The sequence below is a fragment of the Roseateles paludis genome (genome assembly GCF_039872745.1).
GTDB lineage: Bacteria > Pseudomonadota > Gammaproteobacteria > Burkholderiales > Burkholderiaceae_C > Pelomonas > Pelomonas paludis.
Genome location: NZ_JBDPZD010000001.1, coordinates 106,607 through 162,432, shown reverse-complemented (window position 1 = coordinate 162,432; position 55,826 = coordinate 106,607). Strand labels below are relative to the sequence as shown.

General features: G+C 68.4%; 48 protein-coding genes (2 of these 48 running past the window's edge). 25 read left to right on the top strand and 23 right to left on the bottom strand.

What is annotated here, in order from left to right:
* A protein-coding gene (locus tag ABDJ85_RS00810) for a hypothetical protein (protein WP_347702828.1) crosses the window boundary here: on the bottom strand, positions 1-82 show its 5' portion. It extends 164 nt beyond the left edge of the window; only the first 82 of its 246 coding nucleotides appear in the window; it begins with the start codon at positions 80-82; its stop codon lies beyond the left edge, outside the window.
* 101 nt (positions 83-183) lie between these two features.
* Between ABDJ85_RS00810 and alaC the strand changes: the two genes are divergently transcribed.
* Positions 184-1,401 carry an alanine transaminase gene (gene alaC / locus ABDJ85_RS00805; RefSeq protein WP_347702827.1) on the top strand — a complete coding sequence of 406 codons (1,218 nt, stop codon included), beginning with the start codon at positions 184-186 and terminating at the stop codon, positions 1,399-1,401.
* An 88-nt stretch (positions 1,402-1,489) separates the two neighbouring features.
* Here alaC and ABDJ85_RS00800 read toward each other — a convergent pair whose 3' ends face one another.
* Both ABDJ85_RS00800 and apaG read right to left on the bottom strand, forming a co-directional pair.
* Positions 1,490-3,487: a site-specific recombinase gene (locus tag ABDJ85_RS00800; RefSeq protein WP_347702826.1), complete on the bottom strand. Its 1,998-nt coding sequence runs from the start codon at positions 3,485-3,487 to the stop codon at positions 1,490-1,492.
* 15 nt (positions 3,488-3,502) lie between these two features.
* Entirely contained in the window at positions 3,503-3,877 is a 375-nt protein-coding gene (gene apaG, locus ABDJ85_RS00795) for a Co2+/Mg2+ efflux protein ApaG (protein ID WP_347702825.1), read from the bottom strand.
* 141 nt (positions 3,878-4,018) lie between these two features.
* On the opposite strand from apaG, the gene ABDJ85_RS00790 reads away from it, so the two are divergent.
* Both ABDJ85_RS00790 and ABDJ85_RS00785 read left to right on the top strand, forming a co-directional pair.
* Positions 4,019-4,798, top strand: coding sequence for a substrate-binding periplasmic protein (locus ABDJ85_RS00790; RefSeq protein ID WP_347702824.1), 780 nt, complete (start codon positions 4,019-4,021; stop codon positions 4,796-4,798).
* Positions 4,795-5,421: a DNA-3-methyladenine glycosylase I gene (locus ABDJ85_RS00785; protein WP_347702823.1), complete on the top strand. Its 627-nt coding sequence runs from the start codon at positions 4,795-4,797 to the stop codon at positions 5,419-5,421. The genes ABDJ85_RS00790 and ABDJ85_RS00785 overlap by 4 nt, the downstream gene beginning before the upstream one ends.
* Here ABDJ85_RS00785 and ABDJ85_RS00780 read toward each other — a convergent pair.
* The 5 genes from ABDJ85_RS00780 to ABDJ85_RS00760 form a co-directional block, all read right to left on the bottom strand.
* On the bottom strand, positions 5,409-6,170 hold the full coding sequence (locus ABDJ85_RS00780) for a UPF0149 family protein (protein ID WP_347702822.1): 762 nt from the start codon (positions 6,168-6,170) through the stop codon (positions 5,409-5,411). The two genes, ABDJ85_RS00785 and ABDJ85_RS00780, sit on opposite strands and share 13 nt — an antisense overlap.
* 52 nt (positions 6,171-6,222) lie before the next feature.
* Complete coding sequence (locus tag ABDJ85_RS00775; protein WP_347702821.1) at positions 6,223-6,951, bottom strand: TonB family protein; 729 nt, start codon at positions 6,949-6,951, stop codon at positions 6,223-6,225.
* A gap of 213 nt (positions 6,952-7,164) precedes the next feature.
* Positions 7,165-8,682: a sensor histidine kinase gene (locus tag ABDJ85_RS00770; protein ID WP_347702820.1), complete on the bottom strand. Its 1,518-nt coding sequence runs from the start codon at positions 8,680-8,682 to the stop codon at positions 7,165-7,167.
* 47 nt (positions 8,683-8,729) lie between these two features.
* Positions 8,730-9,401, bottom strand: a complete 672-nt coding sequence (locus tag ABDJ85_RS00765; protein ID WP_347702819.1) for a response regulator — start codon at positions 9,399-9,401, stop codon at positions 8,730-8,732.
* Between the two features lie 360 nt (positions 9,402-9,761).
* The gene (locus ABDJ85_RS00760; RefSeq protein ID WP_347702818.1) at positions 9,762-10,253 is read right to left on the bottom strand and encodes a MarR family winged helix-turn-helix transcriptional regulator; all 492 of its coding nucleotides are present in this window, start codon (positions 10,251-10,253) and stop codon (positions 9,762-9,764) included.
* 138 nt (positions 10,254-10,391) lie between these two features.
* Between ABDJ85_RS00760 and recA the strand changes: the two genes are divergently transcribed.
* The 9 genes from recA (at position 10,392) to ABDJ85_RS00715 (ending at position 18,497) form a co-directional block, all read left to right on the top strand.
* Positions 10,392-11,444, top strand: coding sequence for a recombinase RecA (recA, locus tag ABDJ85_RS00755; RefSeq protein WP_347702817.1), 1,053 nt, complete (start codon positions 10,392-10,394; stop codon positions 11,442-11,444).
* 39 nt (positions 11,445-11,483) lie between these two features.
* Entirely contained in the window at positions 11,484-11,885 is a 402-nt protein-coding gene (locus tag ABDJ85_RS00750) for a DUF3224 domain-containing protein (RefSeq protein ID WP_347702816.1), read from the top strand.
* The gene (locus tag ABDJ85_RS00745) at positions 11,882-12,391 is read left to right on the top strand and encodes a RecX family transcriptional regulator (RefSeq protein WP_347702815.1); all 510 of its coding nucleotides are present in this window, start codon (positions 11,882-11,884) and stop codon (positions 12,389-12,391) included. The genes ABDJ85_RS00750 and ABDJ85_RS00745 overlap by 4 nt, the downstream gene beginning before the upstream one ends.
* Positions 12,392-12,969: 578 nt before the next feature.
* On the top strand, positions 12,970-14,130 hold the full coding sequence (sucC, locus tag ABDJ85_RS00740) for an ADP-forming succinate--CoA ligase subunit beta (protein ID WP_347702814.1): 1,161 nt from the start codon (positions 12,970-12,972) through the stop codon (positions 14,128-14,130).
* A gap of 18 nt (positions 14,131-14,148) precedes the next feature.
* A complete protein-coding gene (sucD, locus tag ABDJ85_RS00735; RefSeq protein WP_347702813.1) occupies positions 14,149-15,042 on the top strand; it encodes a succinate--CoA ligase subunit alpha in 894 nt (297 codons plus the stop codon).
* Positions 15,043-15,160: 118 nt separating this feature from the next.
* The gene (locus ABDJ85_RS00730; protein WP_347702812.1) at positions 15,161-15,874 is read left to right on the top strand and encodes a TerC family protein; all 714 of its coding nucleotides are present in this window, start codon (positions 15,161-15,163) and stop codon (positions 15,872-15,874) included.
* Between the two features lie 10 nt (positions 15,875-15,884).
* Positions 15,885-16,985: a serine/threonine-protein kinase gene (locus tag ABDJ85_RS00725; RefSeq protein WP_347702811.1), complete on the top strand. Its 1,101-nt coding sequence runs from the start codon at positions 15,885-15,887 to the stop codon at positions 16,983-16,985.
* The gene (locus ABDJ85_RS00720; RefSeq protein ID WP_347702810.1) at positions 16,982-17,776 is read left to right on the top strand and encodes a Stp1/IreP family PP2C-type Ser/Thr phosphatase; all 795 of its coding nucleotides are present in this window, start codon (positions 16,982-16,984) and stop codon (positions 17,774-17,776) included. Before ABDJ85_RS00725 ends, ABDJ85_RS00720 begins: the two co-directional genes overlap by 4 nt.
* Before the next feature lie 76 nt (positions 17,777-17,852).
* Entirely contained in the window at positions 17,853-18,497 is a 645-nt protein-coding gene (locus ABDJ85_RS00715; RefSeq protein ID WP_347702809.1) for an FHA domain-containing protein, read from the top strand.
* 33 nt (positions 18,498-18,530) lie between these two features.
* On the opposite strand, the gene ABDJ85_RS00710 is transcribed toward ABDJ85_RS00715, so the two are convergent.
* The 3 genes from ABDJ85_RS00710 to ABDJ85_RS00700 all read right to left on the bottom strand — a co-directional run bounded on the left by ABDJ85_RS00710 (position 18,531) and on the right by ABDJ85_RS00700 (position 22,139).
* Positions 18,531-19,583, bottom strand: coding sequence for a homocysteine S-methyltransferase family protein (locus tag ABDJ85_RS00710; RefSeq protein WP_347702808.1), 1,053 nt, complete (start codon positions 19,581-19,583; stop codon positions 18,531-18,533).
* A 23-nt stretch (positions 19,584-19,606) separates the two neighbouring features.
* Positions 19,607-20,560 (bottom strand): LysR family transcriptional regulator, encoded by a 954-nt coding sequence (locus ABDJ85_RS00705; protein ID WP_347702807.1) that lies wholly within the window; start codon positions 20,558-20,560, stop codon positions 19,607-19,609.
* A 109-nt stretch (positions 20,561-20,669) separates the two neighbouring features.
* Positions 20,670-22,139 carry a M20 family metallopeptidase gene (locus ABDJ85_RS00700; protein ID WP_347702806.1) on the bottom strand — a complete coding sequence of 490 codons (1,470 nt, stop codon included), beginning with the start codon at positions 22,137-22,139 and terminating at the stop codon, positions 20,670-20,672.
* A 171-nt stretch (positions 22,140-22,310) separates the two neighbouring features.
* Between ABDJ85_RS00700 and ABDJ85_RS00695 the strand changes: the two genes are divergently transcribed.
* From ABDJ85_RS00695 to ABDJ85_RS00665, 7 genes are all read left to right on the top strand, one after another.
* Positions 22,311-24,017: a diguanylate cyclase domain-containing protein gene (locus ABDJ85_RS00695; protein ID WP_347702805.1), complete on the top strand. Its 1,707-nt coding sequence runs from the start codon at positions 22,311-22,313 to the stop codon at positions 24,015-24,017.
* 114 nt (positions 24,018-24,131) lie between these two features.
* Positions 24,132-25,280 carry an efflux RND transporter periplasmic adaptor subunit gene (locus ABDJ85_RS00690; RefSeq protein ID WP_347702804.1) on the top strand — a complete coding sequence of 383 codons (1,149 nt, stop codon included), beginning with the start codon at positions 24,132-24,134 and terminating at the stop codon, positions 25,278-25,280.
* A 15-nt stretch (positions 25,281-25,295) separates the two neighbouring features.
* Entirely contained in the window at positions 25,296-28,571 is a 3,276-nt protein-coding gene (locus ABDJ85_RS00685; RefSeq protein ID WP_347702803.1) for an efflux RND transporter permease subunit, read from the top strand.
* Positions 28,571-29,980, top strand: coding sequence for an efflux transporter outer membrane subunit (locus ABDJ85_RS00680; protein WP_347702802.1), 1,410 nt, complete (start codon positions 28,571-28,573; stop codon positions 29,978-29,980). Before ABDJ85_RS00685 ends, ABDJ85_RS00680 begins: the two co-directional genes overlap by 1 nt.
* A gap of 75 nt (positions 29,981-30,055) precedes the next feature.
* On the top strand, positions 30,056-31,111 hold the full coding sequence (locus ABDJ85_RS00675) for a sensor histidine kinase (RefSeq protein WP_347702801.1): 1,056 nt from the start codon (positions 30,056-30,058) through the stop codon (positions 31,109-31,111).
* Complete coding sequence (locus tag ABDJ85_RS00670) at positions 31,108-31,824, top strand: LytR/AlgR family response regulator transcription factor (protein ID WP_347702800.1); 717 nt, start codon at positions 31,108-31,110, stop codon at positions 31,822-31,824. The genes ABDJ85_RS00675 and ABDJ85_RS00670 overlap by 4 nt, the downstream gene beginning before the upstream one ends.
* A gap of 54 nt (positions 31,825-31,878) precedes the next feature.
* Complete coding sequence (locus ABDJ85_RS00665) at positions 31,879-33,063, top strand: acyltransferase family protein (RefSeq protein ID WP_347702799.1); 1,185 nt, start codon at positions 31,879-31,881, stop codon at positions 33,061-33,063.
* Here ABDJ85_RS00665 and ABDJ85_RS00660 read toward each other — a convergent pair.
* The 5 genes from ABDJ85_RS00660 to ABDJ85_RS00640 form a co-directional block, all read right to left on the bottom strand.
* Positions 33,050-33,802 (bottom strand): LytR/AlgR family response regulator transcription factor, encoded by a 753-nt coding sequence (locus ABDJ85_RS00660; protein ID WP_347702798.1) that lies wholly within the window; start codon positions 33,800-33,802, stop codon positions 33,050-33,052. The two genes, ABDJ85_RS00665 and ABDJ85_RS00660, sit on opposite strands and share 14 nt — an antisense overlap.
* The gene (locus tag ABDJ85_RS00655; protein ID WP_347702797.1) at positions 33,799-34,875 is read right to left on the bottom strand and encodes a sensor histidine kinase; all 1,077 of its coding nucleotides are present in this window, start codon (positions 34,873-34,875) and stop codon (positions 33,799-33,801) included. Before ABDJ85_RS00655 ends, ABDJ85_RS00660 begins: the two co-directional genes overlap by 4 nt.
* Before the next feature lie 78 nt (positions 34,876-34,953).
* On the bottom strand, positions 34,954-36,168 hold the full coding sequence (locus ABDJ85_RS00650; RefSeq protein WP_347702796.1) for a geranylgeranyl reductase family protein: 1,215 nt from the start codon (positions 36,166-36,168) through the stop codon (positions 34,954-34,956).
* 525 nt (positions 36,169-36,693) lie between these two features.
* A complete protein-coding gene (locus tag ABDJ85_RS00645; RefSeq protein WP_347702795.1) occupies positions 36,694-39,747 on the bottom strand; it encodes a TonB-dependent receptor in 3,054 nt (1,017 codons plus the stop codon).
* 446 nt (positions 39,748-40,193) lie between these two features.
* Entirely contained in the window at positions 40,194-42,377 is a 2,184-nt protein-coding gene (locus ABDJ85_RS00640; protein WP_347702794.1) for a malate synthase G, read from the bottom strand.
* Between the two features lie 104 nt (positions 42,378-42,481).
* Here ABDJ85_RS00640 and ABDJ85_RS00635 point away from each other — a divergent pair, with 104 nt between their 5' ends.
* Complete coding sequence (locus ABDJ85_RS00635) at positions 42,482-43,387, top strand: LysR family transcriptional regulator (RefSeq protein WP_347702793.1); 906 nt, start codon at positions 42,482-42,484, stop codon at positions 43,385-43,387.
* A gap of 72 nt (positions 43,388-43,459) precedes the next feature.
* On the opposite strand, the gene mauJ is transcribed toward ABDJ85_RS00635, so the two are convergent.
* Together mauJ and ABDJ85_RS00625 are read right to left on the bottom strand one after the other, a co-directional pair.
* Positions 43,460-44,281 (bottom strand): methylamine utilization protein MauJ, encoded by an 822-nt coding sequence (gene mauJ, locus ABDJ85_RS00630; RefSeq protein WP_347702792.1) that lies wholly within the window; start codon positions 44,279-44,281, stop codon positions 43,460-43,462.
* 205 nt (positions 44,282-44,486) lie between these two features.
* Positions 44,487-45,491 (bottom strand): septal ring lytic transglycosylase RlpA family protein, encoded by a 1,005-nt coding sequence (locus tag ABDJ85_RS00625; protein ID WP_347702791.1) that lies wholly within the window; start codon positions 45,489-45,491, stop codon positions 44,487-44,489.
* Between ABDJ85_RS00625 and ABDJ85_RS00620 the strand changes: the two genes are divergently transcribed.
* Positions 45,490-46,185 carry a fumarylacetoacetate hydrolase family protein gene (locus ABDJ85_RS00620; RefSeq protein WP_347702790.1) on the top strand — a complete coding sequence of 232 codons (696 nt, stop codon included), beginning with the start codon at positions 45,490-45,492 and terminating at the stop codon, positions 46,183-46,185. The two genes, ABDJ85_RS00625 and ABDJ85_RS00620, sit on opposite strands and share 2 nt — an antisense overlap.
* The gene (gene nadC / locus ABDJ85_RS00615) at positions 46,182-47,039 is read left to right on the top strand and encodes a carboxylating nicotinate-nucleotide diphosphorylase (protein WP_347702789.1); all 858 of its coding nucleotides are present in this window, start codon (positions 46,182-46,184) and stop codon (positions 47,037-47,039) included. Before ABDJ85_RS00620 ends, nadC begins: the two co-directional genes overlap by 4 nt.
* Before the next feature lie 33 nt (positions 47,040-47,072).
* Here the strand turns inward: nadC and ABDJ85_RS00610 are convergent, their stop codons facing one another.
* Positions 47,073-48,125, bottom strand: a complete 1,053-nt coding sequence (locus ABDJ85_RS00610; protein WP_347702788.1) for a carboxylesterase family protein — start codon at positions 48,123-48,125, stop codon at positions 47,073-47,075.
* An 83-nt stretch (positions 48,126-48,208) separates the two neighbouring features.
* Positions 48,209-48,934, bottom strand: coding sequence for a proteasome-type protease (locus ABDJ85_RS00605; protein ID WP_347702787.1), 726 nt, complete (start codon positions 48,932-48,934; stop codon positions 48,209-48,211).
* 185 nt (positions 48,935-49,119) lie between these two features.
* On the opposite strand from ABDJ85_RS00605, the gene ABDJ85_RS00600 reads away from it, so the two are divergent.
* Entirely contained in the window at positions 49,120-50,058 is a 939-nt protein-coding gene (locus tag ABDJ85_RS00600; RefSeq protein WP_347702786.1) for a histone deacetylase family protein, read from the top strand.
* Between the two features lie 21 nt (positions 50,059-50,079).
* Complete coding sequence (locus ABDJ85_RS00595; RefSeq protein ID WP_347702785.1) at positions 50,080-52,770, top strand: bifunctional acetate--CoA ligase family protein/GNAT family N-acetyltransferase; 2,691 nt, start codon at positions 50,080-50,082, stop codon at positions 52,768-52,770.
* 3 nt (positions 52,771-52,773) lie between these two features.
* Here the strand turns inward: ABDJ85_RS00595 and ABDJ85_RS00590 are convergent, their stop codons facing one another.
* From ABDJ85_RS00590 to ABDJ85_RS00580, 3 genes are read right to left on the bottom strand one after another with little or no spacing between them, the layout of a single operon-like run.
* The gene (locus tag ABDJ85_RS00590; RefSeq protein ID WP_347702784.1) at positions 52,774-53,367 is read right to left on the bottom strand and encodes a DUF6151 family protein; all 594 of its coding nucleotides are present in this window, start codon (positions 53,365-53,367) and stop codon (positions 52,774-52,776) included.
* Positions 53,364-54,299 carry a nucleoside hydrolase gene (locus ABDJ85_RS00585; RefSeq protein ID WP_347702783.1) on the bottom strand — a complete coding sequence of 312 codons (936 nt, stop codon included), beginning with the start codon at positions 54,297-54,299 and terminating at the stop codon, positions 53,364-53,366. The genes ABDJ85_RS00590 and ABDJ85_RS00585 overlap by 4 nt, the downstream gene beginning before the upstream one ends.
* Positions 54,296-55,075, bottom strand: a complete 780-nt coding sequence (locus ABDJ85_RS00580) for a fumarylacetoacetate hydrolase (protein WP_347702782.1) — start codon at positions 55,073-55,075, stop codon at positions 54,296-54,298. The genes ABDJ85_RS00585 and ABDJ85_RS00580 overlap by 4 nt, the downstream gene beginning before the upstream one ends.
* A 14-nt stretch (positions 55,076-55,089) precedes the next feature.
* On the opposite strand from ABDJ85_RS00580, the gene ABDJ85_RS00575 reads away from it, so the two are divergent.
* Positions 55,090-55,826: the 5' portion of a DUF3108 domain-containing protein gene (locus ABDJ85_RS00575; RefSeq protein WP_347702781.1), read on the top strand. 145 nt of this gene lie beyond the right edge of the window; the window shows 737 of its 882 coding nt (coding positions 1-737); its start codon is at positions 55,090-55,092; its stop codon lies beyond the right edge, outside the window.

Genomic DNA, 55,826 nt, shown 5'->3' with positions numbered 1-55,826 from the left:
CGAACTCGCCGGGCGCCAGATCGCGCGCGCTGCCCGAGGTGAGCCGGATGTCGCGGCCAAGGTGGGTGTGGAAGCGTTGCATCCGGCCATTGTCCGGGCGCGTGTTAACTTCTGGCCCGGCCTTGCCTCAGCAAGGTCACGTCGCTCGGACGGTTCCGGGCGCTCACGTGAAAGACCATCGTCATGACCTCCTCAGGCCAGCGCCGTTTCGCGCGCATTGACCGCCTTCCCCCCTACGTCTTCAACATCACGGCCGAGCTCAAGCTGGCCGCCCGCCGACGCGGGGAAGACATCATCGACATGAGCATGGGCAACCCCGATGGGGCCACGCCGCCGCACATCGTCGCCAAGCTCACCGAAGCCGCGCAGCGGCCCGACATCCACGGCTACTCGGCCAGCAAGGGCATCCCGCGCCTGCGCCGCGCGATATCGCACTGGTACCGCGACCGCTATGCCGTTGAGATCGACCCGGACAACGAGGCCATCGTCACCATCGGCTCCAAGGAGGGCCTCGCGCACCTGATGCTCGCCACGCTGGACCGCGGCGACACCGTGCTGGTGCCCGACCCGAGCTACCCCATCCACATCTATGGTGCCGTGATTGCCGGGGCCGATATCCGCTCGGTCCCCAACGTGCCGGGCGTGGACTTCTTTGCCGAGCTGGAGAAGACCATCCGCGGCAGCTACCCCAAGCCCAAGATGATGGTGCTCGGGTTCCCCAGCAACCCAACGGCGCAGTGTGTGGAGCTGGATTTCTTCGAGCGCGTGATTGCCTTGGCCAAGAAGCACGACATCTTTGTCGTGCACGACCTGGCCTATGCCGACATCGTCTTCGACGGCTGGAAGGCCCCGTCCATCCTGCAGGTGCCGGGCGCCAAGGACGTGGCGGTCGAGTTCTTCACCCTCTCCAAGAGCTACAACATGGCCGGCTGGCGCATCGGCTTCATGGTGGGCAACCGCGAGCTGGTGGCCGCGCTGGCGCGCATCAAGAGCTATCACGACTACGGCACCTTCACGCCGCTGCAGGTGGCGGCCATCGCCGCGCTGGAGGGCGACCAGGCCTGCGTGCACGAGATTGCCGCCACCTACCAGAAGCGCCGCGATGTGCTCGTCAAAGGCCTGCGCGAAGCGGGCTGGATGGTGGACTGCCCCAAGGCCTCGATGTACATCTGGGCCAAGATCCCCGACGCCTATCGCGGCCTGGGCTCGGTCGAGTTCGCCAAGCAGCTGCTGGCCAAGGCCAAGGTCTGCGTGTCACCCGGCATCGGCTTTGGCGACCATGGCGACGACCATGTGCGCTTCGCCTTGATCGAGAACGAGGCGCGCATCCGGCAGGCGGTGCGGGGCATCAAGGCGATGTTCAAGGCCGATACTTCTGCGCATGCTCCTGCTGCTACTTGAAGCCCTCGGCGCGCTCGCCGTGCTCGTCCTGATCGTCTGGTGGACCATGTTCGCCGGACGATCCAAGGGCGAGCGCCGCGACGAGTGATCAGTCCGGCGGAGGCAGGAAGAAGCTGCGCGGCGACTGCCGCAGCCGTGCCAGCACGGCGTCGCGCACGCGGCGGCGGTCGCTGACGCGTACGCCCTGTGCGCGCAGCGCAACTCGGAAGGCGCAGTAAAAGCTCACGCCCACGTTGAGCATGCCCACGCCGACGATGGCCACCACGCAGCGCCAGAAGTCGCCCGTGGCCAGCAGGGTGGGACCGAGCGCGCCGGCGGCTGCCGTCAGCTGCCCGGCCGACAGTGTCACGTGCCGCACCTCGATGGGCAGCCCAAAGAAGGCCAGCACCGCTGGCACCAGGCCCAGCAGCAAGCCCAGGCTGAAATTGGCCGTCAGGCCCGAGATATTGGCCCGCCACCAGGCTGCCCAGCGCTGGGCCCGCGCCTGCCCCAACACCGCCACGATGCGCGGGCTCCAGGCGATGGCGCTGTCCAGGCGCTGGAAGACGAACCAGTTCTCCACCCAGCCCGCGATCAGGCTGGACACGAACAGCAGCACGCCGGTGAACGCGGCAAACAGCAAGGTCGGGCCGAGGAGGTCGAGCGAGTGCAGCACGTAGTGCGCCTGGGCCGCGCTGATGGGCGTGCTGCCCCACAGCCATTGCCCCAGGCCCTGGGCCAGCAGCACCAGGGGCACCACGGCCGCCACATTGCCGACGATGCCCGCCACCTGCGAGCGGAAGAGGTGGGCCACTTCGTCCACAAAGCCGTCCAGCCCTTCGTCGCGCGGCAGGCCGCGCAGCCGCGTGGCCAGGGCCGGCGCCGTCATCGCCGGCTGCTTGGTGGCCACCGTCCAGTGCAGCAGATGCACCAGCACAAAGCTCAGCGCGTACAGCATGCCGGCCCAGAAGCCACCCCAGAAGGCGGTGAGCCCCAGCGCTGCCAGCGCGAACTTGCCCAGCGTGGTGCCGGCAATCACGCTGCCGCCACCCGCCGCGCGGCGCAGCATGTCGCGGTACTCGGCCGGCGTGCGGGTGATGTAGTGCTCGCCAGTTTCGGCGCTGCGCTCGGTCAGCTTGCGCGCCAGGAGCGAGTAGTGCTGCGCAAACAGGGTGCGGATGCTGCGCCGCTCGTGCACCTCGCGCACCAGGGTCAGGGTCAGGCGGCGCAGCTCGGGGCCAGGGTCGGGGCTGAGCAAACAAGCCAGCAAGGCCTCGATGCGGTCAGTGCGGGCCAGCATCTGCTCGACGCCAAAGATCAGGTCCACCGAGACGCCATGCGCCTCCAGGTGCTCGGGCACGCTGCGCGCCGCGCTGCGGCAGCGGTCCAGCAAGCCGCGCAGGTATTGCAGCGCCGGCGTGAGCGGCCGGCGTGGGTTGCCGGGGTCGCGCAGCGCACGCTCCACGCCCTCCCAGGCCGACACGAGCGACTGGAAGGGGCGCTTTTGCTGCACGCCAGGGTCCATGCGCAGCCGCATGGCGGGGGCGAAGCCGGCCGCGCTAACTTGGCTGACCAGTACCGTGATGCCATCGACGATCTCGCGCCGCCAGCTCTCCACGGGTGCCGCCGTGAACAGCAGGCCCAGGCGACGCACCAAGTCGTCGTCGAGCGCCGCCAGCCAGGCTTCGTCGGCCGCGTCGGGGAACAGCAGTTCGAACAAGAGCGACAGCTCCTGCGTGTCGGCGCTGGCCGGCAGCAGGCGGCGCCCCAGGCGCGACAGGAACTCACTCCACAGCGCGGTGCGCGGCGCAAAGCCGACGTCGGCGAAGAGGCTGACCGCGTCGAGCTGCGTCCACACGCCGGCAATCACGCCGGCAAAGCGCTGCGCGTGCTCGGGGTGGCGCTCCAGCACATTGAGCAGGTGCTTGAGCCGCAACACGGGCAGTGGTGTTCCCGTGCTGGCGACGCCGTCGTCGGCCGCATCGCCAGGTGCCGGGTGGCGCAGCCACTCCAGCAGCCTGACCAGCCACAGATTGCGTTCGGGCAGTGCGCTGTCGGGGTCTGCCGCATTCAGCAGGGCGGTCAGGTCCCAGCTGCGGGCCGTCATCAGGCGCTCAAGCTCTCAATGCAGGCTGGCGCTGTCGGCCAGCAGGAACTCGGCCACTTCGGCGTGGAAGATCTCGCAGCCTTCAGTCACGCACAGGAAGCGCCCCCGCATCGTGCCCTGGGGCGTGCCGATCTGGGCCCAGGAGCTGTACTGGAAGCTCTGCCCCGGCGCCAGGACCGGCTGGTGCCCGACGACGGCCAGGCCATCGACGGTTTGCAGCTGGCCGTTGGCATCGACGATCTCCCAGTGCCGCCCGATCAGCTGGGCGAGCACATCGCCGGTGTTCTCGATGCTCACCGTGTAGCTGTAGGCATAGAGGCTTTGCTCCAGATGGGTCTGCTCGGGCAGTGTGGAGACGCTGACGCTGACGGTGAACTCGGGTCGGGCCATGGGCCTATTTTGCAGCCAGTGCCCGGCGGCTGCTGGTGTTGCGGGCTGATGCCCTGCTGGCGTGATGGCCGTATGCTTGCCCTTCAAGGTCGGCCGTGACACTGTCGTCATGGTCGCCGCCAGTTGGGGAGTCGAGTGCAGTTGAGCCTGGGTCGATGGCGGCGCTGTTGGGTGGGCGTGCTGGCGATGCTGTGCCTAGCGTTGTGCAGTGCGGTGTGCAGCGCGCAGCCGCTGAGCCTGCGCACCGTCAGCCAGGCGGGCGCGCGCATCAAGTACGAGCTCGATGAAGCCGGCGTGCCGCGCGGCGGCATCTGCCTTGACATCCTGCACGCGGTGCAGCGCGTGGACCCTGGCCTGCGGTTTGCGGGCGTGGAGCAGCCGCACCCGTTGCGCCGCGTCGAGCTGCTGCTGGAGGAAGGTGGCATCGACGTGTTCTTCTGCCTGCTGCGCAGCCCCGAGCGGGCACAGCGCTGGCACTACGCGCCAACGCCGCTGTACGGCGTGCGCCATGCCGTCGTGCTGCGCGCAGAGCCGCCGCTGAATCTGGAGGGCTACGAGGCGCTGGCGCAGTTGAGCCGCCAACAGCCGGTGGTGGTGATGCGCGGCAGCATCCTGGTGCAGGCGCTCAAGCGCGAGGGCGTGGCCGTGGCCGAGGTGGCCTCGGACCGCGAGGCGCTGGAGATGCTGCTGCGCGGCCGTGCCTCGGCCGTGTACGGCCAGGAGCAAAATCTGCAGCGGACCATCCGCGACGCGCAGTTGGGTGCGCGGGTTCGGCTGCAGAGCCAGGGCTTCCCGCTGGAGCATCAATACCTCGTGTACCGCAAAGACCTCCCTCAAGCGGCGGTGGACCGCCTCAACGCCGCGCTCAAGCGCCTGGAAGCCGACGGCAGCCTGCGCCGCATCGCCGAGGCCCCTCGGTGAGCGCCCGCCCGCTCTTCCTGCCGCCAGACGGCCACCCCCGTTGCCCTTGGTGTGCGGCGTCGCCGGGCGATGCCCTCTACCTGCGTTATCACGACGAGGAGTGGGGCTTCCCGGTGGTCGACGAGGCCCGCTTGTTCGAGAAGCTGTGCCTCGAAGGGTTTCAGAGCGGCTTGTCGTGGCGCACCATCCTGCACAAGCGCGAGGGCTTTCGGCGCGCCTTCGAGGGCTTTGACGTGCACCGCCTCGCTGGCTGGGGCGAGGCCGAGGTGCTGCGCTTGCTGCAGGACGAAGGCATCGTGCGGCATCGCGGCAAGATCGAGGCGACCTTGAACAACGCGGCGCGCTGTGTCGAGCTGGTGGCCGAGGTGGGCAGCTTGGCGGCCTATGTGTGGCGCTTCGAGCCCGAGCCGGGCGAGGCGGTGCACCAGCTCAATGAGTCCGGGCCCTCGCGCCGGCTTTCAAGCGACTTGAAGCGGCGGGGCTGGAAGTTCGTGGGGCCGACCACCATGCACGCCTTCCTGCAGGCCATGGGCCTGATCAATGACCATGACCGGCGCTGCAGCGTCTACCCGGCCGCCGAGGCGGCGCGGCGCGCCTTCCAGCGGCCGGTTCACTTGCCGTGACAGGCCTTGAACTTGCGGCCTGAGCCGCAGGGGCAGGGGTCGTTGCGGCCGACCTTGGGCTGGTCGCGCCGGATGGTGTCCACGTGGTAGCGCGCGGCCTGGGTCAGGTCGTTGAGGTCGGCGACGCAGGCCACCAGCTCCTCGACGGCGTCGTCCACGTCCTTGAGCGGGTGCTCGCGGTCCAGCGTGGCGAGGATTTCCTTCTCCTCGTCGGTCTCGGCCGGCAGATGCCGGAACAGCCGCGCCAGCGCGGTGTCGATGCCCGGCTCGTCGATCTCGCCCAGCTCGGGATAGCGTTCCAGCGCGTGGGCAAACCCAGATACCCAGGCCAGCAGCGGCCGTGAGGCCGGTGCCAGGGCGGCGTAGGTGTCGCGCTGCAGCTGCTCTGCCTCGCTGAGCGGCTGGTCGCCAGGCTCGGCCGCTTCGTCTTCGGGTTGGTCAACGACGACGGGGTCGAACCAGCCCTGCTCGGCCAACGAGCGCTGCAAGGCGCTGTGGCGGCGGCGGGTGAGGGTGGTGATGCGGTCGAGCCAGGCCGGGTCGGCGTCGGCGGGCAGGGCGCGGCCGTCGAAGTCGAAGATGCCGGGCAGCCACTCGGCTTCGTCGATCAGCCGGGGCTGGATGAGGACGCCGCAGAGGTAGCCGTCGAGCATCGCGACGTCCAGGGCCTCCAGCGGCTTCGGGGTGTTGGCAAGGAGTGCGTCGAGTTCGGCGAACTCGGCGTCTAGCAGGTCGTTGGGCAGGCTCATGAGACGGGCGGGAAAAGCCCGTCAGTGTCCGTCATTCAGCGCCGGGGCGCTGTCACTCGGGTGCGAACTCGATCTGCACCGCCACGTGCTGGGCGGTCTTGACCGGCTCGAAGCGCCACTGGCGCACGGCCTCTGCGGCGGCATAGCCCAGGCGCTTGATCGAGGCCTTGAGGATGTTGGCGTTGGAGACGCGGCCGTCGGGTTCGACGGTGAAGCTGATTTGCGCAAAGCCGCGTTCGTTCAGTTCAAAGCCGGCGGGCAGCTCGGGATCGACGCGCTTGATCAGGTTCAGCGCGGGCTCGCTCGGGGTCTCGGCCACGGCGCTGGAGGCCGGCACTTCAACGGCGGGTTGCGCCTGTGAGGGGGCGTACTGCGTGGCGCCCGCGCTGGCAGGGGCGCTGCTGGTGTAGGCGGTGTTCGCAGGCTGCGAGTCGGCGGCGTAACCGGCGGCGGTTGGGTTGGCCTGCAGCATGGCTTCGGGCGACGCTGCGGTGGCGGCGGCGGCGCTGCTCACAGCCGCCAGCGGCGACGCGTTGCCAGCGCTGGCAACACGCACGGGTGCGGCGGCCGGGGCTGGTGCCGTGCGCTTGACGGCGGCTTGGGCGACCGGGGCGGGTGCAGCAGCCGGGGCGGCGGCCGGGCGCTCGGCGTGGACCTTGATCCAGCGGAACACGTTGTCGGCTTGCTTCTGGGCGCGGCCCAGGTCCGGGGTGGATTGGGCGAGGGCGAGGCCGGAGCTCAGCAGCAGGGCGGCGGAGGCGATCAGTCGGAGCTTGTTCACGGTGGGTCTTCCTCTTGAAAGCTAGGGTGGGCAGCCGGGGGTGGCGAGTCGATGGGTTGGACTGTGCACGGGTGGTTCTGCTTTTGCACGACCCCGGGGCTCCCGCGTGCGGGGGGGCTGCGAGGGTCGGGTGTGAACTAGTCCGCAGGAAATCGGGGGCGCAGACCCCTATCAGAAGTCGGGCCGGTGCGCTGCCCGCAAAAAAGGGGGGATTCAGGTGCTGTTTTCCGGCTCGGCCGTGGCCGACGCCATGCGTGCCTGGAAGCGGATGGTGAAACGGGCGCCAGGGCCTTGCCCGTCGGCCAGCTCGCCGCCGGCCACGCGGCGCACGCGGGTGTCGTCGAGCACCAGGGAGGCCTCATGCTGCTGCACGATCTCCTGCACGATGGCCAGGCCCAGGCCCGAGCCTTCGACGCCGGTGCCGAGCGCCCGGTAGAAGGGCTGGAAGACCTTGTCCCGCTCGGCCGGCGGGATGCCGGGGCCGGAGTCCTCGACCTGCAGCACCACGACCTGGCCGAAGGGGTCTTCGGTCACGCGCACGGTGACGGTGCCGCCCGCCGGGGTGTAGAGCAGGGCGTTGTCCACGAGGTTGCGCACCAGCTCACCAAGCAGCACGGGCAGGCCGTGCACGCGCAGGCGTGCGGCGTCGGGCTGGACGCCTTCGTAGCCCAGGTCGAGTCGGCGCTCCAGCGCGCGGGGCACGAAGTCGCGCACGGTCTCGACGGCGACATCCGCCAGGTTGACGGGCTCGCGGTTGAGGGCCTGCTCGGCATCCTCGGCGCGCGCCATGGAGAGCAGCTGGTTGACGGTGTGGGCGCCACGCTCGCTGGCGCGGGCGATCTGCTGCAGCGAGCGCTTGAGATCTTCGGGCGAACTGCGGCCGGCGTCGATCTCGCGCTGGATGAACTCGGCCTGGGTGCGCAGGCCCGCCAGCGGCGTTTTGAGCTGGTGGGCGGCGTCGGCCAGGAAGTGCTTCTGGCGGCTGATCGAGGAGTCGAGCCGGGCGAGCAGGTCATTGATGGCGCGGACCAGCGGGGCCACCTCGTCGGGCACGCGGGCCTCGTCGATGGGGCTGAGGTCATTGCTCTCGCGTGAGCGGATGCGGTGCTGCAGCTCGTTCAGCGGCGCGATGCCGCGCGCCAGGGCCAGCCACACCAGCAGCACGGCCAGCGGCAGGATGACGAACTGCGGCAGGATGACGCCCTTGATGATGTCGTTGGTGAGCTGGGCGCGCTTGCCGTCGGTCTCGGCCACCTGGACCAGCATCAGCGGGCTGCCCTTGGCGGCGCCTTCGGGCGCAAACCACAGGTAGGCAATACGCACGGCGTCGATGCCGACCTCGTCGTCGCGGAAGTGCAGCTCCCAGGGCACGGGCGGTGCGTCGTCGGTGGGCACGGGCAGTTTGGCGTCACCGGCCAGCAGCTCGCCGCGCAGGCCCAGCACCTGGTAGTAGATGGTGTCCGAGGCATCGGCGCGCAGCAGCGCAGCGGCTTCGGGAGCCAGTGCGTAGCGGGTCTTGGTGCGGGCGGAGGGTGTGGTGGCGGCCGACTGCAGGGCCAAGCCGCGCGCCACCTCGCCAAGCTCACGGTCATAGGGCCGGCTCGCAATGCCCTGCGCCACCAGCCAGGTCAGCGCGACGCTGATCGGCCAGATCAGCAGCAGCGGCGCCAGCATCCAGTCCAGGATCTCGCCGAACAGCGAGCCCTGTTGCGAAGGCGATCGATCGGGCATCAGGCCGTGGGGGCTACGGTCGCTTGTGGCGCCAGGTCAGGGCTGGCTCATGCAGCTATTTTTTCAAGGCAATAGCCCAGGCCGCGCACCGTGGCGATGCGGATGGGGCCCTGCTCGATCTTCTTGCGCAGGCGGTGGATGTAGACCTCGATGGCGTTGTTGCTCACCTCTTCGCCCCACTCGCACAGCTGCTCGACGAGCTGCTCCTTGCTGACCAGGCGGCCGGCGCGCTGCAGCAGCACCTCCAGCAGCGAGATCTCGCGGGCCGAGAGTTCGATCATCTGCTCGTTGATGTAGGCCACGCGGCCGGTGGCGTCGAAGGTCAGCGGCCCGTGCTTGATCACGCTGCCCGCCGTGCCCAGGCCGCGCCGGGTCAGCGCCCGCACGCGGGCTTCAAGCTCCTGCAGCGAGAAGGGCTTGGCCATGTAGTCGTCGGCACCCAGGTCCAGGCCCTGCACGCGCTGCTCGACGCTGTCGGCCGCCGTGAGGATGAGCACTGGCATGCTGGAGCCGCGCCCACGCAGCTTGCGCAACACCTCCAGCCCATGCAGGCGCGGCAGGCCGAGGTCGAGGATGAGCAGGTCGAACTCGTGCGTGGCCAGGGCAGTGTCGGCCTCGGTACCCGTGGCCACGCGGTCCACCGCATAGCCCGAGGCGCGCAGGGCGCGCAGCAGGCCATCGGCAAGCACTTGATCGTCTTCGGCAATGAGGAGTCGCATCGCAGGCAGTTCCGGCTGCGTCCTTTGCAGCCCGTCTGCGAGTGTCCGACGATTGGCGCGCGCCGGGGAGCGTGGAAGTGCTGGGCTTTGAGCTGGCGCCTGTTAGCCCTAGGGCAATGGGCCGCGTTGTGACCAAAACAGCCGCAAGCAAGGCGCAAACCGCAAGTCGGGGTCGGCCCCCGACGAGGATTTGCAACGCGGCGTGCGGTTGTTTTGGTCACAACCCTCCGGGAAGGCCCGCCACAAGGGGCCCCTCGGCGTTGCGCCCCGGGCCCGCACGCGAGTGCGGGCGGCGAGCCGCGCCTTGATTGGCCCCTTGTGGCGGGCCTTCGCGACCCATTGCCCTAGGGTTAGCAGGCGCTAGTCCGGGCTCGTTGCGTAGGCCTCCAGGCCCAGGCGTACGACGGTCAGCACGTCCTCGCCCAACTCGGCCCGGGCCTCGGCTTCGGCGCGTTCGATGGCGTCCTGGAAGGCGGCCAGCCAGTCCAGCCCTGTCGGCGTGAAGCGGATGCGCCGGGCGCGGCGGTCCTGTGGGTCGGGCTCGCGCAGCACCAGGCCCCAGGCCAGGCATTGGTCGACCAGGTCGGCCATGGCCTGCTTGCTCATCCCGGCGCGCAGGGCGAGGTCGGTCAGGCGATCGCCGCCCTGGCGCAGGTGCCGCGTCACATGCAGGTGGGCGGCCGTCACCTGGCCGCGCGCGGCCAGGTTGGCGAGGGCCAGCGGCGCCCGCGGGCTGCGCCCCACCAGGGTCAGCACGCGCTCTTCGAAGCGCCGACCCGCCAGGTAGAGCCAATGGCCCAGGTGGGCTTGGCGCCAGCGTTCATCCGGCAAGGCAGGGTCAGGCAAGGGCATGCTTTATTATCAGGCAAACTGACTAAAAACTCGTGGATTGCCGATTTACTCACCCCTAGACTACTGTTCATTCATCCAGCCAAACAGCTGTTCACACTGTTCGGAATCCCACCCTCTCTGTCGAGCAAGGACCCCACCATGAGCACCGCCCCCGCCGCCCTGAACACCGAAAAAGCCAAGGCCCTGCAAGCCGCTCTCGCCCAGATCGAAAAGCAGTTTGGCAAGGGTTCGATCATGCGGCTCGGCGAGGGTGAGGTGATCGAGGACATCCAGGTCGTCTCCACCGGCTCCCTGGGCCTGGACATCGCCCTGGGCATTGGTGGCCTGCCGCGCGGCCGGGTGATCGAGATCTACGGCCCCGAGTCCTCCGGCAAGACGACACTGACCCTGCAGGTCATTGCCGAGATGCAAAAGATCGGTGGCACCTGCGCCTTCATCGACGCCGAGCACGCGCTGGATGTGCAGTACGCCCAAAAGCTGGGCGTCAACCTGCAGGACATGCTGATCAGCCAGCCCGACACCGGCGAGCAGGCGCTGGAGATCGTGGACGCCCTGGTGCGCTCCGGCTCGGTGGACCTGGTGGTGATCGACTCGGTCGCTGCCCTGACGCCCAAGGCTGAAATCGAAGGCGAGATGGGTGACCAACTGCCGGGTTTGCAGGCTAGATTGATGAGCCAGGCCCTGCGCAAGCTGACCGCCACCATCAAGAAGACCAACTGCACGGTCATCTTCATCAACCAGATCCGCATGAAGATCGGCGTCATGTTCGGCAGCCCCGAGACGACCACCGGCGGCAATGCGCTCAAGTTCTATTCCTCGGTCCGCCTCGACATCCGCCGCATCGGCTCGATCAAGAAGGGCGAGGAGGTCATCGGCTCCGAGACCAAGGTCAAGGTCGTCAAGAACAAGGTCAGCCCCCCGTTCAAGACGGCCGAATTCGACATCCTCTACGGCGAAGGCATCAGCCGCGAGGGCGAGATCGTTGACATGGGCGTCGTCCACAAGATCGTCGACAAGTCTGGCGCCTGGTACGCCTATCAGGGCGAAAAGATCGGCCAAGGCAAGGACAACGCCCGCGAGTTCCTCCGCGAGAACCCGGATATTGCTCGTGAGATTGAAAACCGCATCCGCGAAGCGGTAGGCGTCGTCGCCATCGGCGGCGGCGACGAGCTTGCGAGCGACAGCGAGTAAGCCATGCGGCTTTGCTAAAACAAGATCCGCCTTTCTCCCATGTCCCACACCGCCACCGGCACTTTCTCCGTCCGCATGCAACCTCTGGTTGACGCCCAGGCGTCCGAGGGGGTGAGCCTGGGGCGGCTCAAGCTCAGCAAGCAGTTCGAGGGCGACCTGGTGGCCACCGGCGAGGGCGAGATGCTCACCGCCACCACGCCGGTGCCGGGCTCAGCCGGCTATGTGGCCATCGAGCGGGTGACCGGCGTGCTGCACGGGCGCAGCGGCAGCTTCGTCTTGCAGCACAGCGGCAGCATGGGTGGTGGCAGCCAGCACCTGCGCATCGACGTGGTCCCGGGCTCGGGCACGGGTGAGCTGCTGGGGCTGGCCGGCGAGTTTGCGCTGCGCATCGAAGCCGGCCAACACCACTACACCCTCAACTACCGGCTGCCCGCGCCGTGAAGGGCGCGCCGCTTTCGCTGCGCGCCCGAGCCCTGGGCTGGCTGGCGCAGCGCGAGCACAGCCGGCTGGAGCTGCGGCGCAAGCTGCTGCGGGTGCTGCAAAAGGAGCAGGCGCGCCAGGGCGATGAAGACGCCGACCCGCCCGATGCCGCCGCCGAGGTGGACGCGCTGCTGGATGAGCTCGCCGCCGCCGGTCACCTGAGCGAGGCCCGCTTCATTGAGTCGCGCGTCTACACGCGCGCCAGTCGCCTGGGCACCCAGCGCATCCGGCTGGAGCTGGCCCAGCATGGGCTGGCGCTCGACGCCGAGCAGCAGGCGCAGTTGCGTGCTTCCGAGCTGGACCGGGCCCGGCTGGTGTGGCGCAAGCGCTTTGGTGGCCAAGGCCCGGCCGACGCTGCGGACTGGGCGCGCCAATCCCGCTTCCTGGCCGCGCGGGGCTTTGGCGCTGACGTGGTGCGCCAACTGCTGCGAGGCGGTGGCGGTGGTGGCGACGCAGACACCGACTGAATCACACACAGGGCGACCAAGCCCCTCAGCAAGACCCCAATGCCGGCTTCGTGTCGGGCGCAAGCTGAGCTTGGCGCCAGGCACCAGGTTGGCGCCTGCGGGGCGGAATGCCGCGCCTGGCGAGGTCTGGCAGCCCCAAAAGGAGGCGCCGACGGCCGTTGGGCGGGGCCTTGGGCTGGCCATTTGTGCCGCAACTGTGCCGCTTCAGACACGCCGCGGGGCCCGGTGCGGCGTTTCAGCCCTCCGGCGTAAGCTCTACGCAAAAACCCGCGTGCTACATTGCCGAATGCCCCTGCAGCCGGTCGGCCGCCCCAGGGCGATCCGCCCCTCCGACGATGCCTGCACAGCCCGTTTCAGCCCCCCGCACGCCAGCGCGTCGCCTGCGCCATCGCTGGGCGTTGACCGTGCTGGCGTTCGCCGGCCGCGATGGCTGGCCAGGCTCCGTTCCCCCTGATTCCATTGACCGCCGCGGCGCCCTCCCGCGCTGTGGCCCGTTTGTCCAAGCGCCCTATCCACGCCGGTATCGCCCTTCGACGCCTGCCATCTCCTGAATTGCGCCAACCACGAGAGAAGACCCTATGAAGATTCATGAATACCAGGGCAAAGAGATCCTGCGCCAGTTTGGCGTGCCGGTGCCGCGTGGCATCCCCGCCTTCACGGTGCAAGAAGCCGTCGAAGCCGCCCAGAAGCTCGGCGGCCCGGTCTGGGTCGTGAAGGCCCAGATCCATGCAGGCGGCCGTGGCAAGGGCGGTGGCGTGAAGGTCGCCAAGACCATCGACGACGTCAAGGACAAGGCTTCGGCCATCCTCGGCATGCAGCTCAAGACCCATCAGACCGGCCCCGAAGGCCAGAAGGTGCGTCGCCTCTATATCGAAGACGGCGCCGACATCGGCAAGGAGTTCTACGTCTCCCTGGTGACCGACCGCGCGACCCAGAAGGTCGCCTTCATCGCGTCGAGCGAAGGCGGCATGGACATCGAGGAAGTGGCCCACAGCACCCCCGAGAAGATCGTCACCGAGGTGATCGACCCCATCGCCGGGCTGACGGCCGCACAGGCCAGCAAGATCGCCACTGCCATCGGCATGTCGGGCCACACCGTGGACCAAGCCGTCGACCTCTTCCAGAAGCTCTACAAGTGCTACATGGACACCGACGCGTCCCTGGTCGAGATCAACCCGCTCAACCGTGACAGCAAGGGCAACCTGATGGCCCTGGATGCGAAGTTCAACTTCGACGCCAACGCCCTGTTCCGCCACCCCGAGATCGTGGCCTACCGCGATCTGGACGAAGAGGACCCCGCCGAAGTCGAGGCCTCCAAGTTCGACCTCGCCTACATCAGCCTCGACGGCAACATCGGCTGTCTGGTGAACGGCGCCGGCCTGGCCATGGCCACCATGGACACCATCAAGCTGTTCGGCGGTGAGCCGGCCAACTTCCTGGACGTCGGCGGCGGTGCCACCGCCGAGAAGGTGACCGAGGCCTTCAAGATCATGCTCAAGAACAAGAGCGTGAAGGGCATCCTGGTCAACATCTTCGGCGGCATCATGAAGTGCGACACCATCGCCGAGGGCGTGATCACCGCCTGCAAGGCCGTGAACCTCTCCGTGCCCCTGGTGGTGCGCATGAAGGGCACCAACGAAGAGTTGGGCAAGAAGATGCTGGCCGAGTCCGGCCTGCCCATCATCGCGGCCGACACCATGGCCGAAGCCGCCACCAAGATCGTGGCCGCTGTCGCCTAAGCCCAGGAGAAGAACACCATGTCCATCTACATCAACAAAGACACGCGGGTCATCACCCAGGGCATCACCGGCAAGACCGGCCAGTTCCACACCCTGGGCTGCCAGGCCTATGCCAACGGCAAGAACTGCTTCGTCGCGGGCGTGAACCCCAAGAAGGCGGGCGAGAAGTTCTCCGACATCCCCATCTACGCCTCCGTCAAGGAAGCCAAGCAGCAAGAAGGCGCCAACGTCAGCGTCATCTACGTGCCGCCCGCCGGCGCGGCCGACGCGATCTGGGAAGCCGTTGAAGCCGACCTCGACCTCGTCATCTGCATCACCGAAGGCATCCCCGTGCGCGACATGCTGATGGTGCGCAACAAGATGAAGGCCAAGGAGCTGGCTGGCGGCAAGAAGACCCTGCTGCTCGGCCCCAACTGCCCAGGCCTGATCACGCCCGAAGAGATCAAGATCGGCATCATGCCCGGCCACATCCACAAGAAGGGCCGCATCGGTGTCGTCTCGCGCTCCGGCACGCTGACCTATGAAGCCGTGGCCCAGCTGACCGAAATCGGCCTCGGCCAGTCCAGCGCCGTCGGCATCGGTGGCGATCCGATCAATGGCCTCAAGCACATCGACGTGATGAAGGCCTTCAACGACGACCCGGACACCGATGCCGTGATCATGATCGGCGAGATCGGCGGCCCCGACGAGGCCGAAGCCGCCCGCTGGTGCAAGGCCAACATGAAGAAGCCCATCGTCGGTTTCATCGCCGGCGTCACCGCCCCTCCGGGCAAGCGCATGGGCCACGCCGGCGCGCTGATCTCCGGCGGCGCCGACACGGCCGATGCCAAGCTCGCCATCATGGAAGAGTGCGGCTTCACCGTCACGCGCAACCCCTCCGAGATGGGCAAGCTGCTCAAGGGCCTGCTCTGAGCCACCGCTTGCGCTGAAAAGGCCGCCCGCGAGGCGGCCTTTTTGTTGTTCGTCTGCGTAGAACCCGCAAGCTGAATTTCAGCGGCGTTGGCGACACTGAGACCGAAGGAGAACGCCCATGGACCTGATGACCGCCGCCTTCTGGATTGCCCTGCTCAAGATCATCTGGGTCAACATCCTGCTGTCTGGCGATAACGCCGTGGTGATCGCGCTGGCCGCGCGCAACCTGGAGCCTGGCCAGCAAAAGCAAGCCATCGTGTTCGGCAGTGGCGCGGCCATCGTGCTGCGCGTCTTGCTGACCCTGTTTGCCGTGCAGCTGCTGCAGCTGCCCTGGCTCAAGATCGTGGGCGCGGTGCTGCTGCTCTGGATCGGCATCCAGCTGCTGGTCGACAACGATGGCGATGCCGAGGTGCATGGCCACGTCAGCCTGCTCGGCGCGATCCGGACCATCCTGGTGGCTGACCTGGTGATGAGCCTCGACAACGTGATTGCCGTGGCCGCCGCCGCCAACTCGGCACCCGAGAGCCTGCGCGTGCCCTTGCTCGTGATCGGCCTGGGGCTCTCGATCCCGCTGATCATCTTTGGCAGCACCTTGCTGCTCAAGCTGATGGAGCGCTTCCCGGTGATCATCACCCTGGGGGCCGCCTTGCTCGGGTTCGTGGCTGGCGAGATGGCCGTGACCGACGCCTTCGTGCACGACTGGGTCAACACCCATCTGCATGAGCTGGACTACACCTTCGGCATTGCCGGCGCGGTGTTTGTCGTGGCAATGGGCATGTGGCTGGCGCGGCGGCATCGCAGCCGTTCGGCACAAGCAGAGACGGCGCCCTAAGATCGGCGCCATGGGCGCTAAATCGCTGTTTCAACGCCTGCTCGGTCGGCCCCGTGTCGACGCGGGCGAAGCGTCCACCATTCCCATCGCGCAGTCCACGCTCGCGCCCGGGGCTGCTCATGGCGCGGCCGGGCCTGCCACCTTGGCTGACGCCGGCTTGAAGGGTTACGAGCTGTCGGCCGAGATTGGGCGCGGGGCGATGGCCGTGGTCTACAAGGCCACGCAGCTCGCCACCGGCCGGCAGGTGGCCATCAAGCGTCTGGCCCTGCAGCGCGAATTTGCGCCCGAAGACTTGCAGGACGTGCGCGACCGCTTCATGCGTGAGGCCCGCGCCGCCGGCCAACTGCACCACCCCGAGATCCTGGAGGTCGTCGATGCCGGCCAGGATGGCGCCGACGCCTGGATCGCCTTCGAGTACGTGCTGGGGCGCGACCTCGCCAGCTTCACCCGGCCCGAGCAGCTGCTGCCGGTGGCCGAGGTGCTGCAGATCGGCGCCCGGCTGGCACGGGCCCTGGCCTATGCGCACAGCCACGGCGTCGTGCACCGCGACATCAAGCCCGCCAATGTGATGCTCGACCGCGTCAACGGCAGTCTCAAGTTGATGGACTTCGGCATCGCCCGCGTGGCCGACGGCAGCCGCACCCGCACCGGCCTGGTGCTTGGCACGCCGTCCTTCATGTCGCCCGAGCAGCTCGCCGGGCTCAAGGTGGATGGCCGCAGCGACCTCTACTCGCTCGGCGTGCTGCTCTATCAACTGGTCTGCGGGCGCCTGCCCCACCACGGCGACTCCATGGCCCGGCTGATGTACCAGATCGCCAACGAAGCCCCGCCCGACATCCGCCGTTTCCGGCCCGACCTGCCCGAGGCCCTCGCCCTGGTGCTGGCCCTGGCCCTGGAAAAGCGCCCCGAGCTGCGCTACCAGGACGGCGAGCAGATGGCGCGCGACCTCGACACCGTCGTCCAGATGCTCACCGGCGATGCCCCAGGCCCCATCGGGCTGGACGCCGATGTCACCCAGCCGGCTTTCGCACAAACCATGCGCTTGTCGCCAAAGGAAGCAGGGCAGAATTCGCCCTCCACCGATTCGGAAGTTCCGCCCGCCAGCTCATGACTCTGGAGTTCTTCAGTGCCACTGACGTGGGGCGTCAGCGCGACAACAACGAAGACTCGGTGGCGGTCGACGAAGAAGCCGGCTTGGCCATCCTGGCCGACGGCATGGGCGGCTACGCCGCTGGCGAGGTGGCCAGCCAGATGCTCACCGGCTTCGTCTGCGCCGAGCTGGGCCGCTGGCTGCGCGAGCCCGGCAAGCAAGCCAAGGCCGGCGACGTCAAGCGGGCCATGGACATCTGCGTGGACAACGCCAACCGCGCGATCTTCAACGCCGCCAACACCAACCCGCGCTACACCGGCATGGGCACGACCCTGGTGCTGGCCGTGTTCCGCCCCGAGGGCCTGCTGCTCGGCCATGTGGGGGACTCCCGCGCCTACCGGCTGCGGGCCGGCCAGTTCGCCCAGATCACCCGCGACCACTCGCTGCTGCAGGAGCAGATCGACGCCGGCCTGCTGACGGCCGAAGAGGCGGCTTTCAGCAATAACAAGAACCTCGTCACCCGGGCCGTCGGCGTCGAAGACGCTGTGGTGCTGGAGCTGCATTTGCACGAGGTTCAGCCCGGTGATATTTACCTCATGTGCTCGGACGGCTTGTCCGACATGCTCAGCGACGCCCGGCTGGCGCAGATCCTTCAGGGAAATACCCTGTTGCCGGAAATGGCGCAGTCACTGATCACAGCGGCAAATGACATGGGCGGCCGCGATAACATCGCGCTCATCCTTGTGCGCATCAATTCGCAAGGGCGCGTGGAATCCCGGGGGTGGTGGCCCTTTGGGCGCCGCAATCGGTAAGTAGGATGGGCAGCAGATGGCTCAGACACGCGGCTGATCCAGATTCCCAAGCACACAACAGAACTCGAGGTCTTTCATGGGCAAACTGGTGGTTTCGCTCGACGGGGTCGTGATCAAGGACGTCCAGATCACGAAGGACAAGACCACCCTCGGCCGTCGCCCCTACAACGACATCGTGATCGACAACCTGGCGGTCAGCGGCGAGCACGCCGTGCTGCAGATGGTGGGCGCCGATGTCTTCATCGAAGACCTGAACTCCACCAACGGCACCTACATCAACGGCAAGGCGATCAAGAAGCAGCTGCTGACCGACAACGACACCATCGAGATCGGCAAGTACAAGATCAAGTTCCTGCTGGGTGATGGGACCGACTACGAAAAGACCATGATCATGCGGCCGGGCCAGACCCCGCCCATGCCCAGCCCCTCTGGCTTTGGCGGCCTGCCTGCCAGCAGCGTGTCGGCCACCATCAAGGTGCTGACCGGTGCCGCCGCCGGCCGCGAAGTGCAGCTGACCAAGGTCGTCACGACCCTCGGCAAGCCTGGCCTGCAAGTGGCCTCGATCACCAAGCGCCCCACGGGCTTCGTGTTCGCCCATGTCGAGGGCACTCAGCGTCCCAGCGTCAATGGCATTCCGCTGACCGGCGAGTCCATCGCCCTGCGCAGCGGCGACCTCATCGAGCTCGCCGGCACGCAGATGCAGTTCGTCCAGCAGAGCTGAGGCGCCAAAGCGAGCCCCGCCCGGCGCGCGCCGTCAGGCCGCGTCGAGCAGTCCGCTCAGGAACTTCTCGCCGCTGGCGCGCGGCTTGTAACTGGACACTGCCTGGGCAATCGCCGCGATGTGCTCGGGCGTGGTGCCGCAGCAGCCCCCGGCGATATTGAGAAAACCACTGGCGGCAAACTCGCCCAGCAGGCGGCCCGTCACGTCAGGGGTTTCGTCAAAGCCGGTTTCGCTCATCGGGTTGGGCAGGCCGGCATTGGGGTAGCAGCTCACCGCCACCTCGCCTGCCACCTTGGCCAGCTCCTCGATGTAGGGGCGCATCAGCGTGGCCCCCAGCGCGCAGTTCAGGCCCACGGCCAGCGGGCGCGCATGGCGCACCGAGTGCCAGAAGGCCGTCACCGTCTGGCCCGAGAGGATGCGGCCCGAGGCGTCGGTCACCGTGCCCGAGATGATCACGGGCAGGCGCTCGCCCGTGGCTTCCATCAGCTCGTCGAGCGCAAAGATGGCGGCCTTGGCATTGAGGGTGTCGAAGATGGTCTCGACCAAGAAGAGGTCGGCCCCACCCTCGAGCAGGCCGCGGGCCTGGTCGTAGTAGGCCGCGCGCAAGGTCTCGAAATCGACATTGCGGGCGCCGGGGTCGTTCACGTCGGGGCTGATGGAGGCCGTCTTGGGCTGCGGGCCCAGGGCGCCGGCCACGAAGCGGGGCTTCTCGGGCGTCGAGTACTTGTCGCAGGCGGCGCGGGCCAGGCGCGCGGCGGCCAGGTTCATCTCGTAGCCCAGGCCGTGCAGGCCGTAGTCGTCCTGGGCCACCTCGGTGGCGCCGAAGGTGTTGGTCTCCAGGATGTCGGCCCCGGCGGCCAGGTATTGCTCGTGGACCTCGCTGATCACGTCAGGGCGGGTCAGTACCAGCAGGTCGTTGTTGCCCTTGAGGTCCTTGGGGTGGTCTTTGAAGCGTTCGCCCCGGAAGTCGGTCTCGGTCAACTTGTAGCGCTGGATCATGGTGCCCATCGCGCCGTCAAGGATCAGGATGCGTTGCTGGAGCAGCGCGGGCAGCTGCGCGGCGCGGGTGTAGGCAATGGGCTTCATGGTGCCGATTGTCTCAAGCCCGCTCAGTCGCAGGTTTCGCAGCCGGCCGCAACCAGCCAGGGGTCTTTGTCTTCGCCGCCAAAGATCTCGACCAGGAAGTCGAGGAAGGCGCGGGTGCGGGCCGGCACGTATTTGCGCGTCGGCATGGCCGCCCAGAGGGTGAAGCTCTGCATCCGCCATTGCGGCAGCACGCGCTCCAGCGCGTGTTCCAGCAGCGCCTCTTCGCAGACGAAGCTGGGTAGGCCGGCGATGCCGAGGCCGTGCAGGGCGGCGGCGTAGTTGGTGTCCAGGTGGCTGGTGGCCAGGGCGGCGCGCTGCGGCATGATCGGCAGGTTGACGATCTCGGGGTTGTGCGGGTCGCCGCGCTGCAGCGGCATCTCGCGCAGCAGCTCGACCGAGGGCGGCACCAGGGTCGCGTGGTGCTTGAGGTCGTAAGGCACTTCGGGGCGGCCACGTGCATCGAGGTACTCGGGCGAGGCCACCAGCACCACCTCCGAGCGCGCTAGGCGCCGGGCGATGAAGTCGCCATCCAGCAGCTCGCGCTTCCAGAAGATGGTGATGTCGTGGTTCTCGTCGATGTCCTCGATCGGGCCGGGCGAGGTCAGCTCCAGGTAGACCTGCGGGTAGCGCTGGTGGAACTTGGGCAGGTGACGGGCGATCTGGTGCACGGCCAGGGCCGGTGGGCACAGCACGCGCAGATGGCCGCGCACCTCGGTGGTGGCGGACTGGGTCAGGGCCTCGGCTTCGTCCACCTCGGCCAGGATGCGCCGCGCCCGCTCCAGGTAGGCCTCGCCAATCTCGGTCAGCGTGAGGCTGCGTGTCGTGCGGTGCAGCAGCCGGGCCTTGAGGTGTTCTTCCAGCTCGGCCACCAGGCGCGTCACCACGGCCGGAGCCAGGTTCATGGCGCGTGCGGCACCGGCGAAGCTGCCTTCGTCGATGACCTTGGTGAAGACGCGCATCGCGCGGAGTTGATCCATACGTTGACTATCTATGTAGTGCCTTCCCCAGCGACTCCCACGGAACCGGCTTTGCCGGGCCGTCGGGAGTGCCCCCTTGAGGGGGCTCGCGCAGCGCGTAGGGGGTGGTTCATGGAATTGCAGCAATCACTTGCGCCACGGCGGCCGTCAGGCGCTTGCCATAGGGCACGTGTAGGAACTCATTGGGCCCGTGCGCATTGCTCTTGGGGCCGAGCACGCCGCAGACCATCATCTGCGCCTTGGGGAAGCCCTGCTGCAGCATGCCCATCAAGGGGATGGTGCCGCCCTGGCCGACGTAGCCCACCGGGGCGCCAAACTGGTCCTGGCTGGCGGCCTCCAGCGCCTGGCTGAGCCACGGGGCCAGCTCGGGCGTGTTCCAACCCGTGGCGCCCAGCGCGCCGGCGCGGCCGTCGGGCACGAAGCTGACGCGGGCGTTGTAGGGCGCGTTGTCCTCCAGCAGGGCCTTCAGCTGCAGCGCGGCCGCATTGCCATCCACCAGCGGCGGCAGGCGCAAGCTGAGCTTGAAGGCCGTGTAGGGGCGCAGCACATTGCCGGCGTTCTTCAGCTCGGGGAAGCCGTCCACGCCCACCACCGACAGGGTCGGCCGCCAGGTGCGGTTCAGCAGCACCTCGACCGGGTCCGCCGTCATCGGCAGCACCGGGCCGCCATCGGCACCGCAGGCCCAGGGCATGCGCTTGTAGACCTCGTCCTTCAGGATGGCGGCCGTGGCGCGGGCCTGCTCAAGCCGCGCGCCGGGGATCTCGCAGTGGAAGCTCTCGGGCAGCAAGCGGCCGGTCTTGCTGTCTTCCAGCCGGTCCAGCACCTGGCGCAGGATGCGGAAGGACGACGGCACCACGCCCGAGGCATCGCCGCTGTGGATGCCCTCGGTCAGCACCTCGACCTTGAGCACGCCCGACACGATGCCGCGCAGCGAGGTGGTCAGCCAGAGTCGGTCGTAGTCGCCGGCGCCGGAGTCCAGGCAGACCACCAGGGACACCTCGCCCAGGCGGGGGCGCAGCACATCCAGGTAGGCCGGCAGGTCAAAGCTGCCGCTCTCCTCACAGGTTTCAATCAGGCCCACGCAGCGCGGGCGCGGTACGCCCTGGGCATCCAGCGCGAGCAGGGCGGTGATGGCGGCATAGATGGCATAGCCGTCGTCGGCGCCGCCCCGGCCGTAGAGGCGGCCGTTTTCCAGTTTCGGCGTCCAGGGCCCGAGGTCGCCGCGCCAGCCGCTGAACTCGGGCTGCTTGTCCAGGTGACCGTAGAGCACCACGGTCTCGCTGCACTCCGGCTTGGTGGCGGGCACCTCGAAGACGATCACCGGCGTGCGGCCCGGCAGCCGGATCAGCTCCAGCTTCAAGCCGGCCACGCGCTTGCTCTCGACCCAGGCGGCGGCCTGGGTGACCACGCGCTCCAGATAGCCGTGGGCGGCCCAGTCGGCGTCGAACATCGGGCTCTTGGCCGGGATGGCGATGTAGTCGATCAGCGCCGGGACGATTTCGGCGTCCCAAAGCTGTTCGGCAAAGCGGCCCAGCGCGGCGGGGTCCAGAGGGCGGTAGTTCGGGTCTCGAGCGTTCATGGCGGCTCCTGGCAGGTGCAGTCAGGCCAGGGGCGGGATCGCCGCCGCAGGCCAATGGGGGTGGGTTGTGCAGGCAGTTTAGGCCGCGCGCCAAGGCATGGTTTGTCGGGGCGGGGCGGCGGGATCAGCTGGCATACCATCGTCGCGCCCTTGTATTAAGGGCCTCTGCCCATGCGCCTGACCCGCCTCTTCCTGCTGACCACCACCGTGCTGCTCGGGCTTGTGAGCCTGATGCTGGTGCGCGCCACGCTGGCTGACTGGCGGACGCTGCAGGCCGCCGAGCAGGGCCTGGCGGTGATGGAGCGCACCTACCTGGCCATGAAGGTGGCCGAAAAGGCCTCGGCCGAGCGCGGGCCCGCCAATGTGGTGCTGGGCGACACCCAGCCGCCCGACCCCGCCAAGCGGGCGCGGCTGGAGGAGTTCCGGCGCGTCACCGACCAGTCCTTTGTCGATGTGCTCTCGGCCTTGCAAGGGCTGCACGACGCCAGCAGCGAATCAGCCCGCCAGGACCTGGAGCGCGCCCGCCAGCAACTCGAGACCGCGCGTGAGGAGCTGGACCGCGTGGCCGCGCTGCCGCTGGCTGAGCGCAACCTCGCCACCACCAACCTCACGCGGCGGGCCGTGGCCGGCATGTTTGCCGTGATTGACACCTTGCTCGGCCCCGTCACCACGCTGTCTGCCGGTGCTGAGGCTGTCTACCCCGAGCTGGCCATGCCCCTGGTGGGCGCCCGCTATGCGGCCGAGCTGCGTGAATACGCCGGCCGCCTGGGCTCGCAGTTTGCGGCGCCGCTGGCCGCGCAGACACCGCTGAGCAGCCTGGAGCGCCACAACATCCCGGTGCTGATCGGGCGCATCGAGCAGCTGCGCAAGCTGATCACCCTGCAGGCGCGCGTCAGCCGCGCCAATGTCGTGCAGCAGGCTGCCATCGACACCATGCAGGCGCGCTACTTCGACGAAGCCCAGCCCCTCGTCGAGCGCCTCACCGAGGCTGGCCTGGCCGGCAAGCCCTATGGCATCGATGCCGCTACCTTCATCGCGCGCTATGTGCCGCCGATGAAGTCCATCGTCGAGGCGCGCGACACCCTGTTCGCCTCGGCCAAGGAGGCCGCAGCCCGGCGCGTCGAGGAGACCGAGCACCGGCTCTGGATCAATGCGGCCTTGGGGCTGACCATCCTGTGTGTCGAGGTCAGCGTCTTCCTGCTGATCCGGCGGCGCGTGCTGGTGCCGGTGCTGCGCAACACCCGCGCCATGGTCCACGTGATGCAGGGCAAGCCCACCTCGTTCGACGGCCGGCCGCTCTCCAACCGGCGCGACGAGATCGGCGACATGGAGCGCGCCGTGGCGGCGCTCCGGGACGCGCTGCAGCGCAGCCGCCACCTGGAGCAGGAGCGCGACCAGCTCGTCGAGCAACTGCGCGAGGCCAGCAACACCGACTTCCTCACCGGCCTGCCCAACCACCGCGCCTTCGCCGAGCGCGCCGCCGCACTGCTGGGCCAGGCACGCCGGCATGACTGGTTTGTGGCCGTGCTGCTGTTCCGCATCGACGACTTCCAGCGCATCCACCACCGCGTCGGCCAGCTGCTGGCCGACCGGGCGCTGTGCCTGGCTGCCGACATCGCCCGTGCCGAGGTGCGCGAGGCCGACCTGCTGGCCCGCCACCGGGGCGAGGAGTTCGTCATCCTGGCGCCTGACGCCAGCCCCGACGCTGCCCGCCAGCTGCGTGACCGCCTGGCCGAGGCCTTGGGTCAGGCTTGCCTGCAGGGCGAGGGCGGCGAGGTGGTGCAGTTCAGCGCGCGCTTTGGCCTCGTGTGCCGCCCGGCACGCGAGTTCCAGGACCTGGACCGCCTGCTGCGCGAGGCCGAGGCCGCGCTGGGCTGAGACCCGGGCGTGCGCAGCCTGCTGACATACCACGTCAGCAGCAAGTCCCTAGTAACGCCCATGGTTACTTCTGCCGTGGCTAGAGTCCGGCGCTTCTTTACGGAGTGCCTCCTCATGCGCCTGCGTTCTTTGCCCCTGCGTCTCTTGCCCCTGCCCCTTCTCTTGATCCTGGCCGCTTGCGGCCAACAAGCCGGCGGGCCGGGCGGCGCAGGCGGGCCGCCGCCGGTGTCAGTGGCGCCGGCCGTGCAGCGCGAGGTGCAGGCCACCGAGCCCTTCGTCGCCCGGCTGGAAGCGCCCGACACCGTGGACGTGCGCGCCCGCGTGGCCGGCACGGTCGAGGCCGTGCGCTTCAAGGAGGGCCAGGTCGTGCGCAAGGGCGAGCCGCTGTTTCAGCTCGACGCCCGCGCCTTCCGCGCCGAGGTGGCCCGTGCGGAAGCCCAGGTGGCCGCGCTCAAGACCCAGTCCGAGCTGAGCCGCAGCGAGCTGGCACGCGCCGAGAAGCTGGTGGCCTCGCAGGCCGTCAGCGCCCAGGAGGTGGACCAGCTGCGCTCCGCAGCGCGCCAGGCCGAGGCCCAGTTGCGGGCGGCGGAGTCCGGCCTCGTACAGGCCAAGCTGAATGTCGAGTACGCCAGCATCACCGCACCCGTCACCGGCCGCACCTCGCGCGCTGCTGCCACGGTAGGCAACCTGGTCGGCGTGGGCGAGCCGGTGCTGACGACCTTGGTGTCGAGCGACCGCGTCTACGCCTACTTCGACGTCAGCGAGCGCACCTATCTGCAGTCGCTACAAAAAGCCAAGGGCGCTGTGCCCGTCAGCCTCGGGCTCGACAACGAGACCGGCTACCCGCACACCGGCAAGCTCGACTTCGTCGACAACCGCCTCAATCCCGCCACCGGCACCATCCGCGCCCGCGCCGTGTTCGACAACCGCGAGGGCCGCTTCACGCCCGGGCTCTCGGCCCGGCTGCTGCTGGCCAGCAGCGAGCGCGCGCCGGCTGTGCTCATCAGTGAACGCGCCATCACGACCGACCAGACCCGCAAGATCGTGCTCGTCGTCGGCGCCAACAACATCGTCGAGCCGCGCGAGGTCAAGCCTGGCGCCTTGATCGATGGCCTGCGTGTCGTCGAAGGGCTCAAGGCCGGCGAGCTGGTCATCGTCGACGGCCTGCAGCGGGCCAACCCGGGCGCACCCGTCACGCCCCAGGTGCTGAAGACGGACGAGGCTGGGCACCCCATGCCTGCAGCTCCGGCCGCATCGAAGTAAGCGAGGCGCGCGCACATGGACATCTCACGCTTCTTCATCGACCGACCGCGCTTTGCGACGGTGCTGTCGCTGTTCATCTTCCTGCTCGGCCTGCTGGCCATCCCCAACCTGCCGGTGTCGGAGTACCCCGAGGTGGCGCCACCGCGCATCGTGGTCTCGGCCCAGTACCCAGGCGCCAACCCGCGCGTGATCTCCGAGACCGTGGCCACGCCGCTGGAGGAGCAGATCAACGGCCTGGAAAACGTCCTCTACTACGAGAGCCAGGCCACCGGCGATGGCGCCATGGCGCTGACCGTGACCTTCAAGGTCGGTACCTCGCCCGAGGCCGCCGAGACGGCGGTGCAGAACCGCATCAACCGCGCGCTGCCGCGCCTGCCCGACATCGTGCGCCAGATCGGCATCACGACCGAGAAGCAGTCGAGCAACCTCACCATGGTGGTCCACCTGCTGAGCCCCGACAACTCGCGCGATGCCCTCTACCTGCGCAACTACGGCCAGCTCAATGTGCGTGACGAGCTGTTGCGCGTGCCGGGCATGGGCAATGTGCAGATGTTTGGCGCCGGCGACTACGCGATGCGCGTGTGGCTGGACCCCAGCAAGCTGGCCTCGCGCGGCCTTACCGCCAGCGAGGTGGTGGCCGCCATCCGCGAGCAGAACGCCCAGGTCGCAGCCGGTGTGGTGGGCGCGTCGCCCGCGCCCAAGGGCACCGACCTGCAGCTCGCCATCAACACCCAGGGCCGCCTGGCCAGCGAGCAGGAGTTCGCCGACATCATCGTGCGCACCGACACGCGCACCGGCGCCATGGTGCGCGTCAAGGACGTGGGCCGCGTCGAGATCAGCGCCAACACCTATGCGCTGCGCAGCCTGCTCAACAACAAGGAAGCGGCCGCCATCGCCATCTTCCAGGCGCCGGGCTCCAATGCGCTGGCCATCTCGAAGCAGGTGCGCGCCACCATGGAGCGGGTCTCGCAGGACTTCCCGAGCGGTATCAAGTACGACATCGTCTACGACCCCACCCGCTTCGTGCAGACCAGCATCGAGAAGGTGGTGCACACCTTGATCGAGGCCGTGCTGCTGGTGGTCGTGGTGGTGATCGTCTTCCTGCAAACCTGGCGCGCCTCGGTCATCCCGCTGCTGGCGGTGCCGGTGTCCATCGTCGGCACCTTTGCCGTGCTGATGCTGCTGGGCTTCTCGATCAACACGCTGACGCTCTTCGGCCTCGTGCTGGCCATCGGCATCGTGGTGGACGACGCCATCGTGGTGGTCGAGAACGTGGAGCGCAGCATCGAGAACGGCCTCACCCCGCGCGAAGCCACCATCAAGGCCATGCGCGAGGTCTCGGGGCCCATCATCGCCATCGCCCTGGTGCTGTCGGCGGTGTTCGTGCCGCTGACCTTTGTGCCGGGCCTGTCGGGCCAGTTCTACAAGCAGTTCGCGGCCACCATCACCATCAGCACGCTGATCTCGGCCTTCAACTCGCTGACCCTCTCGCCCGCGCTGGCCGCCATCCTGCTGCGCCCGAACGACGCGCCCAAGGACAGGCTCACCCGCTTGATGGACGCCGTCTTCGGCCGCTTCTTCCACGCCTTCAACCGCTTCTTCCACCGCCGCTCCGAGGCCTATGGCCGGGGCGTCACCGGCATCCTGCAGCGCAAGTCGCTGGCGCTGCTGGTGTACGCGGTGCTGCTGGGGCTCACGGCCCTGCTGTTCTCGCGCATCCCCACCGGCTTTGTGCCCGCGCCGGACAAGCAGTACCTGATCGGCGTGGCCCAACTGCCCGCTGGCGCCAGCCTTGACCGCACCGAGGAAGTGATCCGCCGCATGAGCGAGATCGCGCTCAAGGTGCCCGGCATCCGCGACTCGGTGGCCTTCCCAGGCCTCTCGATCGCCGGCTTCTCGTCGGCGCCCAACGAGGGCATCGTGTTCTTCGGCCTCGATGACTTTGAAAGCCGCACCACGCCCGACAAGAGCAAGTTCGCCATCCTCGGCGCCGTCAATGGCGCCATCCAGCAGATCGAGGGCGCCCGCATGTTCGTCGTGCCGCCGCCGGCGGTGGACGGCCTCGGCGCAGCCGGCGGCTTCAAGCTGCAGGTGCAGGACCGCAGTGGCCAGGGCGAGCAGGCGCTTTACGGCGCGGTGTGGGGCCAGCTCGGCCAGCTCTATGCCAACCCGGCCAGCACGGTCGGCACGCCGTACTCGACCTACGACATCAACGTGCCCCAGCTCTTTGCCAATGTGGACCGCACGCGCGCCAAGCAGATGGGCGTGCCGCTGCGTGACATCTACGACACGCTGCAGATCAACCTCGGCTCGCTCTACGTCAACGACTTCAGCAAGTTCGGCAAGACCTACCAGGTCATCGTGCAGGCAGACGCGCCCTTCCGCGCCAATGCCGAGGCCATCACCGCGCTCAAGACGCGCAACGAGGCCGGCGCCATGGTGCCGCTGGGCAGCCTGATGCAGGTGGAGCCCACCTTCGGGCCCACGCGCGTCACGCGCTACAACGGCTTCCCTTCGGCCGACATCAATGGCGCACCCAAGCCCGGCTTCTCCAGCGGGCAGGCTGAAGGTGAGATGGAGCGCCTGCTCAAGGGCCTGCCGCGCGGCATGGGCTTTGAGTGGACCGACCTGACGCTGCAGGACCGCCTGACCCGCGAGGTTGCGCTGCCCGGCGGCATCAAGCTGCCCACGCTGGTGGCGGTGCTGGCCTTCTCGGTGGTGCTCGTGATCCTGGTTCTGGCCGCGCAGTACGAGAGCTGGAGCCTGCCGCTGGCCATCATCCTGATCGTGCCCATGTGCATCCTGTCCGCGCTGTTTGGCGTGTGGGTCTCGCACTTCCCGCCCTTCATGCAGGAGGGCGACCTCAACCTCTTCACCCAGGTGGCGCTCGTCGTGCTGGTGGGCCTGGCCTGCAAGAACGCCATCCTGATCGTCGAGTTCGCCAAGGAGCTGGAGGAGCAGGGCCGCAGCGTCACCGACGCCGTCATCGAAGCCTGCCGCCTGCGGCTGCGCCCCATCCTGATGACGTCCATCGCCTTCTGCGCCGGCGTGATCCCGCTCATCCTCGGCACCGGCGCCGGCAGCGAGATGCGCCGCGCCATGGGTATCGCCGTCTTCAGCGGCATGCTGGGCGTGACCCTGTTCGGCATCTTCCTCACGCCCGTCTTCTACGCGCTGCTGCGCAAGAGCACCGAGCAGCGCCGCCAACGCGCCGCTGCGCTGCGCGCCCAAGTCGACGCGTCCGCACACGCCTTCCACCCCGGCGTTGATGATCAGAAGGAGGGCCAGTGATGTTGACCCGTCTCACCACCCTGGCTGCCGCTGCCGCGGCGCTCTTTCTCGCGGCCTGTGCCGCGCCCCCGCTGCCTGCCGGCCCGCAGGCCTTGGCGCCCCAGGCCTTCAGCGGGGCAGCCTCTGGCAGCAGTGCCCAGGCGCTGTCCCTGGCTCAGGCCTTTGAAGGCAGCGCCACGCTGCAGGCATTGGTCACCGAGGTGCTGGCCAACAACCGCGACCTGCGCGCGGCGGCCGCCCGCATGCGCCAGCAGCAACTGCTGGCCGAGGCCCGGGGCGCCGAGCGCATGCCGCAGATCGACGCCACGGCGGGCGCTGGCCGCCAGCGCGGCTACACGCCTGCCGGCGTTGTAGCCACCGGCAATGCCTACAGCGTCGGTACTGGTGCGCACTGGGAGCTGGACCTCTGGGGCCGCCTCGGCAATGCCGCCACTGCCGCAAGCCAAGACGCCACTGCCGCGGCCCGTGACCGCGACGCCGCCGCGCTCAGCCTCGCCGCCCAGGCTGTCAGCCTGCAGGCCGAGCTGGTTGGGCTCGGCCACCGCCTGCAACTCGCTCGCGAGACGCTGACCGTGCAACGCCAGCTGCTCGCCATCGTCAAAGCCCGCGTGGACGCCGGCCGTGGCACCGCCGCCGATGCGGCGCGCGCCGAAAGCCTGCTGGCCAGCACCGAGGCCAGCGTCCCCGCACTGCGCAACGCCGCCTGCCTGACGCGCCTGCGGATCGACGTGCTGCGCGGCCAGCCTCCGGCCGATTGCGCCAAGGCCGATGCCGACCCGCTGCCGGCACTGCCTGCGCCGCGCCTCGTCGATCTCGCCACCCTGCCCAGCCCCGCCACCCTGCTGGCCCAGCGTCCCGACGTGCAGGCTGCCTTTGCCCGCGCCGCCGCCCAGGCCGCGCGCACCAACCAGGCCTGGGCCGCACGCTGGCCAGCGCTCAGCCTGGTCGGCAACATCGGCTGGAGTGCGGCGCAGACGGGCGAGCTGTTCAAGAACAGCAGCCTCGTCGGCAACCTCGGCGCGGGCCTCAACTGGCAGTGGCTGGACTTTGGCCAACGCAAGGCCGAGGAAGGCGCCGCCCGCGCGGGCTACGAAGCGGCCGTAGCGGCAGCCGAGCAAGCCCAGCTCGTGGCCCTGCAAGACGCCCAGGCCAGCCTCGACAGCGTGCGTGATGTCGAGCAGCAAACCGCCGCCCAGGCCACCGCCGCCGAGGCCAGCAGCCGCGCCCGCGAGCTGGCCCTCAAGCGTTACGAGGCCGGCGTGAGCGACTTCTTCAACCTGCTCGACGCCGAACGCGAGCGCCTGGCCGCACAAGACCGCCTGATCCAACTGCAAGCCCAGCGCGCCGTGGCGGTGGTGGGCGTGGCGAGGGCGTTTGCGGGTGGTTTGACCCCGAACGACGCGCGTTGACGGCGGTGGGCCGAGCGGTAGGCAGGCTGGGGCCGTTGGCACGGCCCCAGGCCCCGGAGCCGCTACCCTAGGCCCATGCCTCGCGAGCCCCTGCTGCCCCGCCCCTGGCGCCTGCCCTATGCGCTGATCTGGCTGGGCGTGGGCGCCTCCATGTCGGTGGCGGCGCTGCAGGACTACCGGCGCGGCCACGGCACGCGCGACTGGGAGCCGCTGCTGTGGGAGTTCAGCTCGGTGCTGTGCGTGGCGGGCCTGGCGCTGGCCGTGCACGCACTGACGGGCTGGCTGCGCGGCCGCAGCCGGGGGCAGCAGTGGGCCGCGCACGCGGCGGGCGCGCTGGGCTATGTGGTGCTGCATGTGCTGGGCATGTTCGGCTTGCGCTTTGCGGTCTATGGCCTCGCGGGTGTGGGCTACGAACCTGGCCCCTGGTCGACCGTGCTGGTCTACGAGGGCGGCAAGGACCTGGTGGCCTACGCCAGCTTCGTGATGATCTCGCGCGGGGTCTGGAGCATGCAGCGCAATGCCTTGCTGGAGCGGGAGCTGGCGGCGGCGCGTCTGGCGCGGCTGGCCGACCAGGTGCAGCCGCACTTCCTCTTCAACACGCTGAACCTGGTCTCCTCGGTGATGTACGAGGACGTGGCCAAGGCGGACCGGCTGCTGTGCCAACTCGCCGACCTGCTGCGCCAGACCCTGGCGGCGCAGCAGCGCGGCGAACACACGGTGGGCGAGGAGCTGGCGCTGATCGAGCCCTTCCTGGCGTTGATGCAGTCTCGCTTTGGTGAGGAGCGGCTGCGTGTCCAGGTGCAGGCCGACGCCGCCGCGCGCGCCTGCCGGTTGCCGGCGCTGTTGCTGCTGTCGCCGGTCGAGAACGCCATTAAGCACGATGTGGCACGCCACCGTGGGCCGGTGGTGCTGACGCTGCAGGCCACGCGCACGGCGCGGGCACTCTGCATCGATGTGGTCAGCGACTGCCAGGGCCCGCAGCAGGCTGACCCGGCACCTGTTAGCGGCGGCGGATTTGGCATGAGCAATCTGCGCGAGCGCCTGGCCACCAGCTATGGCGGGCAGGCGCTCTGCCGCTTTGAGGCGACTGCGCAGGGCGCGCGGCTCCACCTGGAGTTGCCGCTGTCATGAAGGTGCTGGTGGTGGACGATGAGCCGGCCGCACGCGCCAAGCTGCGCCGGCTGCTGGCCGCGCATGCCGATGTGGCCGAGGTCGAGGAGGCTGGCGATGCGCCATCCGCGCTCAGCCTGGCCGGCCCGTTTGACCTGGCCATCCTCGACATCGAGATGCCCGGCGGCAGTGGCCTGCAGCTGGCCGAGCAACTGCGGCTGCGTGGCCTGCGCTGCCTGATCTTCTCAACCGCCCATACCGAGCATGCGCTGCAGGCCTTTGAGCTGGGCGCGCTGGACTACCTGCACAAGCCCTATCTGCCCGAGCGTCTGGCCACGGCGCTGCAGCGCGTGCGCGAGCAACTGGCGCGGCCTGCGCCCCAGCCCAGCCTGGCCGCGCCGCCGGGCGAGTGGTGGGTGGAGCAGCGCGAGCAGCGGCTGCGCATCTGCTTGAGCGATGTGCAGTGGGTCTCGGCGGCCGACAACTACCTGGCCCTGCACCTGCCGCCCCAGCAATACCTGGAGCGCGGCACGCTCGGGGCCGCATTGGCGCGGCCGGCCTGGGCAGGGCTCTTCCTGCGTGTGCACCGCAGCCATGCCGTGAACCCGCAGCATGTGATGCAGTGCCAGCCCCTGCCCAGCGGCGAGGCCGTGCTGACCATGCGCTGCGGGCAGACGCTGCGGGTGGCGCGCGCCAGCCGGCATTTGTTGAAGCAACTCAGCCCTGCCCGCTGACAGCTAGCCCCGCCGCACTCGCCGCCATGCACGGCAGCGGGCACGCTGCGCGGCATGGACATCAATACCCAACGACTCCCCTTCCTCGATGGCCTGCGCGTGGCCGCCTTTGCGCTCTTGATCCCCTACCACGTGGGCATGTACTACGTGAGCTGGGACTGGCATGTGAAGAGCGTGCACGTGGTGCCTGGCCTGGAGGCCTTGATGCAGCTGAGCGCCCCTTGGCGCATGGGCCTGCTCTTCCTGATCGGCGGGGCGGCCTGCCAGGCGCTGTTTGCCAAGCGCGGCCTGCTCGGCACCTGGCGTGATCGAAGCACGCGCCTGCTGCTGCCCTTGCTGTTTGGCATGGCCGTGATCGTGCCACCGCAGGCTTTCCTAGAGGTGCTGACCAAGGTGCCGGCCCAGCTGCCTGGCGACGGCGGCTACCTCGACTTCTGGGGGGCTTACCTGCAAGGCGGCCGCTACTGCCGGGGCACCGACTGCATGGTGGTGCCGACCTGGAACCACCTGTGGTTCCTGCCCTATCTGTGGGCCTACAGCCTGATCGGCGCGTTGCTGGCTGGGCTGCTGCAGGGCCGCGTCAAAGCGCCGCGCTGGGCCGTGCCGGCGTGGGCCTGGCTTGTGTTGCCGGCCGTGCCGCTGATCGCCGCGCGGCTCCTCGTCTTTCCGCGCTACCCGGTCACGCACGATCTGGTGCACGACCTCTACAACCATTGCCAATACGGCCTGCTGTTCGCGCTGGGTTGGCTGAGCCGCACGCCGTGGGCCGCAGGCTTCTGGCCGCAGGCGCAGCGCTGGCGCTGGATGGGCCTTGCGCTCGCCTTGGTGGCCTGGGCCGCGCTGCAGCTCTACTACCGCGGTGCCGCCGCCAGCCCGCCGCCGATGTGGTTGCGATGGATCTTCCGCTGCGTCTGGGCGCTGATGTCGTGGTGGGCGCTGCTGGCCGCCTGCGGGTTTGCGCAGCAGGTCTTCCAGCGCGAGACGCCGGGGCTCAAGCGCCTGAGCGCGGCGGTGTTTTGCGCCTATGTGCTGCACCAGACCGTCATCGTGCTCTTGACGCGCGCACTGCTGCCCCTGCACTGGCCCTGGGCCCTGGAGGCGGTGGCCTTGCTGGCGTTGACGGCGTTGGTCTGTGCGCTGGCCTACCTGGTGCTGCGCCGTGTGCCGGGGCTGCGCCTGCTGGTGGGCATCAGCGCGCCCCGGGTGCCGGCCGCGACCACCCCAACTACTGCCCCTTGAACAGCCCCTGAAACTGCCGCGACACCGGCAGTCGCTCCTCGCGGCCCTTGAGGGTCACGACCATGTTGTTCTCGTCCACGCGCAGCGCGCTGGCGATGCGCTGGCTGTTGACCAGCACGCTGCGGTGGATCTGCCAGAACTGCTCGGGGTCGAGCTGGGTCAGCAGCTCGCGCAGCGGGGTGCGAATGAGGGCATCGCCCTCGCCATAGACGACGCGGGTGTAGCGGCTGTCGGCCTCGAAGTAGACGATCTCGTCGGGCGCGATCAGCTTGACCTCGCGGCCCAGGCTGGCCTGGATGGGGCGCGGTACCGGCCGCGTGGGGCTGAGCTGGGCGAGCAGGCGCTGTAGCAGGGCTGCATCGGGCGCGGGCTGCTGCAGGCGCTGACGCACGCGGCTGAGGGTCTGGGCCAGGCGGGCGTCCTCCACGGGCTTGAGGACATAGTCCACGGCGCCGGCCTCGAAGGCATCGAGCGCATGGTCTTGGTGGGCGCTGACAAAAACGATCAGCGGCGGCTGGGCCAGCTGGGCCAGGCGGCGCGCCACTTCGAGGCCCGAGAGGCCGGGCATGCGGATGTCGAGGAAGGCGATCTGCGGCTCGTGGGCCAGGCAGTCGTCCCAGGCCTCGGCGCCGTTGGCACTGGCCGCCACGATCTGCAGCTCGGGCCATAGGCGCGCGAGGGCAGCGCGCAGTTGCTCGCGAGGGGCTTCTTCGTCGTCGGCGATCAGGGCAGTTGTCATAGCGCGATCTTGAGGGTGACCAGGCAGCCGGGCGCCGCTTGCTGGAGGGTCAGCGTGGCGCGGCTGCCAAACACCTGCTGCAACCGGCGGCGGATGTTGGCCAGGCCCACGCCGTCCTGCGCCTCGGGGTTGAGCCCGGCGCCGTCGTCACGCACGGTCAGCACCACGGTGTCGCCCTCGCGGCGACCGGCCAGCTCGATGCGGCCGCCCGCGAGCTGGGGCTCGATGCCGTGGTGGACGGCGTTCTCCGTCAGCGTGAGCAAGGTGCCTGGTGGCAGCTGGGCATGGATCACCGGGTCGATGTCGATGCTGAACTGCAGCCGCTCGCCCAGCCGCGCCTGCATGATGGCCAGATAGCTGCGCACCATCTCGACCTCGCTGGCCAGCGGCAGCAGCGCGTGCTCGAACATCGGCAGCGTGGCGCGCAGGTAGGCGGTGAAGCTGCGCAGCAGTGGCGCGGCGCGCACGTCACCGGTGTCGACCCAATGTTGCAGCGAGGCGAGGGTGTTGAAGAGGAAGTGGGGCTGGATCTGCGCCGCTGCCAGCTGCGAGGCCAGGCGCTCGCGTTCGGCCTGTTCGTCAAGTTCCCGCAGGCGGGCCTCGATCTGGGCCACGCGGTAGAGCGTGAGGATCCACCAGCCCGAGATGCTGACAGCGACAGCTGCAATCGCCAAAGGCAGCAGGGCTTGCACGGCGGCGCGCTGCCGGTCCAGCATCAGAACGACGACGACCAGCATCACCAGCGTCATCGCGCCGTAGCTGGCGATATTGAGCAGCTTGCGCGTGGGCTGCCGCCATAGCAGCCGCGCCACAGCCAGGATGGCGACCGTGGCCATCAAGGTGCCCGCCATCACCAGAGAGAAGGTGAAGGCGGGCTTGCTGGGCCGCCATACCGCCCCGACGATGACCAGGGCATTGATCAGCAGGTAGGCGTCAATGCCCTCGGGCCAGGGCTGCTGGCCGGCGCGGGCCATCTCGTCCGGCGTGAACTGCCGCGCCGGCCCGGGGTAGAACCATTGGCGCCAGTCGCACAAGGGCGACCGATTGCGGGCCGGGGCGGGGGTGTCGGGCATGGCGGCCAAGTCTAGGCGCCGGGCGGCGTGACGGGACTGTCGCCAGGGCGAGTAGCCGCCCTGCGCGCGCGAGCAGCCCTATTCCGTGAACAAGCGGGCCAGGCCCTTGAGGCTGACGAGGTTGCCGGGGTTGCTGGTCTCGTTGAGCACGCCGCTCATGCGCTTCAAGAGGCGCGGGCTCTTCTTGGCGCGCCAGATGAGCAGGTCGGCCAGCCAGGGGTAGGCGTTGACGCGGTTGGCGCGCTCGTAGAGGTCGAACTTGGGCTTGAGGGCCGTCAGCGCAGCCTCGTAGCGGGCGCGAGCGGCGGTGTCGTCGTCAAAGGCGGCCAGCAGGGCGTCGGCGGCCAGCATGCCGGTCTCCAGCGCCTTGCCGATGCCCTCGCCGGTGAAGGAGTAGGTGCTGCCTGCGGCCTCGCCGGTGACGAGTAGGCCGGGCCGCGTCCAGCGGGCACCGGTCAGCGTGCAGCGCAGCGGGGCGCCTTTGAGCTCACCGACCCACTGCCCTTCAGCCAACAGCTGTTGGGCGGGCTTGTAGGCGGCGACGAAGGCGTCGAAGATGGCGCGCAGGTTGACGTCCTTCTTCTTGCCCTTGCCTTGTAGGTCGCGGTGCGAGTCGGTCACGCCGACGCCGATGTTGAAGCAGCCATCCGGGGCCGGGAAGATCCAGCCGTAGCCCGGCCGCACGGCCTGGTGCCAGACGACCTCCAGCGCCTTGATGCGCCCCACCATGCTTGGCGCCTTGATGTAGCCGCGCAGGGCCACGCCGCTGGGGGTGTGGCGCTCGCACATGCCGGCGGCCTGCAGGGCCTTGGGGACGGCGCCGGTGGCGAGCACCACCCAGGGCGCGCGTACATCGACAAGCTCGTCGCCGCGCTTGAGCCGGGCGCCGACAACGCGGCCGTCTTCCTCGATCGGGGCCTCGAAGCGCGCCTGCTCGAAATGAGCGCCCGCGTCGATGGCGGCGCGCAGCAGCAGCTCGTCCAGCTCACGCCTGGGCAGCACGGCCAGCGAGCCGGGCACATCGATGCGCCCGCCGCGTGGCCCGATGCAGCCCACATGGGCCACGGGCTCGGCCCGCGCCATCACGGCATCCAGCAGGCCCAGCCGGGCCAGCGCGTGGTGGGCGTCGGGGATCAGGCCATCGCCACAGGTCTTGTCGCGCCCCATGGGGTGTTGGTCCACCACCCACACCCGCCTGCCACTTTGGGCCAGCAGCCGTGCACAGGCCGAGCCGGCAGGGCCGGCGCCGATGACGAGGACATCGGGCTCAAGAGGGGAAGGTGGAGCTGTCACAGGGCGGATGCGGGCGCGGCGATGCGGGCCGGCATCTTAGTGGCGCCCCGGCCAGTGGAAGGGCGCCCCACTCGTTGGTCGTCAATGCGAAAGCTTGAAGCAGCGGTGAACTGCCCACGATGGGATCGGATCGATCCCGATTGCACATCGAAAGCCTGCATCCTGAATGGACACAGGCCTTCGACGTCGACGACGCTGGATGAACGAGCAGGGCGCCAGACCTTGACGGGCGGGCGGACGCGGCATGCGGGTGGTGTCGCGTCTGACGAAGAGCCACAGCCAGGTGTCGAGCGGTACGGGTAGCACCGATCAGCCCCAGCCCTGCGGTGCGCGAATTCTGGATGCGAACGCCGCCAAATCTTTACTGATGAGGAGAATTTGCAACGCGGGTTTGTGTGTGTCCCCGGTGTGACATCGCCAAACACCGGACACAAAAAAGCCCTGGGGACCGAGGTCACCAGGGCTTGGGTCAGTCGCTATTGCAGTCAGTGCTTCAAGTGGGCACTGACTGCTGTGGCCGCCGGATCAGAAGTCGTAGCGAGCGGTGAAGCGGAAGCTACGCGGAGCCGTGTAGTAGATGACCTGGCCGTAGCGTGGGTTCACCGTGCTGCGAGAGTTCGTGGAAGCCTCGTAGTAGGCCGTCGGTGTTTGAGCATTCAGGATGTTCAACACGTCTGCCTGCAGCGAGAAGCCCTTGAACATGGCCGGTGTGTAGGTCACGCTGACGTTGATGGTCTTGATCCACGGGGTGGTCCCCATGGTGCCTCGTGGCGAAGCTCCGAAACCACTGTCGGGGGTAACCGATGGATTGTTGACGGCTGTCTGAGCACCCGGAACGCCACAGAAGTGGTAGTAAATCGGGCTGTTATAGATGCCGGCCTTGGCGTACGGGTAGTAGCTGGTGCAATTGCGTGGGCGGCCACTCGTCAGGATGGCCGAGCCGCCAATGCGCCACTCATCGCTGGCCTGGTAGCTGCCGAAGAACTTGAACTGATGCTTGCGGTGGTTGGGGAGCAAGCCGTTGGCACCTTCCATGATTTCAGGCAGGTCCCAGTCGGAGGTGACGGAAACGTCTTGCTGACCGCCCGTGCCCGTGTCCACTGTCGAGTTGAGTTGCCCCTCGGCATTGCCGTAGTTGCGCGACAGGGTGTAGTTCAACTTGCCAAACAAGGGTCCACTGTTGTACTCGGCATAGAGGTCAAGAGACACCAGCTTGCGCTTGAGCTTGGGGAAGCCAAGGTCAGCGGCCGAGTAAGCCTGCTTGGTGTAGGTGCCATCGCCGTTCGGGATCAGGAAGGTGGCAGCCTCGCCGGGGTTGAAGATCCGGCACTCTTCCGGGCAGGTGTCATCAATGGCGCTCTTCAAGTCACGGTAAGTGAACTTGGCGCCCCAGGACACTTGCTTGGAGAACGCGTGCTCAAGGCCCAGGATGAACTCGTCCTGATAGTGGGGCTTGAGGTTCTGGATGGCCACGGTTGCGGGGTCAGGCGCGTTACCGCATTCGAGGTTGGACGACACCGAACCGGCGCCAACCGTACCGCTCGGGCAAAGACCGGAAGCGCCATTGGCCGGAGTGATGGGATGCAGACCGACGGGGGTGCCGTCCGAACCAATGCTGTCGTAGGTGTAGTACTTGTCCGAGTTCAGCGACGCATTGGCACCGCGGATGGCCACGTTGTTGGGCAGCGCCAGGAAGTAGCGGCCGGCATTGCCGAACACCTTCAGCGTCGAATTGCCGTGCACGTCCCAAACCGCACCGATACGCGGAGCCTTGTTGTTCTTCTGATCGACGTAGGGCTTGTGGTCACCGTTGTAGTTGGTGAAGTTGTCCGAGCGGAAGCCCAGCGACAACAACAGGCGCTTGGTGATCTGCCAGCGGTCTTCCAGGTAATACGCCTTTTGGACGGTGCTCACGGAACCGCCGCTGGAGAGGAAGTACTGGTCGACGTAATAGCCATTGGCGCCGTTTGCGCCAGCACTGGCTGGAGAACCAATGCCGTGGCTGGCATCAATGGCCTCAGTCGGCGTGCTGAGCTGGCCGTAGATCCAGCGATAGGCGCCCGGGCCGCTATTGCGGCTGCCGATCGCGGAGTCAGCGCGGAAGCGATCCACACCAAAGCGCAGGTCATGCTTGCCCAGAACGTAGGACACGTCGAGGCGGAAGCCTTGGGTCTTGTCGGTGCTGGGGTCCGTCACCGTCTGGTAGGGCTGCGGGTTGGCAATGCTGCCGTAGGCCGCCGGCACCGTGGTCGGGGAGATGGTGACGTAGTTCTTGGTGGCGTCGTAGCCGGGCAGCGGATCCGGGTTGTGCTTGATCTTCTGCTGGCCAACCACGGCAGAGACGGTCAGGTCGTCCGTGATGTTGCCGGTGTACTTGGCAACGTACAGGCGCGAGGTGTCGGCCAGGACGTGGTCGCCATTGAACTTCGTCGAGTTGTGTGAGAGCGTCTTGTAGTCGTAGCCGTAGTAGGCGTACTTTTCCTTGGCGTTGTCCTGGATGCCGGTCAACTCCAACGTGTGGTTGTCGGTGATGTTCCAGTCCATCTTCAAGGTCGCCCGAGGGTAGGTGTTGGTGCTTTCGCTCCAGCCCTGGGCAGCGTTGGACGATGTCAGCGACCCCACACGGGTCTGGCGAACGCCTTGCACTTCATCGCGCGTTTGCTCAACGTTGGCAAACAGGAACAGCTTGTTCTTCAGGATGGGCCCACCCACGTAGGCGCCGTAGACGAGGCTGTCCACCGTGTTGTTGGCACGCGATTGGTACATCGTGCCGTCGGTCCAGTTGTTGGGGTTGTTGCCTGCCGAGGTGTTGTAGTGACTGGCTTGGCTCCACTTGCCGGTGTCGGGGTAGTAAAGGTCCTGGGGCTGATTGCGGAAGGACTTCGGGCTGTAGATCGAATACAGGCCGCCCTTCCACTCGTTGGTGCCACGCTTGGTCACCACGTTCATCACGCCGCCGGTTGACCGACCGTATTCAGCGCCGTAGCCACCCGTCAAGACCTGAACTTGCCCGATGGAGTTGAACGCCAGGGTCGTGGCGCCCATGTTGGTCAGCGGGTTGGTGACCGGGAAGCCGTTGATGTAGTACGCGTTCTCGGAAGCAGCTGAGCCGCCAAAGCTCCCGATATTGGCCATGGCCGAGCGGCCCAGCGGGTTGTTGTTGCTGGAGGTCGTGCTCGGAGTGTTGTAGCTATTGCTGTTGATCACGCCGGGCGCGAGCAAGGCCACTTGGTTGACGGACTGGCCCACCGCGATCTTGGTGAGCAAGTCAGAGGTGAACACCGTTCGCGTGTCTACCTGCGTGGTGTCGATCGTGAGCGTGCGGGTGCCTGTGATCGTCACAGCTTCCATCGCCGTCAGGAAGGACACGTCGGTACCGCCGCCCACCGTCACCGTGGCAGCACGGGAACCGATGCCTTTGGCCTCGATCTTGTATTCGCCACCAGGCAAATTTGCGACGCTGTAGCGACCATCCGAGCCAGCGGTCACGGTGCGCGAGACGCCGGTGTTGCTTGTCACAACCACCACTGTGCCGGGCGGCACGCTGCCGTAGACGGTGCCGTTGGTACTTTGCGCCATCACGACCCCTGCTAGGCAAAGCCCAGCAGCTGTAGCCACTACAGATCGGGACCAACGTACTCCGCGTCGACCATGGATATGACTCATAGGAACTTGCTCCGAATTGACAAAGACGATGTGCCGCATCTCGTAAACGCAGCACGGACTAGGGATGCCCCGTCTGGATACCAAGCTTCAACGGCTCAAGCTCGGCCACCTGGGTACATCGCTTCTTGTGGGTCGTGTTTACGACTTAGTAATGATGCCGGAACACCCCCCTGGGATGTGACCTTTGTCACCCGTTTGACACCTCAGGGTCGCATGGCCACAACACCCAAGGCCCCGTCATACTGCCGAGGTGAGGGGTGGGCAAACCCTGGTGTTTCGGGCGCGTCTGTCAAGTCGACATGCGGCGATTCGAGGCAAGTGGCTGAATTCCTGGGCCGCGCTGCCCGTGAGGTTGCAACTCAGTCCCCGCCGTGCTTCTTTTGGAGCCGCCACGCGTGCAACAAGGGCTCGGTGTAGCCGCTAGGTTGGTGCTCACCCTTGAAGACCAAGTCAAGCGCGGCCAGGAATGCAGGTTCCGTTGGATGTCGCTCCAGAGGCAGATAGAGCGCATCCCCTAAATTTTGCTGGTCCACCACCCGCGCCATGCGCGTGAAGGTCTCGCGCACCTGAGCCTCGGTCACCACCCCGTGCCGCAGCCAGTTGGCAATATGCTGGCTGCTGATGCGCAGGGTGGCGCGGTCTTCCATCAGGCCGACGCCATGGATGTCGGGCACCTTGGAGCAGCCTACGCCCTGGTCCACCCAGCGCACCACGTAGCCGAGGATGCCCTGCACGTTGTTGTCCAGCTCCTGCTGGCGCTGCTCGGGCGTCCAGTCGGCGCGCGGGGCGACCGGGATGGTCAGCAGGCGGTCCAGCAGGTCGCTCTCGGGGGAGGTCGCTTCCAGCTCGCGCTGCACGGCGGCAACATTGACCTGGTGGTAGTGCAGGGCGTGCAGCGTGGCCGCCGTGGGGCTGGGCACCCAGGCGGTGTTGGCGCCGGCCTTGGGGTGGGCGATCTTTTGCTCCAGCATGGCGGCCATCAGGTCGGGCATGGCCCACATGCCCTTGCCGATCTGCGCGCGGCCTCTCAAGCCGCAGGCCAGGCCCGTCAGCACGTTGTTGCGCTCATAGGCCTGGATCCAGCTCGACGTCTTCATGTCGCCCTTGCGCAGCATGGGGCCGGCGCGCATGGCGGTGTGCATCTCGTCGCCCGTGCGGTCCAGGAAGCCGGTGTTGATGAAGGCGACGCGGCTGGCCGCCGCGCCGATGCAGGCCTTGAGGTTGACGCTGGTGCGGCGCTCCTCGTCCATGATGCCGAGCTTGACCGTGCTGTCCGGCAGGCCCAGCAGCTGCTCCACGCGGCTGAAGAGTTCGGCCGCGAAGGCCACCTCGGCCGGGCCGTGCATCTTGGGTTTGACGATGTAGATCGAGCCCGTGCGGCTGTTGCGCAAGCCGTTCTGCCCGTGGCCTTGCAGGTCGTGCAGGGCAATGGTCGTCGTGATGACGGCGTCCATGATCCCCTCGGGGATCTCGCCACCGTCACCCAGCAGGATGGCCGGGTTGGTCATCAGGTGCCCGACATTGCGCAGGAACATCAGCGAGCGGCCGTGCAGGGTCAGGGCACTGCCATCGGGCGCTGTGTAGACGCGGTCGGCATTGAGGGTGCGTGTGAAGCTTTTGCCGCCCTTGCTGACCTCTTCGGTCAGCGTGCCCAGTTGGATGCCAAGCCAGTTGCGGTAGGCATTGAGCTTGTCCTCGGCGTCCACGGCGGCGATGGAATCTTCCAGGTCCAGGATGGTCGAGAGCGCAGCTTCCAGCACCAGGTCGGCCACGCCGGCCGGGTCGCTCGCGCCGATGGCGGTGCTGCGGTCGATGTGCAGGTCCAGGTGCAGGCCGTGGTGGACGAAGAGCACGCTGCTGGGGCTGGCTGCGGTGCCTTGGTAGCCGGCAAAGGTGGCCGGGTCAGCGAGGCGGGTGGCGGTGCCGTCCTTCAGCGCAACGACGAGTTGCCCGCCTTCCACGCGGTAGCCGGTCGCGTCGGCGTGCGTGCCGACGGCCAGCGGCGCCGCCTGGTCCAGCACGCGGCGGGCGTAGGCAATCACCTGGGCGCCGCGCACCGGGTTGTAGGTACCGGCGCGTGTGGCGCCCTCAAGCTCGGGCAGGGCATCGGTGCCGTAGAGCGCGTCATAGAGCGAGCCCCAGCGCGCATTGGCCGCATTGAGCGCATAACGCGCGTTCAGGATGGGCACCACCAACTGCGGCCCGGCCTGCTGGGCCAGCTCGGCGTCCACGTTCGCCGTGGTCGCTTGCACCTGCGCGGGCGGCTCCACCAGGTAGCCGATGCGCGTGAGAAACGCCTTGTAGGCCGGCATGTCGGCAATCGGCCCCGGGTGCGCCTCGTGCCAGGCATCGATCTCAGCCTGCAGCCGGTCGCGCTCGGCCAGCAGTGCGCGGTTCTTGGGCGCCAGGTCGTGGGCAATGGCGTCAAAGCCGGCCCAGAAGCTTGCCGGGCTGACGCCCGTGCCGGGCAGCACTTCGGCGTCAATGAACTGCGCCAGGGCGGCGTCAACCTGCAGGCGGTGGTGGGTGGTGCGTGCGGACATGGGAGCCTCCAAAACGGGATGGATGGACTCTATTGCGCTGTCTGACATCGATTCGCGGCTTGAAACTTCAAAGATTCCAACCTTGAATGCACATAATTGGCCGCATGGACCGGCTCAAGCAGATGGAATCCTTCGCCCTCGTGGCCGCCAAGGGCAGCCTCACGGCCGCTGCGCAGGCCGAGGGCGTGGCGGCGGCGGTGATCGGCCGGCGGCTCGACGCCCTGGAGGCCCGCCTCGGCGTCAAGCTGCTGGTGCGCACCACCCGCCGACTCAGCCTCACGCCCGAAGGCACGGCCTTTTTGGAGACTTGCCAGCGCCTGCTGGCCGAGCTGGCTGAGGCCGAAGCGTCCGTCAGCGCCGGCGGCCTGCAGGCGCGCGGCCACCTGCGCATCACCGCGCCGGCCGGCTTCGGGCGCCGGCACGTCGCGCCCCTGGTGCCCGCCTTCCTGGCCGAGCATGCCGAGCTCAGCCTCTCGCTCAACCTCAGCGACCGCGTGGTGGACATCGTCCAGGAAGGCTTCGACTGCGCCGTCCGCGTGGGCGACCTGCCCGACTCCAGCCTCGTCAGCACCCGCCTTGCCGACAACCGCCGCCTGTGCGTCGCCGCCCCGGCCTACCTGCAACGCGCCGGCGTGCCCCGGCACCCGAGTGAACTGGCTCGCCACGCTTGCCTGGTGCTCAGCTCCGACGCCAGCCAAACCCGCGGCTGGGCCTTCCGCATCGACGGCGAAGTCACGCACCTCAGGCCCAGCGGGCGGCTCGACTGCACCGACGGCCAGGTCCTGCACGCCTGGTGCCGCGAAGGCCTGGGCCTTGCCTGGCGCAGTGCCTGGGAGGTCGAAGCCGACCTCACCGCCGGCCACCTCCTCAGCGTCCTCGACGACTTTGCCGCCCCGCCCAACGGCATCTACGCCGTCTTCCCCCGCTCACGGCATTTGCCGCTGCGGGTGCGCTTGTGGGTGGAGCATTTGAGGGCGCATTACGCGAGGCCGGCGTATTGGAGGGGGTGAGGGGATTGGTGGGGCGGGAAGGTTGTGGTCTTTGCACTCAAGGGGCACCGCATATTCGAGACCTAGCCTGGCTTATGCGCCCGGGTAGCTCTTAAATTCGGCGATGCCTCCTTGGGCGGGCTTCTTCAGATAGACGCACTGTGTGAGACCAAGTTCGTGCTCGATGTAGTCCCTTGCAAAGACCTCGATGACCCTACCAGCCTTGTCGATGCGCAACTGATCTTGGGAACTATCGAACTCTATGGTCGCACCCCTGGCGGGGTCCCTACGAATGTGGGCAATCGCACTCCTGCAGTCGTCCCATAGGTGGTTTCCAAGCGATTTCCCAGACAGATCCAAGGAGCTGAGCGGACTCTCGATGTCCCGCAATCTAGGTCGATGCAGCGCAAGTGTTCGGTCCACATAGTCCGCGCCCTTGCTGCCCGGCAAGACTTCGAGGACCTGCCACATGAATAGAAACCGCTGATACGGGCTATTTGCAGCGCGAGCCTCTCTAAACAGGGCTAAGGCGATTCGCTGCTCGTGGGTGACAACATCAGGCAGCGAGCTCAGCCCGAATCCAACGCACCTATCGAACGGGTTGACTCTCGTGAAGGTGAAGATGCTCGGCTTTGCGGCCCTCAAGGTGCTCCGCCGTGAAGTGCTGCCGGCGATCCAAACCGCTGATCTGCCGCCTGTTTCCCAAGCAAGAGCGCTAACGAACTCCGCCGCTATCCGAAACGCCTCGTCTAGCTCCGCTTCGGTATTGACGATGGTGAGCAGGTGGTCGGCCCACTGCCGGTTTGTCGATTGGACCAACTTGAAGTCGTGCTGCTTGTATCGAAACAGATGCACACGCTTGGTCAGGCGGTGGCTGTTGTCGAAGCAAATGTGCAGGACGCTGGGTACGTTCATCTGCCTAATCATGCCGGAGCGTCTACCCCTTCCTGATGGTTCGTCGGGAAGCGGGATCAAGGTCTCAAAGGTTCACCCCCAACCCTCGCACCGCTCCGCCTGATCCCCGTTTTTGCGGCAACGCTTCGCCAGGTGAGGCGATCGAGCAGGAGCGTTACCCGCTCGCGCGCTTCCATGGCCCCGCGAAGAATGTCGGAGAGAAAGTTCAGTTGGCGGCAAGCGCCCGCTCCACAACCACCCCCGCCGGCCACGCCTGCCGTACCGCATCCCGCGTCTCAAACGGCCCCGCCAGCAGCTTGTGCAGCGCGCCTTCCCGCACCACCACCAAGCGCCCCTCACGGCCCGGGTCCTGAGCGATCAATTGGCGGCGGAGCGTCTCGGCACCCTCGGGCTGGCGGAAGGCGCCGAGCTGGGCCCAGAAGCGGCCGGTCACCACAGGCGTGGGTGCTGACGCGGGCGCTGGAGCTGGCGTGAGCGGCACAACCGCCGCCGGCGGCGCCATCGGCACCGGTCGGGCTTCGATGTCTTGGGTCGTGATGCGCGGCGGGGCGGCCACGGGGTCGGCGGGGACGTAGACCGGCGGCGCGTCGGTGGGCGGGGTGGCGAGGCCGGCGCGGATGTCGGCCTGGGTGATGCGGCGCACTTCGACGGGGCCGGCGGCGCGCAGCAGGTCGAGCTTGAGGGCGGCGGTGTAGCTGAGGTCGATGACGCGGCCGCTGACGAAGGGGCCGCGGTCGTTGATGCGCACCACCACCTCGCGCCCGTTGGCCGGGTTGCGCACGCGCGCATAGCTGGGGATGGGCAGGGTCTTGTGCGCGGCCGTCATGGCGTACATGTTGTAGGCCTCGCCGCTGCTCGTGGACCGGCCGTGGAACTTGCGGCCATACCAGGTGGCGATGCCGCGCTCCACGCCGGGTTCGTCGTCCAGGCGCGGCACGTAGCGGATGCCGTCGATCTCATAGGGCTTGTTGGGGCCGCCCACGCGCTGGGGCTCCAGGCGCGGCACGGCGTCGGGCACGGCAAGTAGCTCGCGCACTGGGGGCGGGTTGGCCTCGGGGCCGTCGCGGTCCATGGCTGGAGCAATAGCGGGAGGCGGCGCAGGCGTGGTGCGGACGGGCGTGGACTGGCAGCCGGCCAGCACCAGCAGCAACGCGCACAGGGGCAACGTATGCTCCCAGGCTCCCGGATTCGTCTCGTGCTTTGCCGTCATGACCACCTACGTTTTCCCTCCTGAGCCGCAGCCCAGCTGCGCGGTGCGAGGCACCGACGCCCGCTATGCCGTGAACCGCATCTTCTGCGTCGGGCGCAACTATGCCGAACATGCCAAGGAGATGGGCAACGACACGCGCGAGCCGCCGTTTTACTTTGGCAAGCCCACGGCGGCGCTGACGCCCTCGGGCGCCACCGTGCCCTATGCCTGCGCCACGCAGGACCTGCACCACGAGGTCGAGCTGGTGATCGCACTCGGGCTGCCGGTGTTCCGCGTCACGCCCGAGGTGGCGCGCGCCGCCATCTGGGGCTATGGCGTGGGCCTGGACATGACGCGCCGCGACCTGCAAGGCCAGGCCAAGAAGCTGGGCCGGCCCTGGGACACGGGCAAGGGCTTTGACCACTCGGCCATCCTGGGCGAGCTGGTGCGTGTGGCCGATGTCGGCTACCTGGAACGCGGCGCCATCACGCTCGACGTGAACGGCGTGCAGCGCCAGCAGGGCGACCTGTCGGACATGATCTGGAACCCCGCCGAGATCGTGGCCAACCTCTCGCAGCTTTATCACCTCAAGGCGGGCGACCTGATCTACACCGGCACGCCCGCCGGCGTGGGGGCCGTGGTGGCCGGCGATGTGCTGCACGGCCGCGTTGAAGGCGTGGGCGAGGTGATGCTGACCTTGGGGCCGGCGGAATGAACGAGAGCCTTCAAGAAGCACGCGCCCGCAACATCCGCGAGGCGCTGGCCGAAGACATTGGCGACGCCGACTGGACCGCGATGCTGGTGCCCGCCGGCCGGCGCGTGCGCGCCCACGTGCAGGTGCGTGAAGCCGCGGTGCTGTGTGGCCGCGAGTGGTTTGACGGCGTCTTTGCTGCGCTCGACGCCACCAGCACCATCACCTGGCATTACGCCGAAGGCGAGCGCATGCAGGCCGACACGCGGGTCTGCGACATCGAGGCCGATGGCCGCGCCTTGCTCACGGCCGAGCGCTCGGCGCTCAACTTCCTGCAGCTGCTCTCCAGCACCGCCACCATCACGCGCGCCCATGCCGACGCCATCGAAGGCGCCAGCCCCAACCCCAAGGGCTGCGCGGTGCTCGACACCCGCAAGACCATCCCCGGCCTGCGTCTGGCGCAAAAGTACGCGGTGCGCGTGGGCGGCGGGCAGAACCAGCGCCTGGCGCTTTACGACGGCATCCTGATCAAAGAGAACCACATCGCCGCTGCCGGTGGTGTGACGGCCGCGCTGCGGGCGGCGCAGGCGCTGCAGGCCGGCGTGGGCATCCAGATCGAGGTGGAGACCCTGGACCAATTGCGCGAGGCCTTGGATGCAGGCGCCACCAGTGTGCTGCTCGACAACTTCACCGAGGTGCGCATGCGCGAAGCCGTGGCCCTCAATGCCGGCCGCGCGCTGCTGGAGGTCTCGGGCGGCGTGGGGCTGGATCAGTTGCGCTGGATCGCCGCCACCGGCGTGGACCGCATCTCCATCGGCAAGCTGACCAAGGACGTGCGGGCTGTCGATTTCTCGATGCGGGTGGACGTTCAGCCCTGACCGGGCGACCCATTCCCGTAGTGTTAACAGGCCCTAGTTCGCCTTGCGCTGCGCGTACAGCCAGTCCCACATCACCTCATTGGCGTAGGTGCGGTCCCAGGCGTTGTGCCCGCCGGTGGGATACAGGGTGTAGTGGGACAGCCCGCTGATGGTCTGCGCCCCCTCGATCCACGGCGTCAAGCCCGTTCCGGGTGCATAGCTGATGGTGTAGGTCTTGGTCGGCGCATTGGTCTTCGACGGGAAGGACTCCCAGGGGAAGAGCAGGGGCAGCAGCGAACTGAAGGCGCTCAAGGACTGCTGGTAGTTCACGGCACCGTCGTCATAGGACTGGAAGAACCAAAGCGGCATGCTGTACATGCCGGGGCTGAGCGGTTGGTCATAGCCAAAGCACATGGGTACCGCTGCGGCCACGATGTTGGTGCTGCGGTTGGTGACGTGGAAGGTGCCGCCTCCGCCCATGCTTGCGCCGGTCACGTAGATCCGCTTGCTGTCGATGCGGTACTTGGCCTGCATGAAGGCGATGATTTTCTTGATCGCGTTCGGATTCCAGTAGCCGAGCGGCTCGGCGAAGTTGCCCGTCCGGTCCACATGGGGCACCTCGGGTGCCACGACGAAGGATTCGCGCACATGGGGGTTCAAGCCTGAGCGGCCAGCCGGGTTGAGCTGCCGGCCGTTCAGCAGCGGCTGCAGCGGGCTGCCGTCCATGTGCCCGAGCGTCAGCGCCGGCAGCGTCTCTTTGTAGCCGTCGTCGCCGTGCAACTGAATCAACAGCGGGTAGGCGGTGTCGCCACCGCTCTTGTAGCTTTCCGGCAGGTAGAGGTGGAAGTTGAAGTTGGTCGGGAAGCCCGTGACCTTGTAGAACCAGTCCTGGATCTCGGGCTCCATGACGAACTGCGCGTCGCCCACCTGCACATCGCCATCGCTGTCACGAGGTGCGGAGGTCAGCAGCCCTGAGCCCGTGGGTGTGCCACTGGTGCTGCCGCTGGTACTGCCCGTCGTGCTAGTGGTCGTGCTGCTGGTGCCACCGCTGCCACCGCCCCCGCCGCACGATGCGAGAAATGCCGCCAGGCACAGTGCGGTGAACATCCACCGGACGCTGCTTGTATTCACCTGGTCTCCCTCTCTCTTCTTCTGACTTCTCGGCAGGACTGCCGTACTTCCGACCTTGCTCAATTCTCGAACCAAGGCTCGTCCGGCAGGTCCTCGAACACCTTGCGCAGCCCCTCGCTCCAGCCCTCGCGCAGCCGGCTGAAGTAGGGGTCCTCGCGGCCAATGCGGTGCGGCGGCTGCATGGCCTGCTCGAACTGGTTGGCGCGCAGCATCACGATGTCGATAGGCAGACCCACTGACAGGTTGGAGCGGATGGTGGAGTCAAAGCTCACCAGCGTGCATTTGGCGGCTTCGGGCAGCAGCGTGGTCTCGTACTTGATCACGCGGTCGATGATGGGCTTGCCGTACTTGCTCTCGCCGATCTGGAAGTAGGGTGTGTCTTCCGTCGCCTCGATGAAGTTGCCCTGCGGGTAGATGTGGAAGAGGCGCGGGCCCTCGCCCTTGATCTGGCCGCCGAGCAGGAAGTTGGCGCCAAAGTCCACGCCTTGGTTCAGGCCACCGCCGGCAGAGTCGCGTGCCACCACTTCCTTGAGCGTCCGGCCCACCAGCACGGCGGCGTCGTAGAGGCTGGGCACGTTCAGCAGGTGCTCGCCCTCGCCCTGCAAGCGCTGGCGCAGCAGTGACAGCACCGACTGCGTGGTGGCCAGATTGCCGGCATTGAGCAGCACGATCTCGCGCTGGTGCGGGATCTGGAACTGGTGCATCTTGCCGAAGCTGGCGATGTGGTCCACGCCGGCATTGGTGCGGGTGTCGGAGGCGAACAGCAGGCCGGCCTTCAGGCGCATGGCAACGCAATAGGTCATGGAGCTTGGCGTGTTGGGGCGGTTGGGGGGCGGTTGAGGCTGCCAGCTTAGCGCCTTGTTGCTGCTTGACCGCGTGCGGATTGCGCTGCGTCAAGGCCTGGCAAGCTGGGCTGCCTAGCATGGGGCAACGGGCGCCCGCTTTCAGTGCCCCAACCCAGTGCTCCGCAATGCTCACTGCCTACATCACCCACCCTGACTGCCTGCGCCACGAGATGGGCCCGGACCACCCGGAGTGCCCCGAGCGCCTCGCGGCCATTGGCGACCAGTTGCTGGCGCGCGGCCTGCTGGACTACATGCTGCCCTTTGACGCGCCGCTGGCCACGCCCGAGCAGCTGGAGCGCGCGCACTCGGCCCTGCACGTGCAGCAGCTGCTGGCCGCCGCGCCCGCCGAGGGCTATGTGCAGCTGGACCCCGACACGCGCATGAACCCCTTCACCGTGCGCGCCGCCCTGCGCGCCGCCGGTGCCGTGGTGGAGGCCACCGACCTGGTGCTGGCCGGCAAGGTGCCCTCGGCCTTTTGCGCGGTGCGGCCGCCGGGCCACCATGCCGAGCGCGATGCGGCCATGGGCTTTTGCTTCTTCAACAACGCGGCTGTGGGCGTGCGCCATGCGCTCGACGTGCATGGCCTCGACCGCGTGGCCCTGATCGACTTTGACGTGCACCACGGCAATGGCAGCGAGGACATCCTCAAGGGCGACGAGCGCGTGCTGATGTGCAGCATCTTCGAGACTGGCCTCTACCCCTTCAACGGCCAGAACGCTCGCAACCTGAGCGACGCGGCCAATATGGTCCACGTGGGCCTGGCGCCGCGCAGCGGCAGCGAGGCCTTCCGCGCGGCGGTGCTGGACTACTGGGTGCCTGCGCTGGACGCCTTCAAGCCCCAACTCATCTTCATCAGCGCGGGCTTCGATGCCCACCGCGAGGACGACATGGGCAACCTGGGCCTCGTCGATGCCGACTACGCCTGGGTCACCCAGCGCCTGATGGAGGTGGCCGCGCGCCACGCGCAAGGGCGTATCGTGTCCTGCCTGGAAGGGGGCTATGTGCTGAACCCGCTGGCCCGCAGCGTGGCCGCCCATGTGCGAGTGTTGATTGGCGCCGATTGATCGAGAGACTGTGTTGTAGCCATGGACGTCCATTTCCTGACCCCGCTGTTCACCCCCAAGTCCATCGTCGTCTTTGCCGGCCCGGCCGACGACGCTGAGCGCCAGACCCCGTATGCCCGCGCCCTGCGCGCCGCGCTGGCCGCCGCGCCTGGCAGCGCCGAGCCCGTCTACCTGGACGTGCAGACCACCGGCACGCTGGCCGACCTGGCGCGCGCCCGCGCTGACTTGGCCATCATTGCCCTGCCGCCCGACGAAGTGGCGGCGGCCATGGAGGTGGCGGCGCGCATCGGCTGCCGGGCGGTGCTCATCATCGGCAGTGGCCTGGATGCCGAGCGCTGCGCCCAGCTGCAGCGCATCGCCCGGCGCGAAAACGTGCACCTGCTCGGGCCCAACAGCCTCGGCTTCCAGCGCCCCTCGCTCGGGCTCAATGCCAGTGCCGCCGGGCCGTTGCCGCTGGAGGGCTCGCTGGCCCTGGTGTCGCAGTCGGGCGCGCTCACCGCTTCGATGCTGGACTGGGCGCGCCACAACCACGTGGGTTTCAGCCAGGTCGTGTCCATTGGCCCCGATGCCGCCGTCGACCTGGCCCAGGTGCTGGACTTCCTCGCCACCGACGCGCGCACGCACGGCATCGTGGTGTATCTCGAAGGCATCGCCAACGCGCGGCGCTTCATGAGCGCGCTGCGCTCGGCTGCGCACGCCAAGCCGGTGGTGGTGCTCAAGGCAGGCCGGCGCAGCGCCGGCAACGAGGCCGCGCTCACGCACTGCCGCGCCATCGTTGGCAGCGACGATGTGTTCGACGCCGCGCTGCGCCGCGCCGGCGCCGTGCGAGTGCGCTCCTTCGTCGAGCTGTTCTCGGCCTCCAAGTGCCTGGCCGCGCGCTACCGCCCGGTGGGCAAGCGGCTTGGCATCGTCACCAATGGCGGTGGGCCTGGCGTGTTGGCGGCCGACTGGGTCAGCGAGATCGGGCTGCAGCTGGGCCGGTTGTCGGCCGAGTCCGTCAACGCGCTGCGGCCGCAGCTGCCGCCGCGCACCTCGATGAGCGACCTGATCGACCTCTCCTCCGAGGCCGGCCCCGAGCACTTTGCCGCCGCGCTGCAGGCCGTGGCGCGCGACCCCGGCATGGACGGCGCGCTCGTCATCTTCTCGCCGCAGCTGGAGAGCGATGCGCTGGAGACGGCGCGCGCCATCGCTGCCCTGCAGCCCGCCTTTGGCAAGCCCCTGCTGGCCTGCTGGATGGGCGATGCCACCGTGGCCGCCGCGCGGCGCCTGCTCAACGACGCCGGCATCCCTAGCTTCCGCACGCCCGAGGCGGCGGTGGGCGCCTTTGGCAACCTGGCCTCGTTCTACGAAAACCAGCAGCTGCTGCAGCAGACGCCGCCCCCGATGTCCGACCTGGCCGTGCCCGACATCGAAGGCGCGCGGCTGTTGATTGAAAGCGTGCTGGCCGAGCGCCGCCGCAGCCTGACCGAGCTGGAGAGCAAGGCCCTGCTCGCGGCCTTCCACATCCCGGTCACGCAGACCATGCTGGCGCGCAACCCCAACGAGGCCATGATGATCGCCACGCAGCTGGGCTTCCCGGTCGCGCTCAAGATCGACTCGCCCGACGTCGTCCACAAGAGCGACGTGCAGGGCGTGGTGCTCAACATCCAGAACGGCGCGTCGGCCCGCGATGCCTATGCCGAGATGATCGAGCGTGTGCGCCGCCTGCAGCCCGACGCGCGCATCAATGGCGTCACCGTGCAGCGCATGGCCCGCAACCGGCGCGGCCGCGAGGTCTATGTGGGCATGGTGACGGACCCTGCCTTCGGCCCCGTCATCGTCTTCGGCGCCGGCGGCACCATGATCGAGTTGATCGCCGACCGCTCGATGGAGCTGCCGCCGCTCAACCAGTTCCTGGCCCGGCGCCTCATCGACCGCGCGCGCATCGCCGAGAGCTTGGCCGAGCTGCCCGGCATGCCCGCCGCCAACCTCGACGCGCTGGAGCGCGTGCTGTTGCGCGTGAGCGAGATGGTGTGCGAGTTCCCGCAGCTGCGCGAGATGGACATCAACCCGCTGATCGTCGATGAAGACGGCGCCGTGGCCGTGGATGCGCGCGTGGTGCTGCACCCCATCGGCCAGGCCGCGCGCAGCGGCGACTACGGCCACCTGGCCATCCTGCCCTACCCGGCGCGCTATGTGCAGGTCTGGCCGCTCAAGGGCGGCGGCGAGGTGAGCGTGCGCCCCGTGCGCCCCGACGATGCCGAGAGCCTGCAGCAGCTGGTGCGCGGCCTCAAGCCCGAGAGCCGCTACTTCCGCTTCGTGAGCAGCATGACCGAGCTCCCGCCCGCGCTGCTTTCACGCCTCACGCTCATCGACTACGACCGCGAGATGGCCCTCGTCGCGCTCTACCGCGAGCGCGTGGCGGGCCCGGACGGCGAGATGGTGGACGCTGAGCGCATCGTCGGCGTCTCGCGCTGCATCACCAACCCCGACCAGACCAGCTGCGAGTTCAGCCTGCTGGTGGCCGACGACTTTGCCGGCCGCGGCCTGGGCTCGCGCCTGATGGAGGCCATCATGGACGCCGCCCGCGAGATGGGGCTCGACGAGATCGACGGCCTGGTGCTGACCAACAACGCCGACATGCTCAAGCTCATGCGCGCGCTGGGCTTCACCATCAAGCCCTTTGCCGAGGACCCGGACTTCCGGCTCGTGACGCGCCGGCTGCAGGGCTGAGCGTCAGCGATCCTGTGCGGCGAGCGCGGCGCGCTCCTCGCGGGGCAGCACATGGGGCTGGACGCGCGTCCGGCCCTGGGCGTCGAAGAAGGGATTGCCCGGCGTCAAAGCGCGCAAGCGGTCCAGCAGCGTGCGGCCCACGACCTTGAGCGTGGGCAGCAGGGCGCGGCTGGCCAGCGTCGGCAGCGGGCCGGTGGCGCTCTTGGCAAAGGCCTGCCAGCGCGGCTCGCCCACGCGGGCGTCAAGGGCCGCGTCGTCCAGGGCCACCGCCAGGCGGCTCAGGCCCACAAAGCGCGGCCCGTTGGCGGCCGGCGTGTTGCCCAGCGGCGTGCGGCAGTGCTTGCAGTACCAGCGGTGCAGGCCCTTGGGGCTGAGCTGCAGGCAGGCCAGTGCGTCTTGCCACTGCGTGAGCTGCACCTCGGCCTGCGACGTGGCGATGATGTCCACACCGCCAGCTGCGTCCAGCCCGCGTGTGGGGTCGAGCCAGCGCTGCGCGGTGCGGCAGTCGCGGCAGTAGCACATCACCCGCGCGGTGCGGGCGGCGTCGGGCACGCTGCCTTGGATGGCGCCGCAGCGGCAACTCAGGGGCAGGTTCATAGTCGTTGCAGGCGTTCGGTCAGCAGGGCAAAAAACCCGGCGTCATCCACCTCGCGCAGCACCAGGGCATTGGTGGGCAGGCCGCTCACCTGCCACCAGTCCACCACGCTCATGCCGCGTGTCAGGGGGCTTGCCACCTCGATGCGCACATTGCAGTCGCGGCCCTTGAAGAGCTCAGGGCGCAGCAGCCAGGCGATCACGCAGGGGTCGTGCAGGGGGGCACCGTCACTGCCGTACTTGGCGATGTCAAAGCGCTCGTAGAAGTCCATCCACGCGGCCACGGTGGTGCCCACGCGGGTGCCGAGCGCGCGGATGACCTCGACGCGGGCGCGGGTCGTCAGCACGCGGTGCGTCACGTCCAGCGGCGCCATGGTGATGGGCACGCCGCTTGAGAAGACCTCGTGCGCGGCCTGCGGGTCCACATAGAAGTTGAACTCGGCCGCCGGGGTGATGTTGCCACCCTCGAAGAAGCCTCCGCCCATCAGCACGATGCGCTGGATGCGCGCCGCGATGTCGGGCGCGCGGCGCAGCGCGAGCGCGATGTTGGTGAGCGGGCCCAGCGGGCAGAGCGTGACGCTGCCGGGCGCGTGCTCGCGCAGGGTCTGCACGATGAAGTCGGCCGCGTGGCGTGGGTCGAGCGGCAGGCTGGGCTCGGGGAGGGTGATGCCGTCGAGGCCGGTCTTGCCGTGCACGTGTTCGGCCGTGACCAGGGCTTCGTCCAGCGGGGCAGCGGCGCCGGCACAGACGGGCACGTCGCGGCGCCCGGCCAGCTCCAGCACGGTGCGGGCGTTGCGCGTGGTCAGGGGCAGGGGCACATTGCCAGCCACGGTGGTGACGCCCAGCAGCTCCAGCTCGGGGCTGGCAGCGGCCAGCAGCAGGGCGATGGCGTCGTCTTGGCCCGGGTCGGTGTCGATGATGATCTTGTGCGTCATTCGGTCGCCGTTCCTTCCAGCACCACGTCCTGCTCGATGGCCCCGAAGATCGAGTGCCCGGCCTCGTCCTTGACCTCGAAGCGCACCGCATCACCGGCAGCCATGGCGGGCACCAGCACGGCCGTGGTCGCGCCCACCAGGCTGCCCGCACGCAGCGCGCGCGGGTGGGCCAGGTCGGAGAGCAGGCGGCCAAAGTCAGCGCCGGGCTCGGGCTTGTCGGTGCCACCCTCGCGGCGGCCGTTGTGCATGGCCAGCACGGGCAGCATGACCCGGCCGTTCTGCCACGCCGCGCCCAGCTCGTCAGGGCTCACGGCCACGGGCGCGAAGGCCGTGTGCGTGGGCGACTCGGCGGCCAGCAGCAGCAGGCGGATGGCATCGCGCGCGCTCAGCGCGTCGATCCCGCGCGGCACATCGCCGTGCAGCACGGCATAGCGCGCCGCGCAGGGCACCGGGTCGGCCAGCAGGCGCAGCGGGGCGTGGGGGCCCAGCAGGGCGTCGCTGGCACGGCGGCCGCCGTCCTCGGGCACCGTCCAGCCATAGGCGCGCGGCAGTGGGGCCATGCACTGGGCGGGGTTGAAGGCGAAGGCATGCCGGCAGCGCCCATGGTTGAGCGAGATGGACAGCTCTTCCAACTGCGGCGCCATGAAGGCCCAGTCATCCAGCACCTGCTGCAGCCGGGTGGCGATGCCGTTGGCAAAGTGGGCCTGGCTCAGATCGCGCGAGACGACGACGAGCTGGCCGTCGCGCGAGCCATCAAGGTAGGTGGCGAGTTTCATGCCACGATTGTGCGGTGCGCCTCCACAAACTCCGCCCCGCGCTGCTGGCCTTGGGGCTCAGCGCCGGCCTGCATGCCTGGTGGTTCCGTGCGCCGGAGCTGCCGGCGCAGCCCATCGCGGCCGCCGCGCCGGCGCTGAGCGTGCGGATGCAGGCGCCGCCGGCCGCGCAGCCCGCAGTGGCGGCCCGCCCGGCCGCGCCGTCGCGCGCCCAGGCTCAGCGCTTGCCGTCCGCGCTGGCGCCAGACCCGACGCCCGCTGCAGACCCCGGCCCACCCGCGCCGCTGCTGCGGCTGGCTGAAGCCAGCGAGTGGCGCTACCGCCTCCGCCAGTCCGGCCAGGATGGCGAAGCCAGCTTGAGCTGGCAGCCGCAGGCCGATGGCCGCTATACCTTGCGCCTGACCCGCCGCATCGGTGAGCGCACGCTACCCGCCTGGCAAAGCCTGGGCCGCATGTCGCCCGCCGGCCTGGTGCCGGAGCGCTTCAGCTTGCAGATGCGGGGCGGCGACCGCCAGGCCACCAACTTCGACCGCGATGCGGGGCGGCTGAGCTTTTCCGCCCGCCCCGGCAGCCTGGACCTGCCCGACGGCGCCCAGGACCGCCTGAGCTGGTGGCTGCAACTGGCCGCGCTGCTGGACGCCGGGCCGACGCCCCTGCCTGGTGCGCGCTGGCGCGTCTGGGTGGCGGGGCTGCGCGGCGAGTTGCGCGAGTGGGTGTTTGAGCTGGTCGAGGAGGACAGCGCCATCCCTGGCCT

Excerpts from the sequence above, each read along its gene's own strand:
- alaC (WP_347702827.1), top strand. The coding sequence starts at position 184 with ATGACCTCCTCAGGCCAGCGCCGTTTCGCGCGCATTGACCGCCTTCCC.
- ABDJ85_RS00800 (WP_347702826.1), bottom strand. The coding sequence starts at position 3,487 with ATGACGGCCCGCAGCTGGGACCTGACCGCCCTGCTGAATGCGGCAGAC.
- apaG (WP_347702825.1), bottom strand. The coding sequence starts at position 3,877 with ATGGCCCGACCCGAGTTCACCGTCAGCGTCAGCGTCTCCACACTGCCC.
- ABDJ85_RS00780 (WP_347702822.1), bottom strand. The coding sequence starts at position 6,170 with ATGAGCCTGCCCAACGACCTGCTAGACGCCGAGTTCGCCGAACTCGAC.
- ABDJ85_RS00770 (WP_347702820.1), bottom strand. The coding sequence starts at position 8,682 with ATGCCCGATCGATCGCCTTCGCAACAGGGCTCGCTGTTCGGCGAGATC.
- ABDJ85_RS00765 (WP_347702819.1), bottom strand. The coding sequence starts at position 9,401 with ATGCGACTCCTCATTGCCGAAGACGATCAAGTGCTTGCCGATGGCCTG.
- ABDJ85_RS00760 (WP_347702818.1), bottom strand. The coding sequence starts at position 10,253 with ATGCCCTTGCCTGACCCTGCCTTGCCGGATGAACGCTGGCGCCAAGCC.
- recA (WP_347702817.1), top strand. The coding sequence starts at position 10,392 with ATGAGCACCGCCCCCGCCGCCCTGAACACCGAAAAAGCCAAGGCCCTG.
- ABDJ85_RS00750 (WP_347702816.1), top strand. The coding sequence starts at position 11,484 with ATGTCCCACACCGCCACCGGCACTTTCTCCGTCCGCATGCAACCTCTG.
- sucC (WP_347702814.1), top strand. The coding sequence starts at position 12,970 with ATGAAGATTCATGAATACCAGGGCAAAGAGATCCTGCGCCAGTTTGGC.
- sucD (WP_347702813.1), top strand. The coding sequence starts at position 14,149 with ATGTCCATCTACATCAACAAAGACACGCGGGTCATCACCCAGGGCATC.
- ABDJ85_RS00730 (WP_347702812.1), top strand. The coding sequence starts at position 15,161 with ATGGACCTGATGACCGCCGCCTTCTGGATTGCCCTGCTCAAGATCATC.
- ABDJ85_RS00725 (WP_347702811.1), top strand. The coding sequence starts at position 15,885 with ATGGGCGCTAAATCGCTGTTTCAACGCCTGCTCGGTCGGCCCCGTGTC.
- ABDJ85_RS00720 (WP_347702810.1), top strand. The coding sequence starts at position 16,982 with ATGACTCTGGAGTTCTTCAGTGCCACTGACGTGGGGCGTCAGCGCGAC.
- ABDJ85_RS00715 (WP_347702809.1), top strand. The coding sequence starts at position 17,853 with ATGGGCAAACTGGTGGTTTCGCTCGACGGGGTCGTGATCAAGGACGTC.
- ABDJ85_RS00710 (WP_347702808.1), bottom strand. The coding sequence starts at position 19,583 with ATGAAGCCCATTGCCTACACCCGCGCCGCGCAGCTGCCCGCGCTGCTC.
- ABDJ85_RS00705 (WP_347702807.1), bottom strand. The coding sequence starts at position 20,560 with ATGGATCAACTCCGCGCGATGCGCGTCTTCACCAAGGTCATCGACGAA.
- ABDJ85_RS00700 (WP_347702806.1), bottom strand. The coding sequence starts at position 22,139 with ATGAACGCTCGAGACCCGAACTACCGCCCTCTGGACCCCGCCGCGCTG.
- ABDJ85_RS00695 (WP_347702805.1), top strand. The coding sequence starts at position 22,311 with ATGCGCCTGACCCGCCTCTTCCTGCTGACCACCACCGTGCTGCTCGGG.
- ABDJ85_RS00690 (WP_347702804.1), top strand. The coding sequence starts at position 24,132 with ATGCGCCTGCGTTCTTTGCCCCTGCGTCTCTTGCCCCTGCCCCTTCTC.
- ABDJ85_RS00685 (WP_347702803.1), top strand. The coding sequence starts at position 25,296 with ATGGACATCTCACGCTTCTTCATCGACCGACCGCGCTTTGCGACGGTG.
- ABDJ85_RS00680 (WP_347702802.1), top strand. The coding sequence starts at position 28,571 with ATGTTGACCCGTCTCACCACCCTGGCTGCCGCTGCCGCGGCGCTCTTT.
- ABDJ85_RS00675 (WP_347702801.1), top strand. The coding sequence starts at position 30,056 with ATGCCTCGCGAGCCCCTGCTGCCCCGCCCCTGGCGCCTGCCCTATGCG.
- ABDJ85_RS00670 (WP_347702800.1), top strand. The coding sequence starts at position 31,108 with ATGAAGGTGCTGGTGGTGGACGATGAGCCGGCCGCACGCGCCAAGCTG.
- ABDJ85_RS00665 (WP_347702799.1), top strand. The coding sequence starts at position 31,879 with ATGGACATCAATACCCAACGACTCCCCTTCCTCGATGGCCTGCGCGTG.
- ABDJ85_RS00660 (WP_347702798.1), bottom strand. The coding sequence starts at position 33,802 with ATGACAACTGCCCTGATCGCCGACGACGAAGAAGCCCCTCGCGAGCAA.
- ABDJ85_RS00655 (WP_347702797.1), bottom strand. The coding sequence starts at position 34,875 with ATGCCCGACACCCCCGCCCCGGCCCGCAATCGGTCGCCCTTGTGCGAC.
- ABDJ85_RS00645 (WP_347702795.1), bottom strand. The coding sequence starts at position 39,747 with ATGGCGCAAAGTACCAACGGCACCGTCTACGGCAGCGTGCCGCCCGGC.
- ABDJ85_RS00640 (WP_347702794.1), bottom strand. The coding sequence starts at position 42,377 with ATGTCCGCACGCACCACCCACCACCGCCTGCAGGTTGACGCCGCCCTG.
- ABDJ85_RS00635 (WP_347702793.1), top strand. The coding sequence starts at position 42,482 with ATGGACCGGCTCAAGCAGATGGAATCCTTCGCCCTCGTGGCCGCCAAG.
- mauJ (WP_347702792.1), bottom strand. The coding sequence starts at position 44,281 with ATGAACGTACCCAGCGTCCTGCACATTTGCTTCGACAACAGCCACCGC.
- ABDJ85_RS00620 (WP_347702790.1), top strand. The coding sequence starts at position 45,490 with ATGACCACCTACGTTTTCCCTCCTGAGCCGCAGCCCAGCTGCGCGGTG.
- ABDJ85_RS00625 (WP_347702791.1), bottom strand. The coding sequence starts at position 45,491 with ATGACGGCAAAGCACGAGACGAATCCGGGAGCCTGGGAGCATACGTTG.
- nadC (WP_347702789.1), top strand. The coding sequence starts at position 46,182 with ATGAACGAGAGCCTTCAAGAAGCACGCGCCCGCAACATCCGCGAGGCG.
- ABDJ85_RS00610 (WP_347702788.1), bottom strand. The coding sequence starts at position 48,125 with ATGTTCACCGCACTGTGCCTGGCGGCATTTCTCGCATCGTGCGGCGGG.
- ABDJ85_RS00605 (WP_347702787.1), bottom strand. The coding sequence starts at position 48,934 with ATGCGCCTGAAGGCCGGCCTGCTGTTCGCCTCCGACACCCGCACCAAT.
- ABDJ85_RS00600 (WP_347702786.1), top strand. The coding sequence starts at position 49,120 with ATGCTCACTGCCTACATCACCCACCCTGACTGCCTGCGCCACGAGATG.
- ABDJ85_RS00595 (WP_347702785.1), top strand. The coding sequence starts at position 50,080 with ATGGACGTCCATTTCCTGACCCCGCTGTTCACCCCCAAGTCCATCGTC.
- ABDJ85_RS00590 (WP_347702784.1), bottom strand. The coding sequence starts at position 53,367 with ATGAACCTGCCCCTGAGTTGCCGCTGCGGCGCCATCCAAGGCAGCGTG.
- ABDJ85_RS00585 (WP_347702783.1), bottom strand. The coding sequence starts at position 54,299 with ATGACGCACAAGATCATCATCGACACCGACCCGGGCCAAGACGACGCC.
- ABDJ85_RS00580 (WP_347702782.1), bottom strand. The coding sequence starts at position 55,075 with ATGAAACTCGCCACCTACCTTGATGGCTCGCGCGACGGCCAGCTCGTC.